Origin of the sequence: Thalassotalea castellviae (assembly GCF_031846185.1) — a bacterium.
In the GTDB taxonomy this organism is placed as follows: domain Bacteria; phylum Pseudomonadota; class Gammaproteobacteria; order Enterobacterales; family Alteromonadaceae; genus Thalassotalea_H; species Thalassotalea_H castellviae.
Map to the genome: position 1 here is coordinate 288358 of NZ_JAVRIF010000003.1, position 57026 is coordinate 345383.

At 37.9% G+C, this 57026-nt stretch carries 65 protein-coding genes and 1 riboswitch (2 of these 66 only partly in view); of the genes, 32 read left to right on the plus strand and 33 right to left on the minus strand.

Annotated elements, in window-relative coordinates; all coding sequences use genetic code 11:
* The 7 genes from modA to moaA form a co-directional block, all read right to left on the minus strand.
* A protein-coding gene (gene modA / locus RM573_RS07560) for a molybdate ABC transporter substrate-binding protein (RefSeq protein ID WP_311579622.1) crosses the window boundary here: on the minus strand, positions 1 to 82 show its 5' portion. The gene continues 758 nt to the left of window position 1, outside the view; 82 of the gene's 840 nt are visible here — the first part of the coding sequence; the start codon lies at positions 80 to 82; the stop codon falls past the left edge of the window.
* Positions 83 to 85: 3 nt separating this feature from the next.
* The gene (moaE, locus tag RM573_RS07565; RefSeq protein ID WP_311579624.1) at positions 86 to 562 is read right to left on the minus strand and encodes a molybdopterin synthase catalytic subunit MoaE; all 477 of its coding nucleotides are present in this window, start codon (positions 560 to 562) and stop codon (positions 86 to 88) included.
* Position 563: 1 nt separating this feature from the next.
* Positions 564 to 809 (minus strand): molybdopterin converting factor subunit 1, encoded by a 246-nt coding sequence (gene moaD / locus RM573_RS07570; RefSeq protein WP_311579626.1) that lies wholly within the window; start codon positions 807 to 809, stop codon positions 564 to 566.
* Between the two features lie 82 nt (positions 810 to 891).
* The gene (moaC, locus tag RM573_RS07575) at positions 892 to 1383 is read right to left on the minus strand and encodes a cyclic pyranopterin monophosphate synthase MoaC (RefSeq protein WP_311579629.1); all 492 of its coding nucleotides are present in this window, start codon (positions 1381 to 1383) and stop codon (positions 892 to 894) included.
* Positions 1383 to 1937 (minus strand): molybdenum cofactor biosynthesis protein B, encoded by a 555-nt coding sequence (moaB, locus tag RM573_RS07580; RefSeq protein WP_311579631.1) that lies wholly within the window; start codon positions 1935 to 1937, stop codon positions 1383 to 1385. The genes moaC and moaB overlap by 1 nt, the downstream gene beginning before the upstream one ends.
* Positions 1930 to 2640: a molybdenum cofactor guanylyltransferase gene (gene mobA / locus RM573_RS07585; protein WP_311579633.1), complete on the minus strand. Its 711-nt coding sequence runs from the start codon at positions 2638 to 2640 to the stop codon at positions 1930 to 1932. Before mobA ends, moaB begins: the two co-directional genes overlap by 8 nt.
* Positions 2641 to 2643: 3 nt before the next feature.
* A complete protein-coding gene (gene moaA / locus RM573_RS07590) occupies positions 2644 to 3615 on the minus strand; it encodes a GTP 3',8-cyclase MoaA (protein ID WP_311579636.1) in 972 nt (323 codons plus the stop codon).
* Positions 3602 to 3755, minus strand: a riboswitch (molybdenum cofactor riboswitch). It overlaps the preceding gene by 14 nt.
* 144 nt (positions 3756 to 3899) lie before the next feature.
* Between moaA and moeA the strand changes: the two genes are divergently transcribed.
* Positions 3900 to 5135 (plus strand): molybdopterin molybdotransferase MoeA, encoded by a 1236-nt coding sequence (gene moeA, locus RM573_RS07595; RefSeq protein ID WP_311579639.1) that lies wholly within the window; start codon positions 3900 to 3902, stop codon positions 5133 to 5135.
* Between the two features lie 60 nt (positions 5136 to 5195).
* On the plus strand, positions 5196 to 5912 hold the full coding sequence (locus tag RM573_RS07600) for an alpha/beta fold hydrolase (RefSeq protein ID WP_311579641.1): 717 nt from the start codon (positions 5196 to 5198) through the stop codon (positions 5910 to 5912).
* Between the two features lie 173 nt (positions 5913 to 6085).
* On the opposite strand, the gene RM573_RS07605 is transcribed toward RM573_RS07600, so the two are convergent.
* Positions 6086 to 6436 carry a DUF3718 domain-containing protein gene (locus RM573_RS07605; protein ID WP_311579645.1) on the minus strand — a complete coding sequence of 117 codons (351 nt, stop codon included), beginning with the start codon at positions 6434 to 6436 and terminating at the stop codon, positions 6086 to 6088.
* Positions 6437 to 6872: 436 nt separating this feature from the next.
* Between RM573_RS07605 and RM573_RS07610 the strand changes: the two genes are divergently transcribed.
* From RM573_RS07610 to ung, 9 genes are all read left to right on the plus strand, one after another.
* Positions 6873 to 7187: a YebG family protein gene (locus RM573_RS07610; protein WP_311579647.1), complete on the plus strand. Its 315-nt coding sequence runs from the start codon at positions 6873 to 6875 to the stop codon at positions 7185 to 7187.
* A gap of 19 nt (positions 7188 to 7206) precedes the next feature.
* Positions 7207 to 7926, plus strand: coding sequence for a M48 family metallopeptidase (locus tag RM573_RS07615; RefSeq protein ID WP_311579650.1), 720 nt, complete (start codon positions 7207 to 7209; stop codon positions 7924 to 7926).
* Positions 7927 to 8490: 564 nt separating this feature from the next.
* Complete coding sequence (locus RM573_RS07620; protein ID WP_311579653.1) at positions 8491 to 8856, plus strand: response regulator; 366 nt, start codon at positions 8491 to 8493, stop codon at positions 8854 to 8856.
* On the plus strand, positions 8853 to 9485 hold the full coding sequence (locus RM573_RS07625) for a chemotaxis protein (protein WP_311579656.1): 633 nt from the start codon (positions 8853 to 8855) through the stop codon (positions 9483 to 9485). Before RM573_RS07620 ends, RM573_RS07625 begins: the two co-directional genes overlap by 4 nt.
* Positions 9485 to 10441: a GGDEF domain-containing protein gene (locus RM573_RS07630; protein WP_311579659.1), complete on the plus strand. Its 957-nt coding sequence runs from the start codon at positions 9485 to 9487 to the stop codon at positions 10439 to 10441. Before RM573_RS07625 ends, RM573_RS07630 begins: the two co-directional genes overlap by 1 nt.
* A 244-nt stretch (positions 10442 to 10685) precedes the next feature.
* Positions 10686 to 13154, plus strand: coding sequence for a bifunctional aspartate kinase/homoserine dehydrogenase I (gene thrA / locus RM573_RS07635; RefSeq protein WP_311579662.1), 2469 nt, complete (start codon positions 10686 to 10688; stop codon positions 13152 to 13154).
* A complete protein-coding gene (thrB, locus tag RM573_RS07640) occupies positions 13154 to 14137 on the plus strand; it encodes a homoserine kinase (protein ID WP_311579664.1) in 984 nt (327 codons plus the stop codon). The genes thrA and thrB overlap by 1 nt, the downstream gene beginning before the upstream one ends.
* A gap of 53 nt (positions 14138 to 14190) precedes the next feature.
* A complete protein-coding gene (gene thrC / locus RM573_RS07645; protein ID WP_311579667.1) occupies positions 14191 to 15495 on the plus strand; it encodes a threonine synthase in 1305 nt (434 codons plus the stop codon).
* A 65-nt stretch (positions 15496 to 15560) separates the two neighbouring features.
* Positions 15561 to 16259: a uracil-DNA glycosylase gene (gene ung / locus RM573_RS07650; RefSeq protein WP_311579670.1), complete on the plus strand. Its 699-nt coding sequence runs from the start codon at positions 15561 to 15563 to the stop codon at positions 16257 to 16259.
* 44 nt (positions 16260 to 16303) lie between these two features.
* Here ung and RM573_RS07655 read toward each other — a convergent pair whose 3' ends face one another.
* Positions 16304 to 16849, minus strand: a complete 546-nt coding sequence (locus tag RM573_RS07655) for a PEP-CTERM sorting domain-containing protein (RefSeq protein WP_311579673.1) — start codon at positions 16847 to 16849, stop codon at positions 16304 to 16306.
* Positions 16850 to 17173: 324 nt separating this feature from the next.
* On the opposite strand from RM573_RS07655, the gene RM573_RS07660 reads away from it, so the two are divergent.
* Positions 17174 to 18691, plus strand: coding sequence for an aminotransferase class V-fold PLP-dependent enzyme (locus tag RM573_RS07660; RefSeq protein WP_311579676.1), 1518 nt, complete (start codon positions 17174 to 17176; stop codon positions 18689 to 18691).
* A gap of 38 nt (positions 18692 to 18729) precedes the next feature.
* On the opposite strand, the gene RM573_RS07665 is transcribed toward RM573_RS07660, so the two are convergent.
* Positions 18730 to 19296, minus strand: a complete 567-nt coding sequence (locus tag RM573_RS07665) for a GNAT family N-acetyltransferase (RefSeq protein WP_311579679.1) — start codon at positions 19294 to 19296, stop codon at positions 18730 to 18732.
* A 68-nt stretch (positions 19297 to 19364) separates the two neighbouring features.
* On the opposite strand from RM573_RS07665, the gene RM573_RS07670 reads away from it, so the two are divergent.
* Positions 19365 to 20702, plus strand: coding sequence for an NAD(P)/FAD-dependent oxidoreductase (locus RM573_RS07670; protein WP_311579682.1), 1338 nt, complete (start codon positions 19365 to 19367; stop codon positions 20700 to 20702).
* An 81-nt stretch (positions 20703 to 20783) separates the two neighbouring features.
* Here RM573_RS07670 and RM573_RS07675 read toward each other — a convergent pair whose 3' ends face one another.
* The 4 genes from RM573_RS07675 to RM573_RS07690 all read right to left on the minus strand — a co-directional run bounded on the left by RM573_RS07675 (position 20784) and on the right by RM573_RS07690 (position 25845).
* Positions 20784 to 23195, minus strand: a complete 2412-nt coding sequence (locus RM573_RS07675) for an Ig-like domain-containing protein (RefSeq protein WP_311579685.1) — start codon at positions 23193 to 23195, stop codon at positions 20784 to 20786.
* Positions 23196 to 23316: 121 nt separating this feature from the next.
* Positions 23317 to 24273, minus strand: a complete 957-nt coding sequence (locus RM573_RS07680; protein WP_311579688.1) for a D-2-hydroxyacid dehydrogenase — start codon at positions 24271 to 24273, stop codon at positions 23317 to 23319.
* Between the two features lie 17 nt (positions 24274 to 24290).
* On the minus strand, positions 24291 to 25496 hold the full coding sequence (locus RM573_RS07685) for an NnrS family protein (RefSeq protein WP_311579691.1): 1206 nt from the start codon (positions 25494 to 25496) through the stop codon (positions 24291 to 24293).
* Between the two features lie 103 nt (positions 25497 to 25599).
* Positions 25600 to 25845 carry a DUF2164 domain-containing protein gene (locus RM573_RS07690; RefSeq protein ID WP_311579694.1) on the minus strand — a complete coding sequence of 82 codons (246 nt, stop codon included), beginning with the start codon at positions 25843 to 25845 and terminating at the stop codon, positions 25600 to 25602.
* Between the two features lie 242 nt (positions 25846 to 26087).
* On the opposite strand from RM573_RS07690, the gene iscX reads away from it, so the two are divergent.
* From iscX to RM573_RS07705, 3 genes are all read left to right on the plus strand, one after another.
* Positions 26088 to 26288, plus strand: coding sequence for a Fe-S cluster assembly protein IscX (iscX, locus tag RM573_RS07695; RefSeq protein WP_311579696.1), 201 nt, complete (start codon positions 26088 to 26090; stop codon positions 26286 to 26288).
* Between the two features lie 168 nt (positions 26289 to 26456).
* The gene (locus RM573_RS07700; RefSeq protein ID WP_311579698.1) at positions 26457 to 28148 is read left to right on the plus strand and encodes an NAD-dependent malic enzyme; all 1692 of its coding nucleotides are present in this window, start codon (positions 26457 to 26459) and stop codon (positions 28146 to 28148) included.
* A 424-nt stretch (positions 28149 to 28572) separates the two neighbouring features.
* The gene (locus tag RM573_RS07705) at positions 28573 to 29460 is read left to right on the plus strand and encodes a tyrosine-type recombinase/integrase (RefSeq protein ID WP_311579702.1); all 888 of its coding nucleotides are present in this window, start codon (positions 28573 to 28575) and stop codon (positions 29458 to 29460) included.
* A 130-nt stretch (positions 29461 to 29590) separates the two neighbouring features.
* On the opposite strand, the gene RM573_RS07710 is transcribed toward RM573_RS07705, so the two are convergent.
* The 18 genes from RM573_RS07710 to RM573_RS07795 all read right to left on the minus strand — a co-directional run bounded on the left by RM573_RS07710 (position 29591) and on the right by RM573_RS07795 (position 37338).
* Positions 29591 to 29737: a hypothetical protein gene (locus tag RM573_RS07710; protein WP_311579704.1), complete on the minus strand. Its 147-nt coding sequence runs from the start codon at positions 29735 to 29737 to the stop codon at positions 29591 to 29593.
* Positions 29730 to 29999, minus strand: a complete 270-nt coding sequence (locus RM573_RS07715; protein WP_311579707.1) for a hypothetical protein — start codon at positions 29997 to 29999, stop codon at positions 29730 to 29732. Before RM573_RS07715 ends, RM573_RS07710 begins: the two co-directional genes overlap by 8 nt.
* A complete protein-coding gene (locus tag RM573_RS07720; RefSeq protein WP_311579709.1) occupies positions 29993 to 30343 on the minus strand; it encodes a DUF1353 domain-containing protein in 351 nt (116 codons plus the stop codon). The genes RM573_RS07715 and RM573_RS07720 overlap by 7 nt, the downstream gene beginning before the upstream one ends.
* Entirely contained in the window at positions 30343 to 30687 is a 345-nt protein-coding gene (locus tag RM573_RS07725) for a hypothetical protein (RefSeq protein WP_311579711.1), read from the minus strand. The genes RM573_RS07720 and RM573_RS07725 overlap by 1 nt, the downstream gene beginning before the upstream one ends.
* Positions 30687 to 31145 (minus strand): virion protein, encoded by a 459-nt coding sequence (locus tag RM573_RS07730; protein ID WP_311579713.1) that lies wholly within the window; start codon positions 31143 to 31145, stop codon positions 30687 to 30689. Before RM573_RS07730 ends, RM573_RS07725 begins: the two co-directional genes overlap by 1 nt.
* Positions 31132 to 31515, minus strand: coding sequence for a hypothetical protein (locus RM573_RS07735; RefSeq protein ID WP_311579715.1), 384 nt, complete (start codon positions 31513 to 31515; stop codon positions 31132 to 31134). Before RM573_RS07735 ends, RM573_RS07730 begins: the two co-directional genes overlap by 14 nt.
* Positions 31512 to 32039 carry a hypothetical protein gene (locus RM573_RS07740; RefSeq protein WP_311579717.1) on the minus strand — a complete coding sequence of 176 codons (528 nt, stop codon included), beginning with the start codon at positions 32037 to 32039 and terminating at the stop codon, positions 31512 to 31514. The genes RM573_RS07735 and RM573_RS07740 overlap by 4 nt, the downstream gene beginning before the upstream one ends.
* On the minus strand, positions 32040 to 32579 hold the full coding sequence (locus RM573_RS07745) for a hypothetical protein (protein ID WP_311579720.1): 540 nt from the start codon (positions 32577 to 32579) through the stop codon (positions 32040 to 32042). It abuts the gene before it with no gap.
* Entirely contained in the window at positions 32572 to 33441 is an 870-nt protein-coding gene (locus RM573_RS07750; RefSeq protein ID WP_311579723.1) for a hypothetical protein, read from the minus strand. Before RM573_RS07750 ends, RM573_RS07745 begins: the two co-directional genes overlap by 8 nt.
* A gap of 3 nt (positions 33442 to 33444) precedes the next feature.
* Positions 33445 to 33798 carry a hypothetical protein gene (locus RM573_RS07755; RefSeq protein ID WP_311579725.1) on the minus strand — a complete coding sequence of 118 codons (354 nt, stop codon included), beginning with the start codon at positions 33796 to 33798 and terminating at the stop codon, positions 33445 to 33447.
* A complete protein-coding gene (locus tag RM573_RS07760; protein ID WP_311579727.1) occupies positions 33786 to 33986 on the minus strand; it encodes a hypothetical protein in 201 nt (66 codons plus the stop codon). Before RM573_RS07760 ends, RM573_RS07755 begins: the two co-directional genes overlap by 13 nt.
* A 103-nt stretch (positions 33987 to 34089) precedes the next feature.
* Positions 34090 to 34395: a hypothetical protein gene (locus RM573_RS07765; RefSeq protein ID WP_311579729.1), complete on the minus strand. Its 306-nt coding sequence runs from the start codon at positions 34393 to 34395 to the stop codon at positions 34090 to 34092.
* A gap of 10 nt (positions 34396 to 34405) precedes the next feature.
* Positions 34406 to 35191, minus strand: a complete 786-nt coding sequence (locus RM573_RS07770; protein ID WP_311579731.1) for a major capsid protein P2 — start codon at positions 35189 to 35191, stop codon at positions 34406 to 34408.
* A 263-nt stretch (positions 35192 to 35454) separates the two neighbouring features.
* Complete coding sequence (locus RM573_RS07775) at positions 35455 to 35658, minus strand: hypothetical protein (protein ID WP_311579733.1); 204 nt, start codon at positions 35656 to 35658, stop codon at positions 35455 to 35457.
* A gap of 109 nt (positions 35659 to 35767) precedes the next feature.
* Positions 35768 to 36421 carry a hypothetical protein gene (locus RM573_RS07780; RefSeq protein WP_311579734.1) on the minus strand — a complete coding sequence of 218 codons (654 nt, stop codon included), beginning with the start codon at positions 36419 to 36421 and terminating at the stop codon, positions 35768 to 35770.
* Positions 36414 to 36860 carry a hypothetical protein gene (locus tag RM573_RS07785; RefSeq protein ID WP_311579737.1) on the minus strand — a complete coding sequence of 149 codons (447 nt, stop codon included), beginning with the start codon at positions 36858 to 36860 and terminating at the stop codon, positions 36414 to 36416. The genes RM573_RS07780 and RM573_RS07785 overlap by 8 nt, the downstream gene beginning before the upstream one ends.
* 14 nt (positions 36861 to 36874) lie before the next feature.
* Positions 36875 to 37171 carry a hypothetical protein gene (locus RM573_RS07790; RefSeq protein WP_311579739.1) on the minus strand — a complete coding sequence of 99 codons (297 nt, stop codon included), beginning with the start codon at positions 37169 to 37171 and terminating at the stop codon, positions 36875 to 36877.
* Positions 37159 to 37338, minus strand: a complete 180-nt coding sequence (locus RM573_RS07795) for a hypothetical protein (RefSeq protein ID WP_311579743.1) — start codon at positions 37336 to 37338, stop codon at positions 37159 to 37161. Before RM573_RS07795 ends, RM573_RS07790 begins: the two co-directional genes overlap by 13 nt.
* A 1165-nt stretch (positions 37339 to 38503) precedes the next feature.
* Here RM573_RS07795 and RM573_RS07800 point away from each other — a divergent pair.
* The 11 genes from RM573_RS07800 to RM573_RS07850 all read left to right on the plus strand — a co-directional run bounded on the left by RM573_RS07800 (position 38504) and on the right by RM573_RS07850 (position 50095).
* Complete coding sequence (locus tag RM573_RS07800) at positions 38504 to 38764, plus strand: helix-turn-helix domain-containing protein (protein ID WP_311579746.1); 261 nt, start codon at positions 38504 to 38506, stop codon at positions 38762 to 38764.
* A gap of 242 nt (positions 38765 to 39006) precedes the next feature.
* Entirely contained in the window at positions 39007 to 39438 is a 432-nt protein-coding gene (ndk, locus tag RM573_RS07805; RefSeq protein ID WP_311579749.1) for a nucleoside-diphosphate kinase, read from the plus strand.
* A 324-nt stretch (positions 39439 to 39762) separates the two neighbouring features.
* Entirely contained in the window at positions 39763 to 40920 is a 1158-nt protein-coding gene (gene rlmN, locus RM573_RS07810) for a dual-specificity RNA methyltransferase RlmN (RefSeq protein ID WP_311579751.1), read from the plus strand.
* Positions 40921 to 40953: 33 nt separating this feature from the next.
* Positions 40954 to 42213 (plus strand): type IV pilus biogenesis/stability protein PilW, encoded by a 1260-nt coding sequence (gene pilW, locus RM573_RS07815; protein WP_311579753.1) that lies wholly within the window; start codon positions 40954 to 40956, stop codon positions 42211 to 42213.
* Positions 42214 to 42217: 4 nt separating this feature from the next.
* Positions 42218 to 43204, plus strand: coding sequence for a RodZ domain-containing protein (locus tag RM573_RS07820; RefSeq protein ID WP_311579757.1), 987 nt, complete (start codon positions 42218 to 42220; stop codon positions 43202 to 43204).
* A 41-nt stretch (positions 43205 to 43245) separates the two neighbouring features.
* A complete protein-coding gene (gene ispG / locus RM573_RS07825; protein WP_311579760.1) occupies positions 43246 to 44364 on the plus strand; it encodes a flavodoxin-dependent (E)-4-hydroxy-3-methylbut-2-enyl-diphosphate synthase in 1119 nt (372 codons plus the stop codon).
* A gap of 100 nt (positions 44365 to 44464) precedes the next feature.
* Positions 44465 to 45745 (plus strand): histidine--tRNA ligase, encoded by a 1281-nt coding sequence (gene hisS, locus RM573_RS07830; RefSeq protein WP_311579762.1) that lies wholly within the window; start codon positions 44465 to 44467, stop codon positions 45743 to 45745.
* Between the two features lie 2 nt (positions 45746 to 45747).
* Entirely contained in the window at positions 45748 to 46383 is a 636-nt protein-coding gene (locus tag RM573_RS07835) for a YfgM family protein (RefSeq protein WP_311579767.1), read from the plus strand.
* A gap of 88 nt (positions 46384 to 46471) precedes the next feature.
* Entirely contained in the window at positions 46472 to 47680 is a 1209-nt protein-coding gene (gene bamB, locus RM573_RS07840; protein WP_311579770.1) for an outer membrane protein assembly factor BamB, read from the plus strand.
* A 116-nt stretch (positions 47681 to 47796) separates the two neighbouring features.
* The gene (gene der, locus RM573_RS07845) at positions 47797 to 49251 is read left to right on the plus strand and encodes a ribosome biogenesis GTPase Der (RefSeq protein ID WP_311579773.1); all 1455 of its coding nucleotides are present in this window, start codon (positions 47797 to 47799) and stop codon (positions 49249 to 49251) included.
* A gap of 160 nt (positions 49252 to 49411) precedes the next feature.
* Positions 49412 to 50095 (plus strand): PilZ domain-containing protein, encoded by a 684-nt coding sequence (locus tag RM573_RS07850; protein WP_311579776.1) that lies wholly within the window; start codon positions 49412 to 49414, stop codon positions 50093 to 50095.
* A 1-nt stretch (position 50096) separates the two neighbouring features.
* On the opposite strand, the gene xseA is transcribed toward RM573_RS07850, so the two are convergent.
* Complete coding sequence (xseA, locus tag RM573_RS07855) at positions 50097 to 51434, minus strand: exodeoxyribonuclease VII large subunit (RefSeq protein ID WP_311579780.1); 1338 nt, start codon at positions 51432 to 51434, stop codon at positions 50097 to 50099.
* A 182-nt stretch (positions 51435 to 51616) separates the two neighbouring features.
* On the opposite strand from xseA, the gene guaB reads away from it, so the two are divergent.
* From guaB to RM573_RS07880, 5 genes are all read left to right on the plus strand, one after another.
* Positions 51617 to 53089: an IMP dehydrogenase gene (gene guaB, locus RM573_RS07860; protein ID WP_311579783.1), complete on the plus strand. Its 1473-nt coding sequence runs from the start codon at positions 51617 to 51619 to the stop codon at positions 53087 to 53089.
* Between the two features lie 265 nt (positions 53090 to 53354).
* Positions 53355 to 54938 (plus strand): glutamine-hydrolyzing GMP synthase, encoded by a 1584-nt coding sequence (gene guaA, locus RM573_RS07865; RefSeq protein ID WP_311579786.1) that lies wholly within the window; start codon positions 53355 to 53357, stop codon positions 54936 to 54938.
* A 509-nt stretch (positions 54939 to 55447) separates the two neighbouring features.
* Entirely contained in the window at positions 55448 to 55795 is a 348-nt protein-coding gene (locus RM573_RS07870; protein WP_311579789.1) for a RidA family protein, read from the plus strand.
* Between the two features lie 132 nt (positions 55796 to 55927).
* Complete coding sequence (locus RM573_RS07875) at positions 55928 to 56635, plus strand: glutathione S-transferase family protein (RefSeq protein ID WP_311579792.1); 708 nt, start codon at positions 55928 to 55930, stop codon at positions 56633 to 56635.
* A protein-coding gene (locus RM573_RS07880) for a RecQ family ATP-dependent DNA helicase (RefSeq protein ID WP_311579795.1) crosses the window boundary here: on the plus strand, positions 56635 to 57026 show its 5' end (the start). The gene runs 1552 nt beyond the window's last position; the window shows 392 of its 1944 coding nt (coding positions 1–392); the start codon lies at positions 56635 to 56637; its stop codon lies beyond the right edge, outside the window. The genes RM573_RS07875 and RM573_RS07880 overlap by 1 nt, the downstream gene beginning before the upstream one ends.

Consider the following 57026-nt stretch of genomic DNA (forward strand, 5'->3'; position numbering starts at 1 on the left):
ATGAACCTTTGGCAAGTATCGCTTGCGAAGTTAACAATGCGAAACAAAACCATGTAGCGGAGAAAAAATTAACTTTCATCATAGTTTAAGATTGCCAGAGTTTTGCTTTAGCTTCATCACTTTGCTTAGCTTCTAACCAACTTTCTACTCCATCACTTAATTCCTTTTTCCAAAATGGCGCGCTCACTTTTAAATAATCCATAATAAACTCGCAAGCGGAAAAAGCATCTTGTCGGTGTTTACTGGTTACGCCAACAAAAACAATTTGTTCGCCTACTTTTAGCTGGCCAATACGATGTATAACGGTAATTCTTCCTATTTGCCATTTTTGTTGAGCTTGCTCAATGATGCTGTGTAAGGACTTTTCAGTCATGCCTGGATAATGTTCTAGGAATAAACCACTGACTTTTTTGCCGAGATTATTGTTTCTTACTCTACCGCTAAAAGTGACAACTGCACCGTCTTCATCATTTTGCTTCTCTAACAAATCAACTTCATCTGTTAAGTTAAAATCAGCGGTTTGAATGGCAATTTTGACTGATGAATCATTTTTAACGTCCATGTTATCCCCCCGTTACTGGTGGAAAAAATGCAACTTCATCACCGCAGTTAACAGGATGTTCTTTGCTTACCATGTTTTGATTAACCGCATAAAGCATGCTTTGAGAAAATGCTGTCTGCCATTGTGGGTTCAAGGCAAGTAGAGCGTTAATCACATCGGCAACGGTTGCTGGTTTTTCTACGTGTATTGTAATTTGGTCACTGCCTAGTTGTTCACGCAGCGCGGCAAAAAATAATACTTTTATCATAGGACTCTCGTTTTATTTTCAGGTATTTTTCTAACGTATTCTTTTATTGGTTTGCAGTGGCTTTTATCGCGTAATCGAAAAACTATGCCTGCCAGTTTCCTGACTTTCCACCTTCTTTAGTTAATACTTTAATGCCAAATATTTCCATTGAAGGGTCTGCTGCTTTACACATATCAAACAATGTTAAGCAAGCGACAGAAACGGCAGTTAAGGCTTCCATTTCAACGCCGGTTTGCCCTGTTAACCGGCATAAGCTGGTGACTTTTATTTCGTTTTTCTGACTGTTAATTTCAAAGTCGACATGCACTTTTGTCAACATTAATGGATGACATAAAGGAATTAAATCGCTGCACTTTTTAGCGGCTTGGATGCCGGCAATACGCGCAACGGCAAAAACATCGCCTTTTTTGTTATCGCCTTGCTGTATTAACGCGAGGGTTTCTGCCGTCATTTTTATGAAACCTACGGCGGTTGCGGTTCTTGATGTCATCGCTTTTTCAGTGACATCAACCATATTAGCTTCGCCTTTTGAGTTAACGTGGCTCAAGGCGACTTCTTTATTTGGCGCTGTCATTAGCTTCTTGTCTCACATTGTTCAGTATTAATATTTAAATGAGGTACAAAATTACATGGTCGATGACTCGCGTCTAATTGTTCTTTGATTAATTTATCCCAAGCGGTACGACATGCGTTAGTTGAACCAGGTACACATAAAATAACGGTTTGATTAGCTATGCCACCAAAAGCACGAGATTGAATCGTCGAAGTACCAATTTCATCTAAGGAAATAGCACGAAATATTTCACCAAACCCTTCTACATTTTTATCAAAAAGTGGCAATAAAGCCTCTGGTGTATTATCGCGTAGCGTAAAGCCTGTACCGCCAGTGCTGATAACTGCATGAATATTTTCATCGGCAATCCATTGAGAAACAGTGGCGCGTAATTGATAAACGTCATCTTTAACAATAGTTTTTGCTGCTAATTTGTGCCCTGATGAGGTAACACGCTCTGCTAATAATTGCCCTGACGTATCATTTGATTCATCACGTGTATCTGACACGGTTAATACGGCAATGTTGAGGGGAATAAATGCTTTACTGTTGTGATTATTCGCTGAACTAGACATGATCTTTCCTGTTTTGCACAATAGTGTTGTTAAACTTTTGCTTAGCTTGTTGCCATTGCTCGGGGGTATTGGCATTAAACAAGCATTGTGAATTTTTAGGGATTAATGTTTTATGCGGTGTTTGCATTAATAATGCTTTAATCGAAGGCCCTTTAACCGCAGGTTTATCTTTAGTTTGGTGAAAGCCCGCTGAATTATCAGAGGATAAATGTGGTTTAAAGGGCAAAAAGCTTTGCTCAAAAAACTGTTTAACAAACGCATTTACGGGCAAATATAATGGCAACATAGAATTGTGAAAAAAAGTCGCCTTTTGTGATAATTCCCCAGCACGTTTCAGTTGCAGTAATGATTGACTGTCTATTAAAGGCAAGTCAACCGGCAAAATTAACATGGCTTTTGGTTGGTACTTGTTGAGCACAGTATAAATACCGCCCATTGGACCTAATTGCTCATATTGATCGGCAATACCATGATTTTTTCCGCTAACAATAATCTCATCCACGCCTGCATTTTTTAATTGTTGTTTACTATACGACAACATATTTTCTTGAGGCGGATGCTCATTTTGTCGGTTATCACTTTGTCGATAATCACTTTGTCGGTTAAGTAATGCTTTATCACTCCCCATTCTAGAGGATAAACCACCTGTTAATACTACCCCTAAACAATGTTGATTCAGTATTATATTTGCTGCTGTTTTCATCGATTAGCCACCCAGCATTGCCAAGTTTTTTGTCGCACCCGTGATTTTGTCATGGAGAAAATGCGTCGCTTTTTTATCACTCATCATGGCAACAATTTGTTGTTTTAACGGTTCCACATCATCTTGTTGTAAATACTCTTTTAATGACAAGCCTGCTTCGGTAAATAAACACAAATGAAGTTTCCCTAAAGCACTGATTCTTAACCGATTACAAGTGTTACAAAAGTCTTTGCTGTATGGCATGATCAAACCAACTTTTCCTTGATAATCAGGGTGATAAAATTCTTGAGCAGGGCCAGACGATTTATCACGAATAGATGGCAGCCATCCGTCAAGAAGCAAGTTCTGTTTAATTCGAGACGCTTGAACATGTTGCTTATTAAAAAAATCCTGATTATCACCTGTTTGCATTAATTCGATAAAACGCAAGGTAACTGGGGTATCTTTTAACCAATCTAAATAGGTTTTTATGTCATAACCATTAAATTCACGCATTAACACCGTATTAATTTTTACGGATGTTTTACCACTTGCCAATGCCATATCAATACCCTTTAAAATTTTAGGTAATTTGTCATGGCCGGTAATGGCATGGAATTGTCTTGGATCTAAACTATCAATACTAATATTAAGCGCATCAAGGCCAGCATCTAACCAAGGGTTAATATGTTCAGGTAATTTATAGCCGTTAGACGTTAATGCGACTTTTTTGATGTGTTCGGTTTGTTTACAGGCAGCAATAATGTCGGGAAGATCTTTTCGTAATGAAGGCTCACCACCAGTGATACGAATTTTTTCCGTGCCTAATTGACCAAAGGCTTTGGCCACTCTTTGTATTTCAGCAAACGATAAAAAATCACGGTCGTGATCACATTGATAACCATCGGGTAAACAATAGTTACAACGAAAATTACAGACGTCGGTAATCGATAGGCGTAAGTAATAAAACTTACGACCAAAATTGTCAGTTAACATTCCACCTTTCCAAATGTCGGGAGGCTAATATGTTTCCACATTAACCCTGGCGATTAAAAAATAATCACGGCTAAAATCACGTATCTGTTTCACGAAAGTAAAACAAAGTTAGCAATAGAAGCTCGGCGAATAATCAATATAATATAACATAGTTATGACTAGATGATATGATAATTAACGATGTTCCTAGTTGATTTGAATCAAACAAAAACGACGCAATTGACTCGAAGTTCATTGTGGATTATCAGATAATATTGATATCAATAATTTTAAGGTAAATACAAATGGTTGATTGTTGTTCAGCTCCGGGCTTACTCCCTTTTGAGCAGGCGTTAGAAAATATGTTAACGGTGGTCAAACCGATTAGTGATACAGAGCAAGTTACGTTGAAAAATGCGTTAGGAAGAGTCTTAGCACAAGATATTAAAAGTCCAGTAAATGTCCCGCCAAATGATAATTCTGCAATGGATGGTTACACATTTTCATCGCAAAGCTTAGCTGAAAATAACACCCTGAAATTGGTTGGACGCTCGATGGCTGGTGCGCCTTTTACAGGTGAATGTAAAGCGGGTGAATGTGTACGTATCATGACTGGCGCTAAAGTACCTGCTGATTGCGATACCGTTGAAATGCAAGAAAATTGTCAGGTTGATGGTGAAAATATTACTTTTTTATCGGCAAGAAAACGTGCGGATAATGTGAGAAGTAAGGGAGAAGATATTGCTAAAGAGCAAATTGTTTTTCTTACAGGACGAGAGTTAACGGCTATCGACATTGGCGTGCTAGCTTCCTTAGGTATTGATAAAGTAACGGTTTTTAGAAAACTTAAGGTCGCGTTAATTTCAACCGGCGATGAATTAAAAAAACCAGGACAGTCGCTTAATGATGGTGATATTTACGAAAGCAATAGTCAGTTCTTAACATCATTATTGACTAAACTCGGTGCAGAAATTATTGATTTTGGTATTGTTGGAGACGTAGAAACAAGTATTTTTACCGCTTTTAAAAAAGCCGATGATGTTGCTGATGTGGTGATTTCATCTGGTGGTGTTTCTGTTGGAGACGCTGATTATACCAAAACGGTCCTTGAAGCTTTGGGTAAAATAGCATTTTGGAAAATCGCCATGAAACCCGGAAAACCTTTTGCTTTTGGCACGCTTACTAAGGCATATTTTTTTGGTTTACCAGGTAACCCCGTTTCTGCCTTAGTCACTGCTCATCAGTTAGCACTTCCCGCGTTATTAAAAATGCAGCAAGTTAATCGTGAACAACCGTTAACATTGAAAGCGAAAACTACCCAAGTTTTAAAAAAATCACCAGGGAGAATGGATTTTCAGCGGGGTATTCTAAGTCAGGATGAAAATGGTGATTTACAAGTTACTTCAACGGGCAGTCAAGGCTCTGGCATATTGACCAGTATGGCTGCAGCCAATTGTTATATCGTTCTTGCGGCTGAGCAAGGGAAAGTGAATCAAGGTGAATGGGTTAAGGTACAAATGTTTGATAAATACTTACAATAGTTTTACCTATTTATAGACAACTTTTGTTGGCTTAATTTTTAATGAGTTTGGTTTTTGACTATGCGACAGTCTCTCTATTTATTACCTGGTACTATGTGTGATGCACGCCTATGGCAGCCAATGATTTCAGCCTTGGAAGTGTTGAGTGACATTCATTTTGATTTTCACTTTTTAACTATTGTTCAAAAGCCAACAATCAATGACATTCTTGATGATATAAAACAGCAACTGCCAGATGAAAAAGTCGTCCTATTAGGATTTTCATTAGGGGGATATTTGGCATCTGCTTTTCTATTAAAATATCCTCAATTGATTGAAAAACTATTGGTGATAGCCAATATGCCATGTGCTTTGCCAGAAAGAGAAATGAAAGAGCGTGCTCGAGCGGTTGCTTGGATCAAAAGGAATGGCTATGCCGGTATTGCGCGAAAACGAATATTAGCTTTATTAGATAAAAGTGCACATCATCGCAACGATATCGTGTCTTTGATTGAAAATATGGATAAATCATTGGGGCAAGAGGCACTCGTTCATCAATTATTGGCCACAACCAAACGAGAGAATATTTTTCATCAACTAGCGTTACTCAATCAGAAAAAATATTTTTGTGTCGGTGAAAATGATCCTTTAGTTTCGATATCATCGTTGACGGATTTCCAACAACTCGATAAAAACATGACCTTAACTATTTTTGAACAAGCCGGCCATATGTTGCCATTAGAAAAGCCAAAGGCACTGGCTCATTGGTTAATGGGAAATCTAACTAATCATACATAAAAACTTACTGTTATTCAGTGTGTTAAGCGTGCTTAATTACAGCGTGGAAGTTAAAGTTAATCATTGACTATGTTCAGCAAACAGCAAGCAATTGAAGAAGGTTCGCTTCAAATTGCTCTGCCGTTGTCGCTTAAACATCATCAGGGATAGGGAACTTTTGCTTCTTGCTCTGACTATTCGACAAATTTTACGTCGATTTTACTCAGCGCTGCTACATCCGTAATACTTACATTCCCGTTTAAGCTTTTCTCAAGTTTTGCTGCTACTTTATATGAACCATGGTTTCTAGCAAAATCAGTAATATCGTCACCATTGCACATTACCTTATTGGCAACTGCTTTGTTATTTAACCGATAAGATTTCATGGTTTTGTTAAATTTCAACATGCTATTGGTAGTAGATGCTTTACAAACTTCAATTAAAGAATCTTCTATATATTTGTCCATTGCTGAACTAGTAAAACTCGTGCCTGCTAATAATGTCAATGTAATGGCCGCTGTAATGGTTGATTTAATTTTATTCATGATAACGCTCCTAAAAATATCTAAAGTGGTAAAACGACATTTGCAAAATTGCTATGTACAACTTAATAGTGGCGTTTTTTTCAATAAAAGTTGCAAGATTTATCTGGATGAATGTAAGGAAAATCTACGGTGTAATTTTAATGGAGAGGATTCTATTGTTATGATTTAAAAGGGAAATCTGTCTAGTTTGCAAGTTGTTTTTATGGAGTTGTGTCATGGATATTTACATTCATCGTTAAAATGACACAAATTAAATGAGGAATATGTCAGTCGTCGCATGATGGTTAACAGGTTAATTTTCATGTTTTAGTTAATTTATATTGCATTTTTTGCCAAAAAAGATATTCTACTGTTTTTATATACAGCTCTTGTAGTGCGCATTGCTTCGTTTATGATGTACTTACCAGAGTAGCTTTTCGTTAAATAAGGGAAAACAATGGCCGTTGAAAGTCGATTTGTTGTCATAAGACAAGGTGTGGAGGTAGAAACATTTATGGATAAGAAAGCCGCAGATGAATATGACAAGATGTTAGATATGGCTGATAGTCTTGCTGAACTATTTGAAAGTGCCACGATAGAATTATCGGAAAATATGCGAGAAGAACTCAGTGTTTATATTGCTCAACATAGGGAACAAGTGCTTATTGCCTTGCAAGCTAAGAAACCTAAAGTCGCAAAAAAACAAGTCCAAAAAGTGGAAGACAATAATAGTGCTGCTAAGGAAACTGAGCGTAAAAGTGATGCAGCATAGTCGTTAACTGATAGCTTTTATGATTGAGTATCAGTTAATCCGCAGTCATAAGCGGAAAAGTATTGCCTTACAGGTAAAACAGGGCCTTGTTATCGTTAGGGCTCCACAATATGTTAAAGAAAGTTATATTCAGCAGTTTGTTCTTCAAAAGTCATCCTGGCTTGAGGCCAAGCTTTTAACCCAAAATAATCTACTCAAAGAACAAGCATTGAACCATCAAGGAATTGTCTTGAGTGAAAATGGATTTTTATGGTTTGAGGGGTTCAGAAAAAACATTTCACTTACTTTTTCTAGCAAAAATTGTATCGAAAATCACGGTGACAGTATTCAAATTACGCTCGCTCAACGGTATAAAAATGTCGATAAAACGCGACAACAGAAGGTTATTAAACAGCTTGTAGAAGCTTGGTTTAAACAAAGTGCTGAGACAGTAATAGCAGAAAAAGTTAAATATTTTAGCGCTCAACTTAATTTATACCCAAGTAATATCAAAGTCAGGCAATATAAAGCTCGTTGGGGGAGTTGCAACAATTACGGACAATTAAACTTTAACTACTTATTGATGATGGTACCTGATTGGGTGATAAATTATGTAGTTGTTCACGAACTTTGCCATTTAAAGCATTTAAATCATAGTCGGCAATTTTGGTCATTAGTCGAAGCGTTTTTTCCTCGTTTTAAAGAAGCTAAGCATTGGCTTAAAGTCCATCAAAATCATCTTCAATGGCCAACACAATAAATCACCTAGTAAAATACAGCTAATGTTTCATTTAACTTATTGATAATGTAGCGTATTTCTATCCATATTTTTTTAAAGTAGTCATTTTTATCTTCACCTTTTTAATAATTCTTTTGTTATCAATCAGTTGTTTTATCTTGGCATGATAATCGCTTGTATTTTATACAAATATTAATAAACAGCTCTTTCAGTCAACAAATTGACTGGAAGATTAACATGAGGAATTGTGATGAAAGTAAATCGATATAATTGGAAAATGGCGTGTATTTATGCAATTTCGGCTATTTTATCCTTAGCTATTTTAAAAGTGTTATTTGGTTTTTAAATATGAGTTGCCAAATTTGCCAAGATAAATGGGGCTGGACGGTGAAAATAAAAGCTTGGAAATAATTGAGATAGCAATATTAATTATATATTTATCAAGGCGTTAAATTATTATATGTGTTAGTGCGTTCCATTTGCTTAAAAAAAAATCATAAATTGTGCGTTTAGCCGTTAACAGCCTGACTTTTTTAAGGTAAATTACACCCCATTGAAAATAATAATAATAGGAATTCCCATTTCATGAGTTTGTCAGTCCTTATTTGTGATGACTCCAATATGGCTCGTAAACAGGTACTAAGAATTTTACCTGAATCACTGTCTGAAAATGTTCAACTTGCCACTAATGGTGTTGAAGCATTAGAAATCTTAAATAACCAAGCTATAGATGTGCTTTTTCTTGATCTTACTATGCCTGTTGTTGATGGCGTTGGTGTGTTGCAAGGTATCAAGGAGGCCGGTCTAAATGTAAATGTTTTTGTTATCTCAGCTGATATTCAACCTGAGATGCAAAACAAAGTTTTAGAGCTTGGCGCGAAAGCTTTTTTGCGTAAACCCGTTCAATTAGATGTCCTTACTTCTCATCTAAAACAACATGATATTATATGAACAACGTTAATTTAAATGACGATCAACAAGATTGTTTACAAGAAATTATCAATGTAGCTATGGGGCAGGCAAGTGATCAGCTTGCTCGCTATTTAGATACTTTTGTTTACCTTAAAGTCCCAAGCATCGAACAGGTCAGTTCCCAACATTTATCAGATACCTTAAAGTCTGAAGCACAGTCTGTAGCGGTAGTCAGCCAAGGTTTTTTTGGTTATGAAGGGATCCGCGGCGAAGCTTTATTAATGTATCAGCCAAAAGACTCTGATCGCTTAGCGGATTTACTGGGTTACGAGCCAGATGAGTTGTCGGTTGAAGAACAAATTATTGATTTAAGTTCGATATTAACGACAACGTTTTTAAATGTCTTTGCTAGTCAAATTGATAATCAAATGTCATATAGTGCACCTCGACTATTATTTTCTAGTGATGCTGCGAATTCCAACGCTAACCAAACGTCTATTTCAGATCATATTCAACATAATTCATTCAATTGGGACGTTGCATTAAAAGTTAAGATCACTTATCAAGTCACGGATTATTCATTTAATTGCGATATGATTTTATTGATACCAGAATCGGCTATTATCAATATAACCTCTGTAATTGACCGTATATTGGAAGATTACTAGTGTCAGATAATCCATTATGTACCACCATTACTGAACAGTTAAATACTGGGGTATTAATTCTTGATCTAAACTACAACATTGTAGAGTGGAACCGATTTTTCGCGATCCATGCTCACCTTAACTTACAAGATATGGTAGGCAAAAATGTTTTTACTGCTTTTCCTGAGCTGCCTAAAAGGTGGTTTGAAAGAAAACTGTCAAGCGTCATTCAATTAAAGACACAAAGTTTTTGTTCTTGGGAACAACGCCATCATTTATTTGAATTATCGCATTCCAGACCCATTACGACAGATAGCCATTTTATGGCGCAAAACTGTACTTTTTTTCCGATAGAAACCAATAACGAAATTACGCATATTTGCATCTTAATCGAAGATGTTACCGATGTTTGCCATTATCAGACGAGACTAAATAAAACCTTAGAAGAGCTTGCTAAAGCCAATAGAATTGATGGTTTAACACAAGTTTTTAATCGTAAGCATTGGGAAGAGTGCCTAGACAAAGAATTTTCTCGTGCTCGTCGATATGATCACGGTTTAGCCTTAATTATGTTCGATTTAGATCATTTTAAATTACTTAATGATACTTATGGTCATCAGTGTGGTGATCAAGTCTTGATTAAAACAGCACAAAAAATAAGTAGTTTACTTAGGTTATGTGATCAGTTTGGCCGCTATGGTGGTGAAGAGTTTGCCGCAATTTTACCTGAGACAGATTTAGCTGGCGCAGTTGATGTTGCCGAGCGTATATGTCGATCCATAGAAGAGCTTGTCATTGAATTTCAAGATAAGCGTATTCGTATTTCTACAAGTGTAGGTGTCGCAACTATCAATCCTGATGATAAACGCTATGAAGATTTAATTTCAAATGCAGATATTGCCCTGTATGAAGCGAAAGAAACCGGACGTAATAAAGTTTGTGCCGCTAAAGAAATAGAACTTATTCTTGAAGATTAAATATTTATACGATTTTATCTGCGTTTATTCATAAATCATCTAATTTTATTCACAAATAGCTATTGACAGAAAATTACATTTCAGGCATTTTAACCGCATGAAAAATCTTACACGTAACACCATTATTATTATTACCACCACCTTCACCGGAATGGCGGTCATTGGCTAACGTGTAAAATATAGTATTTTATCAAAGCCCGTGACCATAGGTTACGGGCTTTTTTCGTTTTTAGAGGAAGTAAAAATGCGTGTGTTAAAATTTGGTGGATCATCGTTGGCATCAGCTGAACGGTTTGTTCAAGTAGCCAATATCATCAAAAATCAAAGTATGTCATCAGCCGTTGGTGTCGTTGTTTCTGCGCCGCAAGGGGTTACGAATCATTTAGTGGCGATGGCAGAAAACATTTCTGATGAAATTAAATTACAAAATGATCTGCAACATTTTAGACATGCAATTGAAACCATAATAGATGACCTTGCTGCGTCATTGAACAATTTTGATGTTCAGCACGCTGAACAGGTCTTGGCAAATTGGGAACATCAATTAAGCCGTTACTTACAAGGGGCAACAATGTTGTCTTATTGTCCTGATCATATTCGCTCAATCATCATTAGTATTGGTGAACGAATGAGTGTTGCGATATTAGATTCAGTGTTACGGACAAGCGATATAGATGTCTCAATCTTAGCGCCAGAAAAATTTCTCAGAACGAACGACGTTTCTTTAAATGCCTTAGCTGATTTAGTGTTATGCAAAGAGAAATTTCAAGTTGAATACAACAAGTTAAATAGAGTGGCTTTGATGCCTGGTTTTATCGGTGTTGATAGCCAAGGTCAAGTGACTACTTTAGGACGAAATGGTTCGGATTATTCTGCCGCTGTATTAGCTGTATGTACGCAAGCAGAATGTTGTGAAATTTGGACAGATGTTGATGGTGTTTATAATGCTGATCCTCGTTTAATAAAAGAAGCAAGTTTACTTGATTATTTATCTTACCAAGAGGCAATGGAATTATCATTTTTTGGTGCGAGTGTTTTACACCCTAAAACGATTGGTCCTATTGCGCAGTATCATATTCCTTGTTTAATTAAAAATACTGGCAATCCTGAAGCACCGGGGACGTTAATTGCTAATGAAAATGATCAAAAGAAACAAGTAAAAGCGATTTCAAATCTTGATGATTTAACGATGGTTAATGTCTCTGGTCCAGGTATGAAAGGTATGGTTGGTATGGCTAGCCGTGTTTTTGCTACTATGAGCCGAGATAACATTTCTATTGTATTAATTAGCCAATCATCGAGTGAATATTGTATTAGTTTCTGTATTCATTCTGCGGATGCTCGTTTAGCTGAAGAAAGTTTAAAACAAGAATTTGAACTTGAATTGTTAAATGGTTTATTAGAGCCAATTTCACTTACGCATGACTTGTCTATTGTGTCATTGGTAGGAGATGGCATGCATCACCAACAAGGTGTTGCAGCTAAATTCTTTAGCTCACTGGCACAAGCTAGAGTCAATATCGTTGCAATTGCACAAGATTCATCTGAGCGTAGTATCTCGGTTGTTATTGAAAAAAGAAAATGTACTGATGCCATGAAAGTCAGTCATCAAAATTTCTTCTCACATAAACCAACCATTGATGTTTTCTTGGTAGGTTGTGGCGTAGTTGGTAGTGAATTGATTGCCCAAATTGCACGTCAACAACCTAAATTAAGAGCACAAAATATTTCAGTAAAAGTTTACGGTATCGCTAATAGTAAAGGAATGGTTTTTGATAAAGACGGCATTGATTTAGATAACTGGCAGCCATTATTGGCTAAAAACTGTGAGCAGCAAGCTGTCCCTGTTTCTGCTGAAAATATTAAAAAATTTGTACGCGAAAATCATTTAATTAATCCGGTTATTGTTGACTCAACATCTAATGAAAGCTTGGCAATGAGTTATGTTGATTTCTTAAACGAAGGCTTTCACGTCGTTACTCCGAATAAAAAAGCCAATACAGATTCTTGGCAATATTACCAAGCGTTAAGAACGGCTGCACAAAAAACCAATCGTCGCTTCTTATATGAAACAACGGTTGGGGCAGGTTTACCTGTTATTGATACTTTGCAAAGTTTAATCAAAGCCGGTGATGAGTTGCAGCAATTTGAAGGGGTGTTATCAGGTTCACTCTCTTATATTTTCGGTAAGTTAGAAGAAGGGATGACGCTTTCAGAAGCTACGGCGATTGCGAAAGAAAATGGTTTTACAGAGCCAGATCCTCGTGACGATCTCAGTGGGATGGATGTTGCGCGTAAATTGTTGATCATGGCTCGCGAAGCGGGGATGCAATTAGAGTTATCGGATATTAAAGTCGACTCTGTCTTATCTCAAGGATTTGATGACAGTGGAGATGTTGCCACTTTTATGGAAAACCTAACACAATTAGATGGGCCTTTTTCAGAAAGAATCGCGTCAGCTAAAGCAGAAGGTAAAGTTTTACGGTATATTGGCACTATCATTGATGGTAAATGTCAAGTTTCGATAGACGCGGTCGGTCAAGACCACCCTCTATATGGCATTAAAGATGGCGAAAATGCCTTAGCTATTCATAGCCGCTATTATCAACCTTTACCGTTTGTACTTCGAGGTTATGGTGCCGGCGCTGCCGTAACAGCAGCAGGGGTTTTCGGTGACTTATTAAGAACACTTGCGTGGGAGCAACAACACTAATGAGTGAAAGCAAACAAAAAGTATCTGTATTTGCCCCAGCATCTATTGGTAATGTTAGTGTTGGTTTTGATGTATTAGGGCTAGCGGTAAAACCGATTGATGGTACCCTCTTAGGTGATGTAGTTTCGGTAGCCGCTAGTGAGTCAAATAGCTTAATTGTTCAAGGAGAGTTTGCCAAAAAACTTCCCGGTGAGCCAACCGACAATATTGTTTGGCATTGTTTGCAATTATTTAACCAAGCATTAGTTGAAATGAATCAAGCTATCGATACGGTAACCTTAACGCTTGAGAAAAAAATGCCGGTTGGCAGTGGGTTAGGTTCCAGTGCTTGCTCTGTGGTTGCGGCGCTTGAAGCGTTAAATTGTTATTATCAAACCAATCATCAATTTGGTTTTGATAAAGAAAAAATGCTATTTATGATGGGGCAAATGGAAGCGAAAATCAGCGGTAGCTTACATTATGATAATGTTGCACCTTGTTATTTTGGCGGTATGCAATTAATGGTTCCTGACAGTAATATTATCACGCGTACGTTACCTTCTTTTGATGATTGCTATTTTGTCATGGCTTACCCAGGCATTGAAGTATCCACCAAGGCGGCTCGAGATGTATTACCAGAGCGTTATTCACGCAGTGACGTTATTACCTTTGGCCAAAATTTAGCGACTTTTGTTGATGCTTGCCATCGTCATGATAAACAGCAAGCATTCTCAGTTGTAACAGATATTGTTGCACAACCTTATCGTAAACATCTTTTACCCGGTTTTGAAAATGCCTGTGATTACTTGTCTTCACAAGGTTGTTTAGCCGTAGGGATCTCAGGCTCAGGACCCACTCTGTTTTGTGTGACTGACGATAAAGAAAAAGCGCAAAGTTTTGCGCTTTGGTTAGAAGAACATTATTTACAGACTTTAAGCTCTGGAATATGTGAAGGTTTTGTTCATATATGCCAAGCAGATATTCAAGGTGCGTGTCAGATTTAACAATAAAGCTTTGTTAATTCATAACGCCATTTAAGTATTAGTAGGAAGTACAAGTGAAATTTTATAATTTAAAAGAAAATGATGAACAAGTCAGTTTTTCTGGCGCAGTAAAGCAAGGATTAGGGCGTAACCAAGGGTTATTTTTCCCTGAGAATATACCTCAATTCGACAACATTGAAAAACTACTGGCTCTGCCAATGGTAGAACGAAGCGTTGAAGTACTTTATCCATTTGTTAGCGAAGACTTAACGAAAGCACAACTTCTTGATATTGTCACGGATGCCTTTAATTTCCCTGCGCAAATTCAACCTATTAGTGAAAATCGAGCGATTTTGGAATTGTTTCATGGTCCAACATTAGCATTTAAAGATTTTGGTGCTCGTTTTATGGCGCGTTGTTTACAAGCTTTTAGTGCCAAAGAAGGAAATAATAAAAAAATTACCATTTTAACAGCTACTTCTGGTGATACTGGTGCTGCCGTAGCACATGCTTTTCATGGTATAGATAACATTCGTGTTGTGATTATGTATCCAAAAGGAAAAATCAGTTTATTACAAGAGAAAATGTTCACGACGCTTGGTGGCAATATTGAAACAATCGCTGTTGATGGAGATTTTGATGATTGCCAAGCGCTAGTCAAACAATCTTTTGATGATAAAGCGTTAAAAGAGGCAATTGGATTAAATTCTGCCAATTCTATCAATATTAGTCGTTTACTTGCGCAAATTTGTTATTACTTTGAAGCTGTCGCTCAACTGTATCGTCAAAAAGGTGCTGCGGCCCTAGACAATATTGTTTTTTCTGTGCCAAGTGGTAATTTTGGTAATTTAACGGCAGGTTTATTTGCTAAAGCGATGGGGTTACCTATTAAACGTTTTATCGCGGCAACAAACGCTAATGATACAGTTCCGCGTTATTTAAAAACCGGCGAATGGTCACCGAATGAAACAGTCGCCACAATGTCTAATGCGATGGATGTAAGCAACCCGAATAACTGGCCTCGTGTCGAGTTTATGTTGAAGTCTGGTTTAGTCGAGAAAGATTGTGTCAGCTCGGTTTCTATCGATGAAGAGCAAACACAAATGACGGTAATTGGTTTAGCAAAACTTGGTTATATTAGTGAGCCTCATGCTGCAGTTGCATATAAAGCATTACAATATAATGCTACTGATGAGGAGTTTGGGGTGTTTTTAGGTACCGCTCACCCAGCTAAATTTAAAGAAGTTGTTGAAAGTACTTTAGGTCAACCGATTGGTTTACCTAAAGAATTAGCTGATTGTGCGTCTGAGACTATTCTTTCGGTTGAACAAAGTACTGAGTTTAACGATTTAAGACAGTATTTATTAGCAAAAGCATAAATTTTTATTTATTTAAAACTTGATACGTTAAACTAAGGGCACTGTTAAATAACTGCCCTTTTTTTATGTCTGAAATTTTACCGCAATGGCACGCGATAATTACGCGCGAAAGTAATAAACCATACTTTATTGAATTACAAAAAAACTTGGCAAAGCAAAGAAAAGATCATGCCATTTTTCCACCAGAAAAAGATGTCTTTAATGCGTTTACTTATTGTGATTTGGCTGATATTAAAGTCGTTATTATCGGTCAAGATCCATATCATGGCGTTGGAAAAGATAATCAACCTCAAGCCCATGGCTTGGCCTTTTCAGTAAATCCTAACATTAAAGTTCCACCATCTTTAGCGAATATTTACAAAGAGCTAGTAACAGATATTGACGGTTTTGAAATCCCCGAACATGGCAATCTTGTTGAGTGGGCAAAGCAAGGGGTATTATTGCTTAATACGGTGTTAACGGTTAAGCAAGGCCAAGCGCATGCTCATGCTAAATTAGGCTGGGAAAAATTCACTGATGCTATTATTGACGAAATTAATCAAAAAAATACTGGGTGTTGCTTTTTGTTATGGGGCAGCCATGCTCAGAAAAAAGGCCGTAATATTAATCTTAACAAGCATTGCGTTTTAACCTCAGTGCATCCGTCTCCGTTATCGGCTTATCGTGGTTTTTTTGGTTGTGGGCACTTCTCAAAAGCTAATGCTTGGTTGGCAAAAAATAATAACAACATTATTAATTGGCAATTACAAAATAACAGCCAATAAAAAAGGCTTCATTAGAAGCCTTTTCAAATAAAATGATATTACACTTAAACTTGTTTTTGCTTACGTGATAACCCTAAGCATGCTAAAGCTAAGCCAAAAATAGCAACACTTGTCGGCTCTGGCACGCTAACACTTTGTGAAACTAACCATGCACCAGCATTACCTTGATCAGCAGTTGAAACATGCGTGTCATTACAACAACTATAATGGATATACATACCACCATTTGCAGTATGTAACCAATCTGAAGAGGCAATCGTTGGATCAGCAACTAAATCTAATACGAGCTTGGCACCACCAGCTAGAAAGTTGTGTGAAGTTGTGGATGTCACAGTTTCACCTGTGATGTTTGAAAATAACTGGTTTAATTGTGCTGTTGTTGCCAATACCCAAGTACGGCCATTAAAAGTAACGCCAGCACCAAAGTAGCTGCTGGTATTTGCCGCCATTATATCAATATCAAGGAAGTCTAATCCTTGCGCCGTATCAGTTGTATAATCATTGTAATCAATGATTGTAGCTTGAGACGAAAATGCGCAGATTAATAGCGTAAATAAAGCAATAGACTTTTTAATAGATTGGATAAACATGTTGTTTTCCTTTTTTAAACATTATTGTTATCTATGTGTTTCAAAGCATAATTCAAGCCAATACTGTAAGTGACTGTTATGTATGTGTTTATTGGTTTATGGCGATTTAAGAAAGCACAGAGTGTAAAAAAAACAGACATTCAATTCTTCTGAAATAATTTTCTAATTTAATAATGATGTAGGTGTTTTTGTAGGTATATAAAACTATAAAATAGATTAAATAGAAATTTATTTGCTATTAATTGTTTTTATATTGGTTTTACTTGCTCCTTTAATAAGGGTTGATAGAATATATCGAATGTTTTACTTGGTTTTGGTGTTGTTATGTCTTTAGAAAATTACTTTATTCCCTTTCGTCGTCATGTCATAGGTAATGATTTATCTCATCAAATTAATGGTCAAAACCTCGCAATTATCTATGCTGATTGGACGGCGAGCGGCCGTTTATATCAACCAATTGAAGATTATATAACCAATACGCTTGGTCCTTATGTTGCTAATACTCATACTGAAACCAACCTTACAGGCAGTGCGATGACGCATGCTTATCATGAGGCGCAACATGTTATTAAAAAGCACGTTAATGCTTGTAGCAATGATGTGTTAATTACGGCTGAAGCCGGTATGACTGGAGTGATCAATAAATTTCAACGTATTTTAGGTTTACGTATTCCTGAGCGTATGCAAGAACAAGTGAGCTTTAATGAAATTGATAAGCCTGTCGTTTTTATCACTCATATGGAGCATCATTCTAATCAAACGTCTTGGTATGAATGCGATGTTACTTTGGAGATCATAGATCCTGACAGCAACGGCTTACCATCATTAGAGCATTTACAAACATTATTAGAAGAGTATCGAGACAGAAAAGTCAAAATAGGCTCTTTTTCCGCCTGTTCAAATGTTACGGGGATCAAGACTCCTTATTATCAACTCGCTGAAATAATGCATGAACATAATGGCTTGTGCTTTGTTGATTTTGCTTGTTCAGCGCCATATGTTGATATTGATATGCATCCGACAAACCCTAAACAAGCTCTTGATGCCATTTATTTCTCACCTCACAAATTTCTTGGTGGTCCGGGGAGTTCAGGCGTTTTAGTGTTTAATAAATCCTTGTATAAAAATAAAGTCCCTGATCATCCAGGTGGCGGAACGGTGACATGGACGAACCCTTGGGGAGAGCATAGTTTTTTCGATGATATCGCTTTACGTGAAGACGGTGGCACCCCAGGATTTTTACAATGTATTCGTACCGCTTTAGCGATTAAAGTAAAGGAGGCGATGGGGGTAAAAAATATTGCCTTGCGTGAAAAAGAAATTACAGATTATGTGATGGATAATTTAAGTAAAAATGAACGTGTAGTGATGTTAGAGCCAAACATGAAAGACCGTTTAGCGATAGTGTCATTTTACGTACTGGGAGCGCATTACAATTTAGTGGTTCGAATCCTTAATGATCGCTTTGGCGTGCAAACGCGTGGCGGTTGTTCTTGTGCTGGGACCTATGGTCATATACTCCTTAATGTTGATCATGATACTTCGAATAAAATCACTAAGAAAATTAACTCGGGGGATTACGCGGAAAAACCGGGTTGGATCCGCGCATCTTTTCATCCAACTATGTCGAATAAAGAAATTGAATTTGTCGTCGATGCTATTCATCAAGTTACTGAAAATATTGACCAATGGAGCCAAGAATATCGCTTTAATCCAGCGACAGGCGATTTTGAACATTGTCATTTAGCGGTTGAGTTTCCAGAACTTAAAGGGTTTGATCCGATGCATTCGTGTTCAGTGAATAAAGCTAACCCTTCAATTTTGCATCGTATTTTTGGTTAATGAAAAATCGATTGATAAACACTTTTGTCATAAGTTTATCAATCGAATTCGATAAGCATTTCAGCGGCACTACAATGGCAAGTTTTGCCGCATACAGGGCAAATATAACCTTGTTTACTCAATTCAAGCCATCGATCATTATGAATCTTCATTAACTTACCACCACATTTAGTGAAATATTTTACGGCACTATTTCCAGGACTCTGCATCCATAAATGGCTGACACCCGCATCGGCTCCTTGCTGTTTTGCCGCAGTAATGGCTAATTGCAGTAATTGACTACCTATGCCGTAGCCGCGATAGTTTTCATCAACAGTGTTGCATTTAAAATAACATACTTTGTTTTGCTCGCTAGGCCACAGTTCAGGCGAACACCATGAATCTACTGGCCAATTTCCCACAGCAAAGGTAACTCGAAAACCGACTAATTTGTCATCATCATAAGCGACAAAACCGGCATTAGTACCATTTTTTATGCCTTTTTGAACCCATTGTTCAAGGTTTTGTGCATTGATATATCCTTCACCATGAACTTGTGTGCCTAGTTCAATGACTGCTTGATAATCTTCAGGTGTTATCGCGTGATAGCGTATGGTGTTTTTCATTATTAATTTGATTGATCTTTTGCTGATTATTGTTAGTTTACCATTGGAATAATAATTTAGGGAAACCGATGTACGATCCTCTTCATGATAAGTCACCAGGTTGCGGAGAAAAATACCCCAACAGTTACTGGGCAAATACCTCAGGTGTAGCTCCTGAGAATGACGGTAAATTAGCGCAAGATATAGATGTTGACGTTGCAATAATTGGTGCGGGTTATACAGGAATGTCTTGTGCTTTACATCTTGCCAGAGAGCATAACATTAAAGCACATGTGCTAGAAGCGAATCAAACGTCTTGGGGATGCAGTGGTCGAAACGCTGGCTTTATTTTAAAATCATCAGGAAGAAAATCTTTTTCAACCATGCAAAAGCAATGGGGTGAAGAAGTGATGCGTGGTATTTATCAAGAAATGTCGGCGGGCGTTGAAACTGTTAATCAGTTGATTCATGAAGGCATTGACTGTGATCCACAAAGCTTAGGCTATATAAAGGTTGCGCATAAAGCCAATAAACTGAATGAGTTGATTGAACTGGCGAAATTGCAAAAAAAAATGTTTGGATATGATGTTGAAATATTATCGAAAGATGAATTAAGTCAACAATATATGGATGATAAAAATGCATATGGTGCTATTCGTTATCAAGATGGTTTTGGTTTAAATCCGTTGAAATTAGCATGGGGCTATCAAAAGTTAGCACGAGAAGCTGGGGCTAAAATTTATTGCTCATCGCCAGTTATTGATTGGCATAAAAATGGCCAAGTTCAGCAATTAATTACCCCTCAAGGAATAGTAAAGGCAAAGAAAGTGGTTATTGCTACTAATGGTTATACCCCTAAAAATTTTAATGTTTTAGTCTCTGATCGTACCTTACCAGTGCTTTCTCAAATTATAGTGACAGAGCCCTTAACTGAGGCACAAATGGCTGCATGTAATTTTCTTACTTCAAATGTGGTGATGGATACAAGGGCATTAAAATACTATTATCGAAAATTACCTGATAATCGCATTCTATTTGGTGGCAGAGGAGCTATTACAGGGAAGGGCGCAGAAGATCCATATTATGCCAAAAGATTATTGTCCGTATTAAAAAGCAGTTTCCCGGCCTTACATTCGTTAAATATTGCCTATGCTTGGTCAGGCTGGATTTGTATGGCATTAGATGACTTACCACACATTTTCCAGAATGACACGAAAGATGTTTTTTATAGTATGGGATATTGCGGTGCAGGAGTGTCATTCTCTGTTCAAGCAGGTAAACGTTTAGCAGATAAGGTCGCTGAAAAGTCGGTTCCACATTTACCTTTATATGACCGCCCGTTGCCTAAGTTTCCTTTAGCGCCATTAAGACGTGTCGGGCAGTGGGGTTACTTTCATTATGGAAAAATTAAAGATACGTGGTTTTAAGCATCATAGTTCACTAAAAACACCAGCTGAAATAGCTGGTGTTTTTCAATGTTAGAGCGCCGTAAAAATTTACTTTCGTTGTTACAGTAAGTTGATTGATTTAGTCACATAAGTTGTTGCTAAAGTATTAGGGGTTTCAATACTGATAGTTAACGTTGCTGTTGCAGGATCGCCATCGATAGGGTTATTAATAGAGAAATCCATAGCGCTAAAACCATCAGCGTTAGTATTTCCTACTGATATTGTTGTTGTTCCTTGTAATTCTCCACCATCAAGTGTCACGGTAACTGTGGTACCAATTGGCATGGTTTGCATCGCACTGTCTGCAAAACGGAAACGTAATGCTAACGCGCTTCCATCAGCAACGTCTGGCAAGTTATTACTCGTTTCTTGATTATCAGCATAGGTTGTCGTTTGAGTGGTATCAGATAAAACGAAATTGGGGTTACTGCTAGATGACATAATTAATACTAATGCTTTACGCAATATCGCATTTTTCACCTCATTATCACATTTATCACCACTACATTGTGGACCGTTAAATTTTTCATCAGCTAGACTAAATTGATCATCATTATTTTGGTCAAAGAATTTTGTTTCCTGAGGATCTTTAACATGGTTTTCATTATCATCACGCCATGCTTCAGACATATCGACAAAACCAGCAGATAAGGCAACTTGTCGGCCAAAACCTGAATTTACCATGTTATTATTAATTGCATCACCATCATTGTTGTCAAAGACATTATCACCATTTGAATCAAAAAATGTCTCATGGCCTGACGTGGTGGCTAAAATTGTCGAACGATGATCTGTTAAATAAGGCTCTGTTGCTGTCCAAGTTACCGCACAATTACCTGCAACTGTGTTACATGATGATTCTATTGTTCCACCTTCAGTCGTGAAATTAATTGGTGTGCCATCAGGCACAGGGTTATTAAAACTATCGGCTAGCCAAACGCGGATCACTGATTCTTGGCCAACGATGTCGGCTTCTGGATTAAGCACTGTGGCAGCAATGGTCATTGAAGCTTGTTCTGGTAACCCAGTATTTACTGACAGTTCACTTGATTGCGTTTGTACGCTGATAGTTTCACCATTAACTTCCATAATGGCTTTCGCGGTAACTCTGACGACTGTTGGCACAGTACCGGATGAAACCTGTGTGGTAATTAAACCTTGGCTATTGGTGAAGCCACTGGCTCTGCTTAAAGCAATACCACCAACAATAGTGTCTAAGCTAAACTCAACTTCTTGTTGTGCAAGGGGATTTCCTAACTGACTTTTTAATAAAAAAGTTAACGTCGATGTTTCTTGACCGCCGCTGCCTTTGATTACGATGGAATCTGGTTGAGATGAGACAAACTCAATTGACCCAAGTTCTTCTGAACTAATGTTGATATTCGTTGAAGCGGTATTTGTTACACCATTTGAGGTGACAGAAGCGACGATGATATCTTCAGTGCCATTAATGCCTGCACAATTAATATCTTCAAAAGTAGCCCCAGCTTTACCTTTGATACTAATAACTGTTTCGTCTATGGTTGCTGTTTCGTTGATCACACAATTAGAAGTAAAGGAAACCGTTGTGGGCGTATTTATATACTTATTTTCGCTATCAACTAATTCAACGGTCAAACCTAATGTGCCGCCTGCGCTGATTGTCTGATCGGTAATTGAAAGCTTAATAGCTCCTTCGATAAATTGACTGTTTTCATCAAAATAGCCAATGCGGACATCATCAAGTAATACGGTATCTGCTGGTAGAATCTGATAGTTCATTTGTGCGCTGATACTACTATTGCTGTTCAAAGAAACCGCTATAACCCCAGCACCGATCACGTCGTCACCGGCTAATGTGACAATTGCCTGGCCATTTTCATTGGTTAATGCGGTGGTTGTTGTTAACGAACCTATATCAGCCGCAAAGTTTATTATTTCATTTTTAACCCCTGCACCTGTGTTATCGAGTAGGGTAACTTGAATTTGTGCTTGTTCATTACTTTTAAATTGATTAGTGTTTTGACCATTAAGTTGCATCGCTATTGATGCACTTAGTGAGGGTGCTACGACAGTGGAGGTTGTATATTCATAATCAATGCTGGTGGAAATACTACTTTCCGCGCTAGCAACTGAAGCGGTAAGCGTGCCGGCACTTAAAATAAGATCGCTATTTAAAATAGTGATTGTGGCTACGCCATTGGAATCTGTCAGTTTAGAGTCAACCGATAAACTACCTAAATCTGCTGAATAATTTACTCTAGTGCCGCTCATCACCGCATTAAATTGATCTTTAACGGTTGCTTGCACTGTCACGTTATCATTGGTATCAAAACTAAGTTGTTCGACACCTTCATTATTGAGCAAAACCACCGAAATGCTTGTTGCAACGGACACTTCGTCACTGTCTGTTGGGTTTTCACCTGAGCTACCATTACAACCTGTGATGAGCATTAAAAGAAGCAAAGAAAGTGTGCTTAAAAACTTATTCATAAATGAAAATTCCAGTACAGGATAATTATTATTTGTTGTTAAACTAAATCATAAAAGGCTATTTAACAAAAGTCCACGTATATCAATGTACTAATTAATGTTAAGAGGCTAATTGTAGCGATTAAACATCTACACGGTTGGTAAGTTTTCCGTCAATAAAATCGGCTATATTATTGGCAAGAATTTTAATAAGTCTTTGTTGTGCTTCAATAGTTGCCCAAGCAATATGTGCGGTAATCTTTAAATTGTGTGGCTGATCAGTTAATAATATATGATCTGGAGCGGGGGGTTCTTGCTTAAGGACATCAAGAATGGCGTATGCAATTTCATTGCGCTTGAGTGCGTTAAGTAAATCAACTTCATTGACAATAGCACCACGAGCAGTATTGATTAACACTGCAGATGATTTCATTTTGTTGAAAACATCAGCATTAATTAAACCAATAGTGTCGGTGGTTTCAGGGCAATGTAAAGACAGGACGTCGGCTTCTTTTACGACGGTATTAAACGCTATTCTGCCGGTGCGAATGTTTTCACGATTCGGACGCTCAGCGATTAACACCTTCATGCCAAAGGCCAGTGCAATTTTTTCTACTGCTTGAGCGAGTGTACCATAGCCAATTAACCCTAGCGTTTTATCGGCTAATTCATGGCTACCATTACCGTGATAACAAAAAGAAGGACTCTGCTGCCATAACCCTTGTTCAACATTTAGATTGTGATGACTTACTTGACTAAAATACTCCAACATTTGTCCGAAAACGTATTGAGGAACCGACCCTTTTGCATAACCACTGACGTTCGTTACCCCGATATTTAATTTTTTAGCAGCATCAATATCGACATTATTAATACCCGTTGCGGCGATACAAATGAGCTTTAGCTGTGGCAATTTTGCTAATAATTGTTCACCCAACAACACTTTATTGGTAATAATTATATCAGCATCTTGAGCACGGCTTAGTACTTCATCTGGTTGAGTTAGTGGGTAACAGGTTAATGAGGAGATCTGATTTTTAATGTCAGTTAACTCTATATCGGCTGAAAACGTTTGTTGATCAAGAAAAACCGCGTGCATGTTATATCCTTAAATAATTAACCTGGTCTGCCATCGAGCCTGCCTTTCAATAACATAGGCGCATAATGAAAAATAAAAATTCCAAACGAAAAGTACCAAAGACCCGCGCTTGCTTGATAAATGCTCATTATAGACTCAGGGAATATTAACGGTAAAAAGCTTCGGATAATAGCCGCAATAAAAATGAATAAAAAAGCCAACGACATGGTTTTTGACGGTTGTAATGAACGCCCAGTATGACCTAAAGAGACACGAGAAATCATCGCAAGAATTAATCCTCCCATGCCACCAATCGTCAAAAGATGCCATAAATGACTGGTTGATAATTCAGCTGAAAAATAACTGTAGCCGATAAAAAATAACCCAAGCACAATAAAAATCACGGCTAAATGTAAAGACCATAATAATGGCACCTTGATGGTGATCCATGGACGCCAACGAGCAATACGAATCGCTTGAAACATAGCCGCAAGAATAAATAAACTGCCAAGCACTTGGAGATTTATAGCCACTAGTGGATGTAAGATTAAATAAAAGGTGATGAGAGCTAAACTGCCATTCGTGGCTTTGTCTAACCATGCAATATTCGTCACTTTTGTGGTTTGAGTGCCATTAGCGGTGAACATTGGGCCAACTCTACCGACCATGACAGACATCAGTAAAGTAATTAACATCACTCCCGCATAGGCAGATAATTGTACTGAAAAATTTTCAGGCGACATCAAGGCCAAGTAAAACTCAATATTGACTAACGTAAAGAGCATTAACAACGGGACAAAAAATAAATTACGATATTGTTTAATTTTGATAATCGGCTTGCCAAGGAAAACCGCGACAGCGGGTAAAAAGGCGATATCTAATAACATCGTGATGTTTTCGCCGAGTAAATTGGGCTGAATTAAGGCTATTCGAGGGATGAACCAAAGTAAAACAAGAAACAACAATGACTTATTTTGAATGCCTGGTATTCCGGTCCAATTTTGTACCGCGGTTAATAAAAATCCGGCAATAATGGCGCTGGCAAAACCAAATATCATTTCATGTAAATGCCACCAATAACCACCACCGAAGGGAGTGAAGTCACTTTTACCTTGTAGCATCAACAACCAAATAAAAATAGCAATCACTGCAAAAGCAGCACCGAATAAAAAGAAAGGTCTAAAACCTAAACGTAAAAGGGGTAGAATTTTTTGTTCTTTTTGTAAGTCAGTAATTTGCATCATTTTCTGCACGTCTATTTAAAGTAGATAAACCATTCTAAAACTTTGCGTTAATAATTCATTAAAGCAGATCAAAGAAAACACATTTAATGATTATTTTCTGTGATTAATTCACTGGCTTTTCTAATTCATAAATAGCTTCGCTGATTTGTTCAACACGATCGCTGATGATATGTTGAGCATCATATAAGCCACGATTGTAATAGAAGCTACCAAACTCTTTACTGACAAAGTCTAATAGAAACTCAGCGTCAAATTGCCCTAATTCTTGCTCTAATTCACGATCAAAATAGCGTTGTAATTTATCCACTAGTTGTGCTTTTTCTTGGGGGGAAAATTTAATCTCACTCATTTAAATTAGCTTGTCTGGTAGAAATTTATCAATAGTGTATCGAGTTTACTCTATACTAACCAAAGATTTTATTTTTCTAATGTAAAAAATGTTGTGACCAATTTTCTAGCAGCACTAAAAAAAATGTGGCAAACCGATTGTCAGTTTTGTCGAAAATCACGCATGCTTATTTTATGGCTGATCTTAATGCTGCTTGCTGATGCATTATGGTTTCATTTGTTAATAAAATAACGGAGTAAAATATGGGATATCGTTGGGTGGATTCACAAGAATTAGCGTTAGATTTAATGGAGGCACATCCTGAAGTTGATCCGCTAAAATTACATTTCACTGAACTTAGAGAGTGGATTTTAGCGCTTGAAAACTTTGATGATGACCCAAAGCATTGTGGTGAACGTGTATTAGAAGCAATTCAATTAGCTTGGATTGCTGAAATGGATTAACCAAGGTTGGTTTATTTTAAATGAGATATTCAAACTAGAATTCCCTCATTTAACGCTTTTTTGTCTTAAGGCGTTCGACTATACTAACTCATCTTTATTCGCGTGGTGAATCTTTAACATTCACCAAATTAATATAACAACATATAAGATCACTATTACAACGCTATTATGACCAATAAAAATAAACGTCCTTTATATATACCATACGCGGGCCCCAGCCTTTTAGAATCACCCTTACTAAATAAAGGTAGTGCTTTTAGTAAAGAAGAGCGTATTAGTTTTAATTTGACTGGCTTGTTACCGCCAAGTTATGAAACGATCCAAGAACAAGTTGATCGTTGTTATCGTCAATATAGTAATTTTCGCACGAATTTAAACAAGCATATCTACTTACGAGCCATTCAAGATAAGAATGAAACCTTGTATTGCAAATTGGTACAAGAACACCTAGAAGAAATGATGCCTATTATATATACGCCTACCGTAGGCGATGCTTGTGAGCAATTTTCAGATATATATCGAAGTAATCGTGGGTTATTTATTTCATATGAAGATCGTGATCAACTTGATGATATTTTACGAAACGCCACCAAAAACAAAGTAAAAGTTATTGTGGTAACGGATGGCGAACGTATTTTAGGTTTAGGTGATCAGGGTATCGGTGGTATGGGGATCCCCATTGGTAAATTAGCGCTTTATACCGCATGTGGTGGCATTAGCCCAGCTTATTGTTTACCTGTGATGTTAGATGTTGGTACGAATAACGAAAAATTGCTAAATGATCCTATGTATATGGGCGCAAGACACCAGCGCATCGAACAAGATAAATATGACGAATTTCTTGATATGTTTATCAAAGCGGTGAAGCGTCGTTGGCCACATGTGATGTTGCAATTTGAAGATTTTGCCCAACCAAACGCAACGCCTTTGCTGACTCGATATCGTGATGAAATATGCTGTTTTAATGATGATATTCAAGGTACCGCTTCTGTTACTGTTGGTACCTTGCTGGCGGCATGTCGATCAAAAGGCGTAAAACTCTCTGCACAAAAAGTTACTTTTGTTGGTGCAGGATCTGCTGGTTGTGGGATTGCTGAGCAAATTATTGCTCAAATGATCAGTGAAGGCATATCGCCCGAACAAGCCAGAAGTCAGATTTTTATGGTGGATCGTTTTGGTTTACTTACTAAAGGCATGCAAGATTTAAGAGATTTTCAAGAAAAATTGACCCAATCGAAAGACGCTCAAGCCTCATGGAATATTGAAGGAGAATTTGCCTCATTACTGGAAGTGGTTAATGAAGCCAAGCCTGATATTTTAATTGGGGTATCAGGGGTTTCAGGTTTATTTACTGAACAAGTGATCAAAGCGATGAAATCACATTGTGATATGCCAATTATTTTTCCATTAAGTAACCCAGTCAGACAAGTTGAAGCAACGCCAGCGCAAGTGATTCACTGGACTGATGGTCAAGCGATTGTTGCCACTGGGAGTCCATTTGAACCTGTTCAACATAAAGATAAAGTTTTCCCTATTGCCCAATGTAATAACAGTTATATTTTTCCCGGCATTGGCTTAGGTGTGGTTGCTGCCAATGTCAACCGAATTACCGATGAAATGCTAATGGTGGCGAGTAAAACGTTAGCTGAGGCTTCACCTTTAGCCAATACCGGTGAAGGTGAATTACTGCCACCTCTGACAGAGATTGCAAATTTAAGTAAGAAAATTGCTTTTGCAGTTGCGAAAGTTGCCTTTGACCAAGAGTTAGCGCTACGTATAGACGATGAAAGTTTGCGAGCGAAAATAGAACGTAACTTTTGGCAACCCGCCTATCGTCAATATAAACGTATTAGTATTTAATTTTTATTCTTGTTTAATTCTTTTATTGAGAATTTTATGACTAAACCCGTTAATCGCAAGTGCAACGGGTTTTTTATGGCTGACTCTTCATTTTACTTATAGTTATCTTGTGCTTTCGCTAGACAAATAATCAAATTTTTCCTCTAAGGTTATCTGTATTCGCTTTTCAACGAAAGACTGTAAACAGAGATAAACACCTCGTCTTTTACGCTATGAGCAACAATAGATATAACATTAGTCATTTGATTATATTTCGTCTATATTCGCGACTTAAATCGTGTTAACAGGCTGTTAAACTTTGATTAATAGGCGTTAATTGCAGATATATCTTACATACGTGCAAAAACAACGCTTTTATACTCCCTCGCTTCAAGGCTCACTTAGTTGTTTTTTATAACCTGACGTTATAAAAATAAGGGATTACATGAATAAAAAAATCTATAAAAATCCAGCGGAAACTTATCTTTTATCGCTTAATTCAAGCATTGGCGCTCAAAATTCGCGCAGGTTATTAAACAGAATGTGTTTTATTTTGACTGATAAAGACGATTTACACTCGTTTGATTGGTCAAAATTAAATTACACGTTGTTATTAGACTTAAAAACACACTTCATTGAACAGGGGTTAAACTCAGGCACGATAAACACTTATTTAGCTAATTTAAAAGGGGTAGCAAGGGAAGCTTGGAAGCTTAAAGTTATTAAAACCGATGATTATTTACATATTAAAGAAGAGAAGCGCATTAGATACCATCAAGAGCCATGCGGAAAAGCCCTAACAGGTAAAGAGTTAAAACGGCTTGTGAGACATTGTGAGAAGTTAAAAACGTTTGTTGGTGTAAGGAATGCAGCAATGATCGCGTTGGCGTATGGTGCTGGTTTACGTGTGCATGAGTTAGCCAAACTAAAACGGGAAGAATATAACGGTAAATCTATCCAGTTTACCGGTAAGGGGAGAAAACAACGCACTCAGCCTTTACCGTATTTTGTCATCAGTATATTGAATAAATGGTTAGATTTATCAAAGGACATTGAAAGCGAGAGTATTTTTTTAAGAGTTTATAAAGGGAACCGGTTATCAAAAAACGCTTTACATTTTGGTAGCATTGGCAAAATTTTTAAACGCATAGATCATCAAAACTTTAGGCCGCACGATTTACGCAGCAGTTTAGCAACTAACTTACTTGATTCTAACGTTGATGTAATATTAGTTAGTCGGCTTATGGGGCATTCAAATATTAATACAACAATGATTTATGATAAACGGGGAGAAAAGGCCAAAGCAAAAGCGGTTGAATGTTTGCCTTTTTAAACTTGAGCGCTACGAACGTGATTCTTGTTTGTTAAATTATTACGTTAATTACGTAATTTATTACGTACTGGTACCGTAATTTTTTACGTATTTAACCAGGATAAAAAATTCTAGTTTTATCCTGGTTAAATTACTTATTATTTTCTAATGTAGTTATTCTTTCATGCTGTTGTTGCTGTATTTGTTTGATCCAGCTTATTTCCGTTCGATTGGAATAGATAACAGCTACAGCGCTGACTAGTTGAGTAAATAACATAATCAATAAAGATTTATCCATTGTCACCACCTACAACAATTGTTTTAAGACCGTATGCGGTGCAATAGTCAATTCCAATATTCACTCCCAAACTATTCAAGGTAAATTTTAACATTGCCCTCGTTTCTGGGTTGGTAGCTGTGCAGTAATTCATTGATAAATTATCAATGCGCTTTGTAATATCGCCAAATTGATAATTAGTTGCAGTACAACTTTGTAATAATAGAGTGATGATCACCCCCATAAAAAGCAGCATTTTTTCAATAAAATTTATTCTTACCATTTAGGACCACCTAATTTAACGGCTAAATACATTGTTTTAGCCTTTATTCTTCCTACACCATCACAACGCATAGCGTTATAAAACATTTTATGTACTTGCTTGTGTGCTATTGATTTTGTTTTGCAATATACGTCATGTATTACGCTTGCGCGTCGATACTTACCGACAAAAGGAGAACCGACCAAAAACCAAAATAAACGGGGGATTGATGCCCCATCTACAATAGCCCCTTTAGGAGCTATCCATTCATGGCCGTTATCATCAGTGAAAGATGTTTGTTGCAGTAATTCCATTTCTCTTTTTTCAAGCCAACGCGCTAACACTTCACCCGAAAAACTAGCCATTACATCACCAATTTATCAGCATTGGGATTGATTCCCGTACCTGTATTGATAGCAACATTTGTTAGCTCGGTTTGCTTTTGGTTAAGTAATTCTTCACTAGTGCCATTAAATAATTCATAGATTGAACCACCTAAAGACCAGTTTTGATTACCTGTGATTGATGCACCAACCGAATTAACACCACTAGCAAAAATATTATCATTGTTAAGTGGGTTAACTGCTTGGCCAACTTCACCAGCTGCCGCGCGAAGCTTCTTTTCTGCAAAATATAAAACAATTGCGCCAACTCCTGCAGCAGTGATGATCATGCCAGATTTTGTATTTAATAATTGATTGATGCTCATTAGGCAAAACCTCGCTCGTAACCTGTTTGTATTTGCTCGTTAGTATATGGCTGTTGGCCGTTTTCATGGCGCGTTATTGCAGCCATTAACAACGGGTAATCGTCCATTCGTAACGGTTCCCACGGTTCAAAACCTGTGCGAGACGATACGCTTTGTATATATGCTTGAGTGTCGTTCTCATTAGTTGGTGCCCACCTTGAAATTATTTCTTGAACTGTACTTAAATTATAAATATTGCGGTACGTTCTCAACGTTCTAGCCATTGCCCTTAATCCGTTCTCAGGCGTATCAAACACAATAAAGCCGTTGTTCGTACCAATAGCGCCTTGCCATTCTTGCCAGCCGTTATACGCTCGCAAATTTCCAGCGTTATTATTTCGAATACCTAAAGGTAATTGCTTATTAGTCATAAATAGAAAAGCCCCTAAACCAATTAATGCAAGATTAAACTTGTTCATCTGGCGAACCATCAGCAAGTAATTCAACAACACGTTCAGCGGTTAACAATCCTTGAGCAGTCAAATAGCTAAGGCCATCAATAAACGGTTGAAAATCTAAATCAACATAAGAGCTTGCAAGTAAATCTTCATTTAACACTTGAACAACTGGATCAGCACTTTGTTTGATTGCTACTTTTTCGTTTAACGTTAAACGTCTACGAAAAGAGCCAATAGTAATTTTTCGGATAGCAACATTTAAAACGTGAAAATGTTTTTCTTCAAAAACAGCAGCCTTGTTGTCTTTATCTCGCTTGTGAACAACGCGCACAAAATCACCGTCTTTGAGGTTTTTACCTGCCTTAAAATCATCAATTGAAACTTCTATCATGATTGAATTCCTTCATTTTCTAAGTGATAAAATGCACCGCTGGCAAATTTTTGAACGTTTATCGTCGTGTTGAATCTCGGCCTAAATTGAACTAATAAAGAGGATTCGAACTTATCACACAAGCCGTTAGAAAATGCCGCCCTAGTGCATGGTATACTGCGAATATTGGCGGCATTTAAAGACAAATAGCCGTAATAAAAGCGTTTTGTATTTTCGTTTGTACTTTCGCCATACAATTCAATTGTTTCTTCAACACCATCTAAAGTAATAATTAAATCACCCTCGATTCTGTCCGCTGCACATTCCATTGATAAAAAACCAACAAAGCCGCCTTTACCTGAGACATTAACCAACGTGTACAAAGTATTAATTGCGTTCGTGTAAGTTTTGCCGTGCTGGTAATAATCCCACCATTGCGTGTCATCAGGTGTTAAAGAATTCTGCATAAATTGAGCATAATTACTAATCACAGATACTTTTTGCATATCTCCCGAAGAAGACGGTAGTGAACCGATAACTCTCATTTATTCGCCCTCTTCCAATACACGAAATTCAACACCTGCCACTTCTGGAAAAAGTGTTAAAGGCGATTGATTATCCCAAGAATACAAACCAGCCTTTAATTTAATACCGTTATCTTTATCAAGCACAAAGCAATTACCCGTTATTGAATAAGTAGCCGATCGTCTTGTCGCTAATGCGGGTAAAACCTCAACTCCGTTAACTGTATCGTTTAACGTTTTCATTAGAGGAACGTTGGCCGTTTTGCCAGCTGTCGAGACTATAACCGTAGCGCTAGCCGCCAACCTGTCATCGTCTACAACGTCCCAGCCAGCAAAATATTCAATGGTTTGATCAACATCACTTGTAATTAATATTTTACGGTAAGGGCTTGAACGCCTTGCAAAGTCCAAACCTATTCCAGCTTTTAATGGTGTATCGAGATCCCAACCATCACCAATAAAACGAATTTGAACTTCTGCATCAGATGAAAGAATTCTAAAAAATGATCCTGCATCAGTATGTTGAGTAGGCACACCAGCTTTTAAAATATATTTATCCATTTTTAAACACCATAGCCGCGCCAACAACGGCCAGCCCTATTGAGATATACTTAATCATTTCAGCGCTTGATTCTGCGCTATCGTCCATCGACATGTTACCAGCGACTTCAAGCGCATTTTCAAGGCCACGTTCTTGCAATACGGCCATTTCTGTCAATGCCATTTGAGAATCACTCACAACGTCAACCATCTTGTTTCCAAACTCATTTGAAAGTTCAGCATTTCGATTGATTGAAGTGGTGGTTATATCTGCTAAATTATTGCTGTAACCAGAATAAGCCGCTGACATATCAGCACCAAATTGAGACGATAAAGCCGCGCTATTATCCATTGAAGCTAATGCAAGTTGCTGATTAGAATCAGACATAGCTAGCATTTTATCGCCAAAGTCGGACGTTAAAAGCGCATTGTTATTGATAGATAATTCAGTTAACGCTTGATTGCCTTGAATAGAACCATCAGCAAGATACGTTAAATCGTCACCGAATTCTGACGCTAAACCAGCGACAGCCAGTTGAGTATCGGTATTACCAAGTAACACTTGGTCAACAATTCCAGCATTACTTTCAATGGCTAAACCTGATAAATAGTTAGCTTCATCATTCGCCAATAAAACATTATCCATTGCGGCAAGTGAAACGCTTTCGTTGCCAGCTAAAGCAGATTCAAACATATGTGTTTGACCTGTCATAGCGTCCCTTACTAGACCAAAGGAAGCATCAACAGCACCATGATCAACAGCGTTAAATGTATTACCGCTACCGTTCACCAAAAAGCCGTTATTGTCTCCACCTACACCAATTGAAACGGAAGTGTTATCACTTCTGCTTGTTTGGCTTGAACGAGATTTAGATCCACCCATAATTTAAAGACTCATTGTGTAAACAACTTCTAATTGCTTCCAGCCAAATTCAGCAGCTAAACGCTGCATTCCTTTTCGGTGTGTGTGCATTCTTGCACTTGTACAATTATGTTGTTTTGCTAATATTTTTAATGTTCTGCCAGCCTGCAAAAGTCCTTGACCCTCGGCACACATTACAATTAATTCTTTTTCGTTTTCGTAGTGTTCAAAGCGAGTAATGAAACAACAATCACCAATTAAAAAAGCTTCTGCTTGTTTAGCTTCTAATAATTGGCGAATTGCTACAGCATCATATCGAACAGATTTAGCGCATAGCTTTAGCGCTTGTTCAGTTGAGACAGGTGTTACTTTTTCCAAAGCAAAAGAGCCACAACAGCAAAACCAGCAATCATAATCATTTGATTATTGTCACCAGATTTAGCGCCAAACGTCATATTTCCAACGTTATAACTTGAGTCACTACCAAAATCGCCATTAGTGGCCGTTGCCGATGAACTGGCCGACATACCACCGCCATTCGTTAAACTTGTTAACCCAGCTAACATAATTTAAACCTTTTTGTTTCTTAGGTAATCGAGTAATAAACCAGCCGCGACAGATGCCGCGACTGTGAATAGAAAGGCTTTTGTATTCATGAAAGCCCCTTATTTACTTTTTCATGATTAATACTGCGGCCAACAATGCAGCACCGATCATCAATTGATTTTTAGTTAAACCAAAAGGCAAACCACCAGCAGGTGAACTTGTACCAGCTGCAACGCCAACTTGTTGATATTGGCTAGCCGATAAAGGAACTTTATTGACTGAAGTTGTATTTGAATCGGTTTGATTCGCTAAACTTGCTTGTGATTGCCCGTTAGCATCGGCTTGGGCTTCAGCGGTACGCATACCGAAGTAACCCTGAGCTAATTGACTGACGCTATCAAACATCCCATTAAAGCTAAAATCGTCCATTTAAGCCCCCTTAGATGCCTTGAATTCCTGCAAGGTATTCAATAACAACATCAGTTGCACCCGAAGTATCAAGCGTGTTTCTGATACGAAAATCATTAACACCTTCCACAATTAACGATTGACTCCAATCACCTTCAAGTAAAAAATCTACTGTGGTGTGTTTAGCATCGTTAGGTACTCGCTTGTGATCGGTTTGCAAGCCGCTTGAAATACCTTTTTCAAACTCGTTAAAAATAGCACTGTTAACAGTAACTTCTGATTTAGAAACATCAGATTTAAACGAGTGAATAGCAGCAATGCGGCCTTGTTTTGGTATGTTATCGATCTCTTGAATACCTGACGTTGCAGAACTCATTGGAAAATCTTTAACTTTAGTAATTAAACCAAGTGGTGTATTGAGTGAACGCACAGCATAAGCTGTAACAACAGGAGCCACAGCAGCAGCATTGATTTTAAATTGAATATCAAAACTTGAAATATCAGCGGTGCCGATAGCCGTCATTCGACGTTCGTCTTTATTATCCCATTCAGGGCGAATAAACCAAAGCGTCAACACACCAGCTTCAACATTACGACCGTAATATTTATTGATATCGTTTAATCGCTCACCATCTTTATAACGCTGAATAGGCTTAGAGCCAATACGAACTTCAATATCTTCAATCTGTGCAAGTGTTACACCTGAGTATTTCAGTTTTATAATGTCGTAAGTAAAACCTAAAGGCACCAATAAAGAAGCCTTAGAGCCAGCTACAACATTTGAAATACTTGGTAATTGTCGAAAATTGCGAGACATATTTTATCCCCCAATTAACCAGTGATGCGACGAACTGCCGCTACTTTGTTTCGAATTAAGTGAGCAGTAAGAACAGCACCCACAACCACGAAAAAATTAACTGCTTTTGCTTTTGTCATTTTCTAGTCTCCCGACTTAAATGTTTAAAAAATGTGCCCTGCTATCACAGCGTTGCACTAACTGGTTTTTATATTTACAAGGAATTTAGGACAAAAAAAAGGCGCTCCGTAACGTAACGGAGCGCCAATAAAAAAACACCAAAATTAGCCAGATAATCCTTTGAATGCTTCTACAACTTTAGATAAGTGAATTTCTTTCACTTCATAATAAGCCGCATCTCTTTCGTATGTTTCAAACAATTCTTCATAATTATCTATTAATTCAAATACTGGTTTTGGGTGTCCATCATCACGACCAGCAAAAGAACCACTTGTAACACCCATTGATATTTTTAAAAATGTTTTCATTTTTTACCTTTTAAATAATTTGCATGTGGAACCATTGATTCATAAACATTAACTAAATGCGGATATTTACAAATCAGTTGATAAGTTATTTCATTAAATCTTGCTTGCATTATTTACCCTTTTTAGTTTTAAAAGTTAATCTACCTTTTTGACTCGGCTTGCTGCCTTGCCTCAAATAAAATTCGCATTTTTCTTCATCTAAAGCGGCTATTTCAGCTAGTGACAATTGCATAATATTAGCCATGTACTTCTGGTCAGTGTCAGTGTTTAAAATACCGCACCACCTAAAACGAGCCTGAGACAAAAACGTTTTATCCATTTCCTGTGGCCGTTGACTAGCACCAAGAATAGTAAGCCCATATTTACGACCTTTACGGGATAAAAAGCCCCAATATTTCGATGCTTTACCAACGCCCGTAACATCGGCTAATTCCTCACCGACCATTGTCATTGGTGCGGCTGCATGTAGCATCGGCCAGACAATAGAGCAAAACCATTCGTAATTTTCTGGCGTTGGATCAAGCTCTAATCTAATGCGAATATCTCCAAAACCAGCCGCTTTACATGCTCTTAAAAAGCCACTTTTAGTGGTGTATCTTCTAACACCTGTAAAACTACCCTCGGGATCCCAAATTATTAAACGCCTTGCTTGTCTAAAATACGGGTGACGCTTAATAAAAGTGGTTTTCCCGCTACCTGTTGAGCCGATAATTGCATGATGAAGAATTGGTAAACTTTCATCAATTCTTGAGGCTTTAGCCATTAGTTTGCCCCTCTATAACGTCTTTTTCTTTTGCCATGTAATACATGGCAACACGACCACCAACAAAAGTCCCCGTAGCCATGAGAAAAGTCGCCCAAGGTGGCAAATTAACGCCACCAATTGACTCTAAAAATGCTTGAGTTGCCTCGCCCATCTCACCCGCTTCGTCCTCACTCATGTTCATATCTAAACCAGTAGCATTACTCGCTTGCATACTGCCAAGATTTAACACTTGAACAAAGGCATTAGCTGCACTTTTTGGGGTATGCTTTGTTTTCGTGACAGGGTTGTCATTATGATCACTTGTTTCAACGCTAGTTTTATCCGCATCAGTAATCGTTATTTCTGGCAACTCAGGTTCGCCTATTTCAATCACTGGTTCGGCTGGAATTTCTCCAACTTCGGACACTTGTTCATCGGCTTTTTTACGTGGGGGCATTGATTAATTCTCCGTTACATATCTAAAAACGAAAAGCCCGAACTTTTTCGGGGCTTTTCGGGCGGTGTTTCAATTGGTTTTTCTATTGGCTCGGGGTTTTTCGCTGGCTCTACGGGAGCCGCTTTTGGTGCAGCACCGTAAATTGTAGCCCGTTCTAAGATAATATCTTGGCCGCCTTGAGCGTTTAAGGGTTGTTGGCCGCAATTGGAGCAAGCCACGTATAATTTAGAATTTCGATTTTTACGCACTGGCACAACGGAACTACACCATGCGCATGTTATCTCGCCAATATCAGCGTTTACTTTCGACATTGTTTCAACTCCGACCTCAACAAACGAATTTCAGCATCTTGTTCAACAAGAACAGGAACAACAATTTTCATCATCATTTCAGCAATTGTGCCTTTAGTGGTTGGCATTCTTGCTTGTTCAAATTTACCTAGTAAAGTTTGTAATTCAGTAATTCTATGTTCGTCCATTTGCACTCCAATTTTTGCGAAATTTTTCGAAAATTTCGTTACTGTGGATAACTCTTCGAGTTAACACACAGACTCAACTCAAATAAGCGTGTGGACAAGTGGAAAACTCTTCGAGTTTACGCACGTTGACGCACACTTTTATAAATTATTTTTTTTCCTTTTTTAAAATACCCATTCGAGATCGGCATTTTAAAAAACGGGGTTAATGTGGTCGCTAGCGCTCCAACTCACAACCCCGAAAATAAAGGCTGGCTGCGCTAGCATTCTTAACCCTAATTGCTGCACTTCCACTGCGTTTCAGATGCAGCAAGCCCCTAGAGAATCAGTAAAAAAATTGTCGCTAACTGCGACTTTTAATACTTAAATCACTACTGGCAATGTTGCATCTGAAACACGCTTTGTTCGTTTCAGACGTTCCAACGGGCTAACAACCGTTGAAAATAGTGGGATATGCTACGCTTTCAGTTAAATGCGCCCTTTTGTCTACAGCCCCACCACACAAATGCATTAAATGACTACCGCGCTAGTTTTACGTGCTGCCGTTGGTTTACCCGTTGCACTTTTCATTTAGCAGGTTGCGAACCCTGCGCATTCATCGCGTTACACTGCGCCAACTGTCGACAATAGATCCTTGATAGTTGGCTGGGTTACTCAAACCCCAGCTTTTAACGTGACTTGTTACCAATCTCTTCAACCCAATAACAAACCCGAACAGCTAAAAACCTTTTTAACGAGCAAAAGAAAGCCCACGCTAAAAAGCATGGGCTTTGTTTTACTGGCTAATAGGGAATAATCTAGCGTGTATGTTACGTCTGATTAAATCGACGCTTATCGGGCTTGTATGAAGCCTTAAAGCAAGGCGTTTTCTGTATGCCTTGCGGTTATCAATAATTTTTACATGTTCAGTTGTCATTCATCTTGCCCCGTTATGATTCCCCGATAAAAGATTGCTGGGTTTGTCGGCCAACGCCCCCAGCTGGGGAACAAGTTTAAAAGTGCTCAAGTGGCAATAACTGACTCGCTGAAAGTTTGCGGACTACTCAGAAAACGGCAAGCCACTAAAGCAAGAGTAATGTAAACCAATTGATTCAACGTGTGAACCAAGTGTTCACATGTTGCTTTTTGGTTTACACAAAACTAAACTTCAAATGCGGATTACAAAAAAATGGCAGAAAACATGAACTTTCAAGACGTATTAAATGCCGTTGCGAACGGTGACTCAGACAACATGACTTCTAAAAAACTAGGCATTAGCAGGACGATGTTTAGTAAATATAGAAATGGTCATAAAACCCCATCAGATGAAATGCTAGAAAAAATGATAGCAATTAGCGGGTTGGATCCTACTCAAGCGTACCTAGCTACTTACGCGGAAAAGCTACATAACCCAAGAGTTGCAGAAGCGTTCAGACACTTAGCAGCATAAGAAAATTAAACAGAAAAACCGCATTGATTGCGGTTTTTTTTCGACTACAGAAAACTTGTAATTGCATGAATTTTAAGCAGTTAAGTTTTCACAACTTCACCAACTGTTATAGAAAATTTACAAAGTCAGTAACAATAAAGGTTAGGGCTAAATTTTAGCACTTGGTTAATGCTTTTAATTCGTCTATAATCGCGCCAAAATTTATACCACCTAATTTATTAAAATTTATAAGAGGGCTTATCATGGCTATCGAACGTACTTTTTCAATCGTAAAACCTGACGCAGTTGCTAAAAACTTAATTGGTCAAATCTACAATCGTTTTGAAACAGCAGGTTTAAAAATTGTTGCTTCTAAAATGGTTCATTTAAGCAAAGAAAAAGCAGAAGGTTTTTACGCAGAACACAGTGAACGTCCATTCTTTGGCGCTTTAGTTTCATTCATGACTTCAGGTCCGGTAATGGTTCAAGTTTTAGAAGGCGAAAATGCTGTTCTTAAAAACCGTGAAATCATGGGCGCAACTAACCCAGCTGAAGCACTTGCTGGTACTATTCGTGCTGACCTTGCTGACAGTATTGATGAAAATGCTGCTCACGGTTCTGATGCTTTAGAATCTGCTGCACGTGAAATTGCTTATTTCTTCTCTGATGATGAAATTTGTCCACGCACTAGATAATTTTCTTTAAACGTCGTTAATAACGAGGTGTCAGTAGCGAAAGTGCTCACTTACTAACGTAAGCTCTGCGTTTGCTACTTGAATTCTTGCTTTTAACACCGTTTAAAAAAATTAACGCTCAAAGGGTTTTACTGAATTTTCAGTAAAATCCTTTTGTTTGTTTAGCGATATAATAAATATAAGCACTTTAAAGGTTATCTAAGTTCTAAATAGCCTAAATGATTAAAATATTTATATTTGTTTTATCCTTTGATTAAAATTGTTTGCTTTGGTTGAAAAGTGTACAATTTGTCCCTGAAATTTTGCTGTATCGAGAATTTTTACATGAGTGAAGTCACTGAGTTTGTTAGCCCGAGTAAATCTAAAATTAATTTATTAAATTTGGATCATCAATCAATGCGTGAATATTTTCATTCTATTGGTGAAAAGCCATTTCGTGCTGATCAAATCATGAAATGGATTTATCATTTCGGATACTCAGACTTTGAGTTAATGACAAACTTAAATAAAAAGTTACGCGAAAAGTTACAACGTAATACTGAAATTAAAGCACCTGAAATTTCTGAGAAGCAAGTGTCATCAGATGGCACTATTAAGTACGCATTAAAGCTTGAAGGCGGACAAGAAGTTGAAACGGTTTGGATACCTGAAAACGATCGAGCCACGTTATGTGTTTCTTCTCAAGTGGGTTGTGCTTTGGAATGTACTTTTTGCGCTACGGCCCAACAAGGCTTTAACCGTAATCTTTCGATGAGTGAAATTATTGGTCAAGTTTGGCGTGTCGCGAATGATATTGGCGCGACGCGCATTGCAGGAAAACGCCCAATCACAAATATTGTTATGATGGGCATGGGGGAACCGTTATTAAATATGAAAAACCTAATTCCCGCGCTTGATACCATGTTGAATGATTTAGGCTACGGTTTATCTAAACGCCGAGTAACGGTAAGTACTTCAGGGGTTGTGCCGGCGTTAGATATGTTAAAAGAAAAAATTGATTGTGCGTTAGCAATTTCAGTTCATGCGCCAAACAATGCGTTACGTGATGAATTAGTGCCGATTAATAAAAAATATCCGTTAGAAGAGTTTTTAACTGCCGCGGGTCGATACATTGACGGTTCAAAAGCCAATAAACAGGCGACAATTGAATATGTCATGCTTGATCATGTTAATGATAGTACCGAGCAAGCTCACGAATTAGCGATCGCATTAAAAGATTTACCGAGTAAAATTAATTTAATTCCTTTTAATCCATACCCGGGTTCTCCTTATAAAAGGTCCAGTAATTCTCGTATCGACAGATTTGATAAAGTTCTTCAAAGTTATGGACTTACGGTTATTACAAGACGTACTCGTGGCGATGATATTGATGCTGCATGTGGTCAGTTAGCCGGCGATGTTTTAGACCGTACCAAGCGCACAAAAGAGCGTGATGAAAAAAAACAGGTGAAAGCTGATGAAATATCAGTAAAAATAGTCTGATTGCCAATAAATTAATAGTGACGTCAGTATTTTATGGATAAATATTTAAAGTTTCTTGTCAGCCTACCGGTCGTGATTGTACTTACCGGTTGCGTCACACAAAACTACGAGAATGATAAAAGTACCCCTGTTATTGAGAATGAATCGACCAATAACGAGATTGCGATGACGCGTATTTCGCTTGGTCTGGGGTATTTGAAAATGGGGAATACCACACAAGCAAAGTTAAATTTAGAAAAAGCGAAACGTTTTGCGCCCAAATTAGTACAAGTTCACACCGCGTTTGCCCATTATTTTGATAGTGTTGGCGAGCCAGAACAAGCAATAGCCTCATATGAAACAGCCTTATCGATCAAACCCGAAGATGCCGATACTTTAAATAATTACGGTGTGTTTTTGTGTAAACAACAGCGTTATCAAGACGCTGAAAAACAGATTCTAAAAGCCATTGCCCAGCCAAGTTATATTTTGGTTTCACAAAGTTATGAAAATTTAGCTTTATGCCAATTAAAGGCACAAGCTTTTGATAAAGCTGAATTGTATTTTGATAAAGCGATACTCCATAGCCCTAGCAGTGCTTCAGCATTATTGCATATGGTACGATTACAATATGCGAAAGCAGAGTATAAAAAAGCGTTGGTTTTTTTAAAACGCTATGAAAAAGCGACACGTCGTTTTTCAGCTAATGCTTTGGCGCTTGCTTATAAAATTTTTGAAAAACAACGTGACCCTAAAACGGCGAAAAACTACGCCACTATGTTAGTTAAAATGTTTCCAAACTCTTATGAGACGAAACAATATTTGTTAACTGGCTTAAGCGAGATTGAAGCGGATCAATTGGCGAAAACATATCAAGAAAGTTTGCGAGGGCAGCAGCAACCTAAAAAACGGGTTGTAGTGTTATCACCTAAAACGTCAAATACGACTGTGACAGAGAACGTTGTAAATAAACACAAAACTGCGAAAAAAACATCAGCGAGTCTTGTTAAAGAAAAAGTAATAAAAACGACTGATTCGACAGTAAAAAATACACCCAAAATACCACAAGCCAACACAAAAACGTTAGCGTCTAAAACTTCAATTAACGCAGGTTCTACGGCACAACAGATGGTGAGTTTACCTATTCACCTTGTCGTTAAAGGCGATAGTTTATATTCTATTTCAAAAAAATATAATATTCATATGAAAGCGATAATGCGTTGGAATAAACTTAAGCACAACAGTATTTTGAAAATTGGAGATGTTATTTATTTAGCGAATCCGAAAAAAATAGCAAAACCTGAAGAGCAATAGCTAAATGACCACTGAGAATAACATAGAAGAACTTTGCGAAGATATCGAAGTAATAGGTCCAGGACAAATACTGTCTGAAGCAAGAGAAGCTATGGGGTTAACCCAACAGCAAGTTGCCGAGAAACTAAATTTTAGGACTACTTTAGTTAAAGATATTGAAAAGGATCAATTTGATCATTCGCTACCGGCAACTTTTAATCGTGGATATTTGAAAAATTATGCCAAATTAGTGGAAGTGTCTGCTGATGAAGTTCTTGCCGGTTATGAAATGCTGAATGTTGCAAAGAAGCAAGGCGCCGAGATGCAAAGCTTTTCTAAAGAAACTAAAAAACAAGCTGAAAATAATATGGTGATGTGGATTAGTTATTTAATTTTAGCTCTGTTAATTGGCTCTACTATTCTGTGGTGGTTACAAGATGCAAAAAAATCCAATGACGGAAATAATCTTGTTAGCCAGACAGCACCAACATCCACTGAGGTGAATGAAAGTATCTCGAAAACAGCTGCGGTAAATCATGATAAACAAACGCCAAAGGTGCAAAATGATCTTACGCAAAATACAGAAATTACAACGTTATCTGAAACTTTAAAATCAGCACCCACTAATCTTTTGCCCAACGAACAGGGTAATAATACCGTTAACGTCAGTGAAGCGAATATCGACATTGATTCAGCTACTACCGAGCAAGAAATATCGCCTGCGATTAACCCTGTGACAACTCCCTCAGAAACCAAGGATTTTGGTCCAGCTGAAGTGGCTATTTTTACATTTTCCGGTGATTGTTGGGTCAACATATATGATGCTACAGGCGAGCGTATCGCATGGGGAATTAAAAAATCTGGTTATAAAATGGAAATTACCGGACAAGCTCCATTTGAAATCACCTTAGGTAAGCCTGAGTTAGTGACGATAACGTTTGAAAATGAAGATGTAGATATGTCGCAATTTAGTCGTGGCAATATTGCAAAATTTAATCTTCCCTTAGAATAAAATTAGCTTTTTAACCGATAACTATTTTGTATTGAGTAAACATGTTTAAAGAATCTCCAATTATTCGCCGAAAATCCCGTCAAATCATGGTGGGAAATGTCCCCGTTGGTGGTGATGCGCCAATCACGGTTCAGTCCATGACTAATACTTCAACGACGGATGTTGAAGCTACTGTTGCGCAGATAAAATCTTTAGAAGCCGTTGGCGCAGATATAGTTCGGGTGAGTGTGCCAACCATGGATGCTGCGGAAGCATTTCGAGAAATTAAAAAACAGGTTAAGGTTCCGTTAGTTACAGACATTCACTTTGACTATAGAATCGCTCTAAAAGTCGCGGAATACGGAGCTGATTGTTTACGAATTAATCCCGGAAATATCGGTCGAGAAGACCGTGTTCGTTCAGTGGTTGAATGCGCTCGAGATAAAAACATCCCTATTCGAATTGGTGTTAACGGTGGCTCACTTGAAAAAGATATTCAAGAAAAATACACAGAGCCAACGCCAGAAGCATTGCTCGAATCAGCGATGCGTCATGTTGATATTCTAGATAGATTAAATTTTCATGAATTTAAAGTCAGCGTAAAAGCGTCGGATGTATTTTTAGCGGTAGGAGCATATCGTTTACTCGCTAAACAAATCGATAATCCTTTGCACCTTGGCATCACCGAAGCAGGCGGTTTACGTTCTGGCTCAGTAAAGTCCTCTGTCGGTTTAGGTATGTTATTATCTGAAGGCATTGGTGATACTTTACGTGTTTCTTTAGCCGCCGACCCTGTTGAAGAAATTAAAGTCGGTTTTGATATATTAAAGTCACTTAAATTACGTAGCCGCGGTATTAACTTAATTGCATGCCCAAGTTGTTCAAGACAAGAGTTTGATGTGATTTCAACCGTGAACGCATTAGAAGAACGTATTGAAGATATTCTTACTCCTATGGATGTTTCTATTATTGGCTGTATCGTCAATGGTCCAGGGGAAGCGACTGTTTCAGATCTAGGCTTAACCGGTAGCAGTAAAAAAAGTGGCTATTATTTAGATGGTATACGTCAAAAAGAACGCTTTGATAACAATAATTTAGTTGATGAGTTAGAGCAACGTATTCGTGCCAAAGCAAAAATGGTTGATAAAGCGAATAAAATTGAGATCCAAGAAATAGATTAATTCCAACAAAGCTTAGCAGTCGCTTATTTACGTTTCTGTGTAAACTGCCTATAATGCGCGCTTTATTTTTAATTTTCAGCAAACAGAGAGAACCACTTAGGTGAGTAAAACAATTCAAGCAATTCGAGGGATGAACGACTGTTTACCAACGGAAACAAATATTTGGCAAATGGTTGAGTCAGTACTGCGCCGTGTCGCGAGTAATTATGGTTTTGCTGAAATTCGTATGCCCATTGTTGAGTCGACAGCTTTGTTCAAGCGCTCTATTGGTGAAGTTACTGATATTGTTGAAAAAGAAATGTACACCTTTGATGATCGCAATGGTGATAGTTTAACTTTGCGACCTGAAGGTACCGCTTGTTGTGTTAGAGCCGGAAATCAACATGGTTTGCTCTATAATCAAGAGCAGCGTTTATGGTACATGGGACCAATGTTTCGCCATGAACGGCCACAAAAAGGTCGTTATCGTCAATTTCATCAATTTGGCCTAGAAGCCTTTGGTATTGCAACGCCAGACATTGATGCGGAAATTATTTTACTGACTTCTCGACTTTGGCGGGAACTTGGTCTCAATGAGTTTGTCACACTAGAGCTAAATTCATTAGGTTCAAATGAAGAGCGAGTAAATTATCGCGATGCGTTAGTTGAATTTCTAACAGCAAAGCAAGACTTACTTGATGAAGATTCAAAGCGACGTATGCACACTAACCCATTAAGAGTGTTAGATAGCAAAAACCCTGAAGTTCAAAAGGCTTTAGAGGGGGCGCCAAAACTGGCTGATTATTTCGGTCAAGACTCACTTGAGCATTTTGAAGGTGTTTGTCAACGCTTAGACGATGCCGGCATTGAATATGTGATCAATGATAAATTAGTGCGTGGTTTAGATTATTATAATCGCACTGTTTTTGAATGGGTTACGGATAGTTTAGGCTCACAAGGCACAGTATGTGCTGGTGGCCGTTATGACGGATTAGTTGAGCAATTAGGCGGAAAAGCAACGCCTGGAGTTGGTTTTGCTATTGGGATAGAACGTCTTGTACTGATGCTAACGAGTTTAGAGAAAGTGCAAAATATACGCCCACAAGTTGATGCATATATCATTATGTTAGGAGAGGGCGCTGACACAAAAGCTAATGCGTTAGCGGAACAATGGCGTGATGAAGTCAATGAAATAAGAATTCAATGTCACTGTGGTGGTGGCAATATGAAAAAACAAATGAAACGTGCAGATAAGTCGGGTGCGCAAATAGCTATTATAATCGGAGAAGATGAAATAGCTAACCAAGCGGTGACGATCAAGTATCTGCGCGGACAACATGAACAACAAAGCATGGCGTTTGCAGAAGTGCCGAGTTTATTATCAAATATAATTAAGGGTTAATAGTGTCTGATCATCAAACAGAAGAACAACAAGTAGAAGCAATTAAAGCGTTTTGGAGCGAAAATGGCAATGCGATTATTGCCGGTTTAGTATTAGGTTTCGCCGGTTTTATTGGTTATGGCTATTATCAAGAAAATAAATTAGCGCAGGAAGTGAATACTTCAGAAGCGTATCAAAACGTTGTCGAGTTATCATCAGGCGATGAAAAAACTTACCTTGCTGAAGGCGAAAAATTTATCAGTGAAAATGGCGATTCTAGCTATTCAGTCTTGACAGCACTTGCGTTAGCAAAAGAGGCTGCTTCTCACAAAGATTGGGCAAAAGCTGCAGAGTATTTAGCAACCGCACAAGAAAAAGCTACCAACCCAGGGCTAAAGGCGATTGCGACAACGCGTCTAGCGCGAGTACAAATTGAGTTAGCGCAATATGACAATGCGTTAAGTTCCTTAGCGACTCCATTACCCGCCTCTTTTAAGGCAAGTGTTGAAGAGATCAAAGGTGACGCTTATTTAAAACAAGACAAAGTTGATTTAGCAAGAAATGCTTATCAAGCTGCTATTGATGCATCAGAGCAAGCAAGCCCTGCATTACAGATGAAACTTGATGATCTTGCACAACATAATGTGTTAACGAAGTAATTTTGGCGGATTATTTCGCAAATTATTAATTTTTTAAGCCACTGTATAGTTCAATTTAAAATAAACTATACAAACGTTGGAGCATTAAGTGCTTAATTTTAAAAATATTATTCTTAATAAAAAGCTGTTTCTCGCTTGTTTATTAACTTTAGGATTGATGGCTTGTTCATCGACAGAAGATGAAATAGATGAAACAGAGCCGGTTGAATTAACCGAAATTACGCCTTTATTTACCCCGCAAGTGATTTGGGATGATACTGGTGAAGGCGTTGGTGATTATTTTTCACGCCTAAAAGCAAAAGTCGCTTATGGTAAAGTCTTCACGGCAAGTCGAGAAGGTTTTGTTTATGCACATGACGTGGTAACAGGTAAACAAGTTTGGCAAACAGACTTACGAGAAAATAGCGAAGACAGTGGTTTTTTTACCAGCTTAAAACCAGCATTAATAAGTGGCGGCCCTATTACAGGTATCAATAAAGTCTTTATTGGTAGTGAAAACGGTAAAGTGTTTGCTTTAGATGCAGAAACCGGTGAAATTTCTTGGCAAGCTAAAGTGAAAGGTGAAGTCATTTCTGCACCAGCATTTGATGCTGGTACGTTAGTTGTTAATACTGTTTCAGGTGTTTTAAAAGCATTTAATGCTACTAATGGTGAAGTTCAATGGCAGATTGAACAAGATGTCCCACCTTTGACTCTTCGCGGAGTGAGCTCTCCAGCCATTGCCGCTGGTGGTGTTGTTGTAGGGGCAGCAGACGGTAGCTTAACGATCTATATCTTGGCTGATGGTCAACAAGGTTGGACATCTGAAGTTGGTGAAGCAACTGGGTCAACTGAATTAGAACGAGTTATCGATATTGACTCAAAACCGCTCATTTATGGCGATACTGTCTATGCTGTTTCGGCACGAGGTCATTTAGTGGCGATAGAATTACGTACTGGCCGCATGTTATGGAAACGTCAATATTCTTCTTATCGACAATTATCGATAAGTGGTAATACGATTTTCTTAACGGATATCAAAGGCCATATTTATGCCATAGATCGCATCAATGGCTTAGAGCGTTGGAGTCAACAATCGTTTACTAATCGAAATGTAACAGGTCCTGCGGCATTGAAAAATTATGTTGTCGTTGGTGATTTTGAAGGTTACCTACATTGGTTAGATCAGGAAACGGGTGAACTTGTTTCGCGTCACCATGTTGATGGTAGTGGCATATATACCACGCCAACGGTTGCCGATGAAATCTTATATGTACAATCACGTGATGGTGATTTACAAGCGATAAAAACACCGTAAGGTTTTTTATCAGCTAGAATTAAAACGGCTCCTCGCATTGCGTAGGAGCCGTTGTTTGTTATTTAAATGGCATAAAAAATAATATTTTTATGCAAAGTAAATTTTTAGAGGTAATCATGCTTCCTGTCGTAGCCCTTGTAGGGCGTCCAAATGTTGGTAAATCAACATTGTTTAATCGTTTGACGCGTAGTAGAGATGCGCTTGTTGCTGACTACCCAGGCTTAACGCGTGATCGTCAATATGGACAAGCGCAAGTTGAAGAGCACCCCTTCATTGTAATTGATACCGGCGGTATTCATGGTGACGAGCAGGGTATCGACGCCTTAATGGCCGAACAGTCATTAATGGCAATCGCTGAAGCTGATGCTGTGTTGTTTATGGTTGATGCGCGTGCAGGATTAACTTCTGCAGACATTGGCATTGCTGATTATTTACGTAAACAAAATAAAAAAGTATTTCTAGCTGCTAATAAAGTTGATGGAATAGATGCTGATTCTGCTGTTGCTGAATTTTACGCCTTGTCGTTAGGGGAAACGGTTCATCAAATTGCTGCAGCACATGGGCGTGGAGTTACTCAATTATTAACGCTTGCCTTAACGCCACATATTGAAGCTTTAGGCGTTGAAAAAGCTGATCTCGAAGCAGAGCCACAAGAGCTTTCAGAAGAAGAGATCAACGAACAAGCCCCCAAAGAATCAGATAAAATAAAATTGGCTATTATCGGTCGACCTAACGTTGGTAAGTCGACTTTGACTAACCGTATTCTCGGTGAAGAGCGCGTAGTGGTTTATGATATGCCAGGTACAACCCGAGACAGTGTTTATATTCCGATGGAAAGACATGGTCGAGAATATACTTTAATTGATACTGCGGGTATTCGTCGCCGTAAAAATGTTACCGATGTAGTCGAAAAATATTCCGTCATCAAAACCCTGCGGGCGATTGAAGATGCCAATGTATGTTTATTGATTATCGACGCTCAAGAAGGTATTTCAGATCAAGATCTTAGTTTATTAGGTTTTATTCTTGAAGCAGGTCGTTCGTTAGTCGTTGCGGTAAACAAATGGGATGGCTTAGATGATCATGTGAAAGATCGTATCAAAACAGAACTTGATCGACGTTTAGGATTTATTGATTTTGCTCGTATACACTTTATCTCTGCGTTACATGGTACTGGAGTAGGACATTTATACGAGTCAGTTGAAGAAGCCTTTGTTTCTGCAACTAAACGAATTTCAACATCAATGGTGACCAAAATATTAGATATGGCTATTTTTGATCATCAGCCACCTATGCATAATGGTCGCCGTATCAAATTAAAATATGCTCATGCGGGTGGATATAATCCACCGTTAATTGTGATACATGGAAACCAAGCAAAACAATTACCTAACTCATATAAACGTTATTTAATGAATTATTACCGTAAGTCATTAAAAATAATGGGCACACCGATAAGAATTGAGTTTAAAGAAACGTCAAACCCATTTGCGGGTAAGAAAAAGTTAACCTTTACCGAACAAAAGAAATTGGCGAGAAAAACGCAAGGTTACAAAAAGTCGGAAAATTAACACACATCGAATTCACGCTCAATCAAATGATTGAGCGTTTTTATTTCGCTCAACTAATAAATAGTCATTTATTGTGAGTAGTTAAATTGCTTTTCGTTATATTTTTGACTAGTGTATTTAATATTACTTTTATAATGAATAGTTTACATACCTATTAACTATGTCTTTAGCGCCAGTCAAAATAGAAACCTTATCAAGAATTAATAATAACCTTGGCTTAATGCAAGCAGGTTCTATTGTCAGTATTGATATCAGCACACCCGCAGGCCAAAAAGGAAAGTTTCGTAGTACCTTCGTAGGTTTTTTGGCAAAACAGTATGTTTTGATACAAATTCCTGATTCAAGCAAAATGGGCAATTTCGGCCAATTTATAACTCAAGGTACAGGAGTGACTGTACGTGGTCTTATTGAAGGCAATGAAGGCTCAGTTGCGGCTTTTGTTAGTAGCATTAAGCAAACAATTCAATTGCCGTCAAAACTGATGGTTCTAGAGTTTCCAACGTCCATGAGTGTGCAAAGTTTAAGAAAGTCGATTCGTGTTGACACGGATATTCGCGCTAAAGTTCGGATTGAAAAAAATTTTTGGGAAGGAATGATCACCGATCTTTCTAAAAATGGTTGTCAATTAAGAGTAGATAATGGTGAAGAAATATCATTAGCAACCGATAAGAGTATTGATTTTGTGATTGAAACATTTCCTGAATTAGGGACATTAAAATTTTCAGGAGAAATGTGTAGCCAAAAACAAATCACCAATGGGATGTCTTTAGGAATAAAATTTAACGAAGCACATAAAAACTCAGTGGTTAAGTTACTTTACCATGTGGTCACAATGGAACTTTAGTTTATTTCTGATCGTTTATACTCACCACATTTGCTTCAATAATACCGTCTTTCACTTGAATGTTAATTTTTTCATCAAGTTCAATTTGATGTACGCTTCTAATAATACCGCTTTTACTCCTACTAACACTATAACCTCGTGCAATGGTTGCAAGTGGGCTGACAATGTTTAGCTGTTCAATTAGATGGACAAAGTTTTCACTTTTTCGCGCTAAAATTTGTTGCATCGCATGAATTAATTGTTGCCTTTGCTGCTGTACTATTTCATGTTTATGCAAAATACCTTGCAGCGGAGAAAGTAAAGTTAAACGTTTAGTTAAATGCATGGGTATCACTTTAAAACGTTGAAATTCACGCTTTAATGCTTGCTCAAGTCGTATGGCAAGTTCATCCGCCTTTTGTTGGTAAACTTGTAATTTTTGCTCTGGATGTACTTGAGATAGTCGATGTTGTAACGATTGCAAAACTTGTTGTTTGTTCGACAGGGTTTGGTGAATATTTTGCTGTACGCGTTGACTTAATACCGTCAGTTGCGTCAAAGTCTCGCTCAAATCTTGTGAAACTAATTCTGCAGCAGCAGAAGGTGTTGGTGCTCTTAAATCTGCGACGTAATCAGATAATGTTGTGTCTATTTCATGACCAACAGCGCTGATAGTTGGAATTTTGCTATGAAAAATGGCTTCTACGACATCTTCTTCATTAAAAGGCCAAAGATCTTCTAACGAACCGCCGCCTCTGCCCACAATTAGGACATCGCATTCTTCTCTCGCGTTAGCCTGATCGATCGCCCTAACAATATCAAACTTTGCCTGCTCGCCTTGTACTAATGCCGGATAAATGACGATTTGAATGCTAGAGTTTCGACGTTTAAGGATTGAAATAATATCTTTGACCGCAGCGCCAGTTGGCGAAGTGACCAAGCCAACTCGAGTAATATGTTTAGGGATTTGTTGTTTAAATTGTTGAGCAAATAAGCCTAACGCATTTAACTTTTGTTTAAGTTGTTCATATTGTTGCTTGAGTAATCCTTCACCGGCTTCTTCCATCAATTCAATAATTATTTGAAAGTCACCTCTAGGCTCATATAAAGAAACTTTTGCACGAACAAGTACTTGCTGACCATTTTTTGGAGTGATCCGTGTCCGTTGGTTTTTTCCTTTAAACATCGCACACTTTACCTGTGACTTGGCATCTTTTAGTGATAAATACCAATGCCCAGAGCTTGCGGCGATGAAATTAGATATTTCACCACATAACCAGACAGTATTTAGTTCGCTTTCAAGCATGAACTTTACTTTTTTGGTTAGTTCACTTACTTGTAAAATATGCTTTGTAGCCATAAAAATAGTTACTTTATCAAATGTTAATCAGGATCTAACTTCTATTATATATTTGTTTAAACTATCTATGGCAATTTATTTCACTAAAATTTTAAAATTTAAGTTGTCCTAAGCTGATAAAACGGTTAAAATTCTGCCGCAATATTCACTCCCTAACCACACCTTTTTAGAGAGATGTTGCGATGCTAAGAATTGCCCAAGAAGCCTTAACTTTTGATGACGTATTACTTGTTCCTGCCCATTCAAAAGTGCTCCCACACACGGCCAATTTAAAAACTAAATTGACACGTAAAATTGATTTAAATGTACCCATGATTTCTGCGTCGATGGACACAGTAACAGAAGCCCGTTTGGCTATTACATTAGCGCAAGAGGGCGGCATTGGCTTTATTCATAAAAATATGACGATTGCAGAACAAGCTAAAAATGTTTCATTAGTGAAAAAGTATGAAAGTGGCATCGTTAGCGATCCTGTTACTGTTACTCCGAACGCTACGATTTTAGATACCATGAAACTAGCTGATGATTTGGGCTTTTCTGGTTTTCCTGTTGTTGATGATACCAATAATTTAGTGGGTATTATCACTGGACGTGATTTACGTTTTGAAACTGATTTAACTAAACCTGTTTCTGAGTTAATGACGGTTAAAGAAAAATTAGTGACGGTTGAAGAAGGCGCTGAACGAGAAGAAATTTTGTCGTTAATGCATGAACATCGTATTGAAAAAATACTAATGATCGATAGCGCGTTTAAATTAAAAGGTTTAATTACCGTAAAAGATTATCAAAAAGCGGAAAGTAAACCTAATGCGTGTAAGGATGAGTTAGGTCGTTTACGTGTTGGCGCTGCTGTTGGAGTTGGAGCAGGAACTGATGAACGAATTGATGCTCTAGTTGACGCAGGCGTTGATGTACTTTTAATTGATACGTCACATGGCCATTCTCAAGGTGTACTTGATCGCGTTAGCGAAACGCGACAAAAATATCCTGATTTACAAATTATTGCAGGTAATGTTGCCACAGCAGCAGGTGCGAAAGCATTAGCTGATGTTGGTGTTGATGCAGTAAAAGTTGGTATTGGTCCAGGCTCTATTTGTACAACGCGCATTGTTACCGGTGTTGGTGTGCCGCAATTAACGGCAATTTCAAATGCAGTTGAAGGATTAAAAGGTACAGATATTCCTGTTATTGCAGACGGTGGCATACGTTTTTCAGGTGATATTGCAAAAGCGTTAGTGGCAGGTGCTCATTGTGTTATGGTGGGTTCAATGTTAGCGGGTACGGAAGAATCGCCAGGTGAAGTAGAGTTATATCAAGGACGCTACTATAAATCATATCGTGGTATGGGCTCATTAGGTGCCATGGCACAAAAAGATGGCTCAAGCGACAGGTATTTCCAGAAAACTGATGGCGAAGCCGATAAATTGGTACCTGAAGGTATTGAAGGACGTGTTGCATATAAAGGTCCTGTTGCGGCAATCATTCATCAGCAAATGGGCGGGTTACGTTCATCTATGGGGTTAACAGGATCTGCGACCATCGAAGAAATGCGTGCTAAACCTGAATTTATGAAAATATCGTCAGCGGGTATGGGTGAATCACATGTGCATGATGTGACCATAACAAAAGAAGCCCCTAATTATCGTATGGGATAAAAAGGCTGAGGCCTTTTTTAACGATTTTGGCGTTGTCGATTCTCACCTACTAAAGTAGGCTCCGAGTCTCCGCTTTAAACTCGATAAAAAATACTCACAGCATATTGTTGCAGTAGTAAAAAATTTAAGCAGGCTGACTTTCATTACTATGATGTAAGAGAATTTCAGCCTGTTGTTATTTTTAGCAAGTTTTAAAATTAACATTTATAAAAAGTGCTGTTATTCAATTTTCAGCGCTTCACTTTAAAAGAAACAGGAATTATTCATGACGACAAATAAAGATATTCATGATTCACGTATTTTAATTTTGGATTTCGGTTCACAATACACGCAGCTGATTGCACGTCGTGTTCGTGAAATTGGTGTTTACTGTGAGCTTTGGGCTTGGGATGTTACTGAAGCGCAAATTAAAGAATTCAATCCTACGGGGATTATTTTAGCTGGCGGCCCTGAGTCAGTGACAGAGCTGAATTCTCCACGTGCTCCTGAGTATGTATTTAATGCAGGCGTGCCTCTTTTGGGTGTGTGTTATGGCATGCAAACGATGGCAGAACAATTAGGCGGCGGTGTTGAAGGTTCTGAACATAAAGAATTTGGTTATGCGTCAGTAGAAGTTATTGCAAAATCTGAATTATTAAAAAATATTGAAGATAACGTGAGTGAAAATGGCAATGCGTTATTAGACGTGTGGATGAGCCATGGCGATAAAGTGTCAGCTATTCCTGAAGGTTTTACTACTATCGCGCAAACACCAAGTTGTAAATTTGCTGCAATGGCGCATGAAGAGAAAAAATTCTACGGTGTGCAATTTCATCCGGAAGTGACTCATACTAAACAAGGTATGCGTATGCTTGAGCATTTTGTCGTTGATATTTGTCAATGTGAAAAGCTATGGACGTCGGCGTCTATCATTGAAGACGCTATCGCTAAGATGAAAGCACAAGTCGGTGATGACGAAGTGGTATTAGGTTTATCTGGAGGCGTTGATTCGTCAGTGGTTGCCATGCTTTTGCATCGCGCTATTGGCGATAAGTTAACCTGTGTTTTTGTTGATAATGGTTTGCTTCGGTTAAATGAAGGTAAGCAAGTGATGGATATGTTCGGTGATCATTTTGGTCTCAATATTATCCATGTCGATGCTGAAAGTCGTTTTTTAGATAGGTTAGCCGGTGAGGCGGATCCTGAGAAAAAACGTAAAATTATCGGTAATGTATTTGTTGAAATCTTTGATGAAGAAGCAAGTAAGTTAACCAATGCAAAATGGTTAGCACAAGGCACTATTTACCCAGATGTTATTGAATCAGCGGCTTCTGCAACGGGCAAAGCGCATGTGATCAAGTCGCACCATAATGTCGGTGGTTTACCTGAAGATATGGAACTTGGCCTAGTTGAACCATTACGTGAACTATTTAAAGATGAAGTCCGTAAAATTGGTTTAGAGTTAGGTTTACCTTACGATATGCTGTATCGTCATCCATTCCCAGGTCCTGGTTTAGGTGTTCGAATTTTAGGTGAAGTGAAAAAAGAATATGCTGATTTACTGCGTCGTGCTGATCATATTTTCATTGAAGAATTACACAAACATGATTTATACAAAAAAGTCAGTCAAGCGTTTACTGTATTCTTACCTGTGCGTTCGGTTGGCGTGATGGGGGATGCACGTAAATATGACTGGGTTGTAAGTTTACGTTGTGTTGAAACGATTGATTTTATGACCGCTCGTTGGTCTCATTTACCGTATGATTTCTTAGGGTTAGTGTCGAACCGTATTATTAATGAAATTGATGGTATTTCGCGCGTTGTTTACGATATCTCAGGTAAGCCGCCTGCGACTATTGAATGGGAATAATTAATTAAGCGTTGTTTAAACTTGCTGTAATTAACAACTTCATCGTCAAACGTACTCACTGACTAACGTCTGCTCCGTGCGATTTCCTTGAATTAGTCAATTACCTCTGCGTTAAAACATCACTTAACATATGTCTAAAGAAATCCTCAAAGTTGAAAGGCCTTGAGGTTTTCTTTTTTAAAGCAATATAAATAACCAAACCATGAAGTTAAAAGTTCTAGGGCGTGTTGATCGTTCAAGTTTGTTTTTGCAGCAATTTGCTTGGTATTTATACAAGGCAGCGCTTGCGCCGTGTAGTTATTCTACTCAAGTCAAGCGTTAACACAGTAGAACGGCCAAACAGATGCTGCCGAAGGGTTCAACTAAACGCCTCCTGCTCTTTGTTACTTGAATTAACCATAGAATGACTATGCAATAATCCAAGTGTCGCGATCAGAAGCCGTTTAATTTGAACGAAATTCATACAGCAAAGTTCAATACGCCCTAGTAGGAAGGCGATAGGGGTAAAAATGATAGAAAGATTAGAAACCAAACAACGCATGAGCCGTATTGTTAAACACAACGGCACGATATATTTATGTGGACAAGTGTGTGCAGATGCGTCAAAGGGGATTACTGAGCAAACGCAAACCATGTTAGATAAAGTTGAAACTTTGCTTGAGCAGGCCGGTAGCTCAAAAGAACATATGTTATCCGCCACTATTTATTTAAAAACAATGGCTGACTTTGCAGCGATGAATGCAGTTTGGGATGCTTGGGTACCTCAAGGTTATGCACCGGCGAGAGCTTGTGTTGAAGCGGCAATGGCACGTGATGTGTTATTAGTTGAGATTTCAGTAGTAGCGGCTGAAAAATAAAGCGTTTTACAACGTTTACATTTTTTCTGTCCTGAAACACTATTCACACTACTGTAATAATTTACAGTGGTGTTTTTTTTATGTATGCTTAATTTCTTTCTGGTGTGAATTTTATTAATTTAAGGATGAGTAATGATAAAGTTGTATGGTTTTGGCAGTGCATTTGGCGTGATTGATGCGAGCCCATTTGTGGTTAAAGTTGATTTATTTTTAAAGCTTGCAGGCATCGATTATCAATTTGTCGCCGATTTTAATAATTTAAAACAATCCCCTAAAAATAAATTGCCTTTTATAGATTATAAAGGTGAGAAAATTGCTGATTCTGCTTTTATTATTAAATACTTAACTGAAAAATATCAAATAAAACTTGATGATCACCTCAACGATGAACAACAGGCTCAACTGTCATTATATACTCACGCGTTAGATGAAAGTTTGTATTGGATCTTAGTATATTCTCGCTGGTCAAAAGAGGAAACTTGGCCTGTCATCAAAGAAGCCTTCTTTAACGAACTCCCACTCCCATTAAAGTGGTTTTTACCCAATATGTTGCGTAAAGGTGTGGTTAAAACTCTAGCAAGACAAGGATTTGGCCGACATAGCGAGTCTGAATTACTCACTAAAGCAGTGGAACACTTTTCTGCCTTATCAACTTTATTGGGCGATAAAGATTATTTTTTTGGTGAGCAAGCATGCTCTTTTGATGCCGTGGCTTATTCATCATTATGTCAATTTATCAGTGTCGATTATTTTAATAACTTTAATCAGCAAGCTAGAAAATATAAAAATTTAGTCGATTACTGCCAACGTATTGAAGCAAAGTACTATTTAAACTCGTAATGACAAATAAACTTACCAGTTCGCTAAAAGAAATAGTTGGTTTTGATGATTTTCGTCAAGGGCAAGAACAAACTATTGTCCAATTACTGCAAGGCCATTCATCGTTAGCTATTTTTCCGACCGGCTCTGGAAAATCTTTATGCTATCAATTTACCGCAACGCAACTGCCACATTTAACCTTATTAGTGTCACCTTTATTAGCGTTAATGAAAGATCAGTTAGCGTTTCTTGCAAGCAAAGGAATAGCTGCAGCCAGTATTGATTCAAGTTTAACCGCGGAGCAAAACCAACAAGTGATGGCCCAAGCAAGAAATGGTCAGTTAAAAGTATTAATGGTCTCGGTTGAGCGATTTAAAAATGAACGCTTTCGACAATTCATTAGCAAGGTGAA

Bases quoted from the DNA above. Each gene is read 5' to 3' on its own strand.
- RM573_RS07600 (WP_311579641.1), top strand. From the start codon at position 5,196: ATGCGACAGTCTCTCTATTTATTACCTGGTACTATGTGTGATGCACGC.
- rlmN (WP_311579751.1), top strand. From the start codon at position 39,763: ATGAGTGAAGTCACTGAGTTTGTTAGCCCGAGTAAATCTAAAATTAAT.
- RM573_RS07740 (WP_311579717.1), bottom strand. From the start codon at position 32,039: ATGAGAGTTATCGGTTCACTACCGTCTTCTTCGGGAGATATGCAAAAA.
- RM573_RS07875 (WP_311579792.1), top strand. From the start codon at position 55,928: ATGATAAAGTTGTATGGTTTTGGCAGTGCATTTGGCGTGATTGATGCG.
- RM573_RS07685 (WP_311579691.1), bottom strand. From the start codon at position 25,496: ATGATGCAAATTACTGACTTACAAAAAGAACAAAAAATTCTACCCCTT.
- ndk (WP_311579749.1), top strand. From the start codon at position 39,007: ATGGCTATCGAACGTACTTTTTCAATCGTAAAACCTGACGCAGTTGCT.
- moeA (WP_311579639.1), top strand. From the start codon at position 3,900: ATGGTTGATTGTTGTTCAGCTCCGGGCTTACTCCCTTTTGAGCAGGCG.
- moaA (WP_311579636.1), bottom strand. From the start codon at position 3,615: ATGTTAACTGACAATTTTGGTCGTAAGTTTTATTACTTACGCCTATCG.
- RM573_RS07780 (WP_311579734.1), bottom strand. From the start codon at position 36,421: ATGGCTAAAGCCTCAAGAATTGATGAAAGTTTACCAATTCTTCATCAT.
- moaD (WP_311579626.1), bottom strand. From the start codon at position 809: ATGATAAAAGTATTATTTTTTGCCGCGCTGCGTGAACAACTAGGCAGT.
- moaB (WP_311579631.1), bottom strand. From the start codon at position 1,937: ATGTCTAGTTCAGCGAATAATCACAACAGTAAAGCATTTATTCCCCTC.
- RM573_RS07730 (WP_311579713.1), bottom strand. From the start codon at position 31,145: ATGAACAAGTTTAATCTTGCATTAATTGGTTTAGGGGCTTTTCTATTT.
- RM573_RS07670 (WP_311579682.1), top strand. From the start codon at position 19,365: ATGTACGATCCTCTTCATGATAAGTCACCAGGTTGCGGAGAAAAATAC.
- RM573_RS07870 (WP_311579789.1), top strand. From the start codon at position 55,448: ATGATAGAAAGATTAGAAACCAAACAACGCATGAGCCGTATTGTTAAA.
- thrA (WP_311579662.1), top strand. From the start codon at position 10,686: ATGCGTGTGTTAAAATTTGGTGGATCATCGTTGGCATCAGCTGAACGG.
- RM573_RS07795 (WP_311579743.1), bottom strand. From the start codon at position 37,338: ATGGACGAACATAGAATTACTGAATTACAAACTTTACTAGGTAAATTT.
- RM573_RS07790 (WP_311579739.1), bottom strand. From the start codon at position 37,171: ATGTCGAAAGTAAACGCTGATATTGGCGAGATAACATGCGCATGGTGT.
- guaA (WP_311579786.1), top strand. From the start codon at position 53,355: ATGACGACAAATAAAGATATTCATGATTCACGTATTTTAATTTTGGAT.
- RM573_RS07610 (WP_311579647.1), top strand. From the start codon at position 6,873: ATGGCCGTTGAAAGTCGATTTGTTGTCATAAGACAAGGTGTGGAGGTA.
- der (WP_311579773.1), top strand. From the start codon at position 47,797: ATGCTTCCTGTCGTAGCCCTTGTAGGGCGTCCAAATGTTGGTAAATCA.
- RM573_RS07680 (WP_311579688.1), bottom strand. From the start codon at position 24,273: ATGCACGCGGTTTTTCTTGATCAACAAACGTTTTCAGCCGATATAGAG.
- RM573_RS07700 (WP_311579698.1), top strand. From the start codon at position 26,457: ATGACCAATAAAAATAAACGTCCTTTATATATACCATACGCGGGCCCC.
- guaB (WP_311579783.1), top strand. From the start codon at position 51,617: ATGCTAAGAATTGCCCAAGAAGCCTTAACTTTTGATGACGTATTACTT.
- RM573_RS07705 (WP_311579702.1), top strand. From the start codon at position 28,573: ATGAATAAAAAAATCTATAAAAATCCAGCGGAAACTTATCTTTTATCG.
- RM573_RS07625 (WP_311579656.1), top strand. From the start codon at position 8,853: ATGAACAACGTTAATTTAAATGACGATCAACAAGATTGTTTACAAGAA.
- RM573_RS07665 (WP_311579679.1), bottom strand. From the start codon at position 19,296: ATGAAAAACACCATACGCTATCACGCGATAACACCTGAAGATTATCAA.
- RM573_RS07655 (WP_311579673.1), bottom strand. From the start codon at position 16,849: ATGTTTATCCAATCTATTAAAAAGTCTATTGCTTTATTTACGCTATTA.
- RM573_RS07800 (WP_311579746.1), top strand. From the start codon at position 38,504: ATGGCAGAAAACATGAACTTTCAAGACGTATTAAATGCCGTTGCGAAC.
- RM573_RS07785 (WP_311579737.1), bottom strand. From the start codon at position 36,860: ATGCCCCCACGTAAAAAAGCCGATGAACAAGTGTCCGAAGTTGGAGAA.
- moaC (WP_311579629.1), bottom strand. From the start codon at position 1,383: ATGACAGCGCCAAATAAAGAAGTCGCCTTGAGCCACGTTAACTCAAAA.
- RM573_RS07750 (WP_311579723.1), bottom strand. From the start codon at position 33,441: ATGGGTGGATCTAAATCTCGTTCAAGCCAAACAAGCAGAAGTGATAAC.
- RM573_RS07765 (WP_311579729.1), bottom strand. From the start codon at position 34,395: ATGGACGATTTTAGCTTTAATGGGATGTTTGATAGCGTCAGTCAATTA.
- RM573_RS07615 (WP_311579650.1), top strand. From the start codon at position 7,207: ATGATTGAGTATCAGTTAATCCGCAGTCATAAGCGGAAAAGTATTGCC.
- pilW (WP_311579753.1), top strand. From the start codon at position 40,954: ATGGATAAATATTTAAAGTTTCTTGTCAGCCTACCGGTCGTGATTGTA.
- moaE (WP_311579624.1), bottom strand. From the start codon at position 562: ATGGACGTTAAAAATGATTCATCAGTCAAAATTGCCATTCAAACCGCT.
- RM573_RS07725 (WP_311579711.1), bottom strand. From the start codon at position 30,687: ATGAGCATCAATCAATTATTAAATACAAAATCTGGCATGATCATCACT.
- RM573_RS07675 (WP_311579685.1), bottom strand. From the start codon at position 23,195: ATGAATAAGTTTTTAAGCACACTTTCTTTGCTTCTTTTAATGCTCATC.
- ung (WP_311579670.1), top strand. From the start codon at position 15,561: ATGTCTGAAATTTTACCGCAATGGCACGCGATAATTACGCGCGAAAGT.
- RM573_RS07605 (WP_311579645.1), bottom strand. From the start codon at position 6,436: ATGAATAAAATTAAATCAACCATTACAGCGGCCATTACATTGACATTA.
- RM573_RS07760 (WP_311579727.1), bottom strand. From the start codon at position 33,986: ATGTTAGCTGGGTTAACAAGTTTAACGAATGGCGGTGGTATGTCGGCC.
- RM573_RS07710 (WP_311579704.1), bottom strand. From the start codon at position 29,737: ATGGATAAATCTTTATTGATTATGTTATTTACTCAACTAGTCAGCGCT.
- xseA (WP_311579780.1), bottom strand. From the start codon at position 51,434: ATGGCTACAAAGCATATTTTACAAGTAAGTGAACTAACCAAAAAAGTA.
- RM573_RS07775 (WP_311579733.1), bottom strand. From the start codon at position 35,658: ATGAAAACATTTTTAAAAATATCAATGGGTGTTACAAGTGGTTCTTTT.
- mobA (WP_311579633.1), bottom strand. From the start codon at position 2,640: ATGAAAACAGCAGCAAATATAATACTGAATCAACATTGTTTAGGGGTA.
- iscX (WP_311579696.1), top strand. From the start codon at position 26,088: ATGGGATATCGTTGGGTGGATTCACAAGAATTAGCGTTAGATTTAATG.
- RM573_RS07620 (WP_311579653.1), top strand. From the start codon at position 8,491: ATGAGTTTGTCAGTCCTTATTTGTGATGACTCCAATATGGCTCGTAAA.
- RM573_RS07715 (WP_311579707.1), bottom strand. From the start codon at position 29,999: ATGGTAAGAATAAATTTTATTGAAAAAATGCTGCTTTTTATGGGGGTG.
- RM573_RS07735 (WP_311579715.1), bottom strand. From the start codon at position 31,515: ATGATAGAAGTTTCAATTGATGATTTTAAGGCAGGTAAAAACCTCAAA.
- RM573_RS07660 (WP_311579676.1), top strand. From the start codon at position 17,174: ATGTCTTTAGAAAATTACTTTATTCCCTTTCGTCGTCATGTCATAGGT.
- RM573_RS07820 (WP_311579757.1), top strand. From the start codon at position 42,218: ATGACCACTGAGAATAACATAGAAGAACTTTGCGAAGATATCGAAGTA.
- RM573_RS07745 (WP_311579720.1), bottom strand. From the start codon at position 32,579: ATGGATAAATATATTTTAAAAGCTGGTGTGCCTACTCAACATACTGAT.
- RM573_RS07690 (WP_311579694.1), bottom strand. From the start codon at position 25,845: ATGAGTGAGATTAAATTTTCCCCCCAAGAAAAAGCACAACTAGTGGAT.
- thrB (WP_311579664.1), top strand. From the start codon at position 13,154: ATGAGTGAAAGCAAACAAAAAGTATCTGTATTTGCCCCAGCATCTATT.
- ispG (WP_311579760.1), top strand. From the start codon at position 43,246: ATGTTTAAAGAATCTCCAATTATTCGCCGAAAATCCCGTCAAATCATG.
- RM573_RS07850 (WP_311579776.1), top strand. From the start codon at position 49,412: ATGTCTTTAGCGCCAGTCAAAATAGAAACCTTATCAAGAATTAATAAT.
- RM573_RS07770 (WP_311579731.1), bottom strand. From the start codon at position 35,191: ATGTCTCGCAATTTTCGACAATTACCAAGTATTTCAAATGTTGTAGCT.
- RM573_RS07720 (WP_311579709.1), bottom strand. From the start codon at position 30,343: ATGGCTAGTTTTTCGGGTGAAGTGTTAGCGCGTTGGCTTGAAAAAAGA.